The sequence below is a fragment of the Brochothrix campestris FSL F6-1037 genome (genome assembly GCF_000525915.1).
GTDB classification, from domain to species: Bacteria; Bacillota; Bacilli; order Lactobacillales; family Listeriaceae; genus Brochothrix; species Brochothrix campestris.
The window spans coordinates 1-50,123 of the sequence record NZ_AODH01000056.1 but is presented as its reverse complement, the minus strand read 5'-3'; the positions used below and the strand labels follow the sequence as shown (position 1 = coordinate 50,123).

Sequence of the window (50,123 nt, the reverse complement as noted above, 5' to 3'; positions counted from 1 at the left end):
GGTGATTCAAAAATAACGCATCGACGGGAAATAGTCGAGACGTTATTTTCTCCAATCACTTGCCGTTTAGAACGGCTTTAAATTCTTTTGTTCTAGGAAACACGAGCCTTTGAGGTGAGTGTACAGATGGTACTCGACTCCGAGAAGGCGAGGCATTGACGACCTAGAACAGCGTTTATCTTCAGTCTGACGCACTCAAAAAATGAGTGCTTTCTTTTTGGTTAACATACTACTTCCTTATTTCAATACTCTTCGTCTAAATCTGCTAACATGTTTTGAATCGCTTCATATTTAAAACCTTTTTGCATTAATCCTTTAATAATCTTACTCTTTTGTTCGTAACCTTTATACTTGCTAAACTTCCGTTCGAATTTCTCATACTGTAGTTTCAGGGCATCCGCTTCTTCTTCATCAGAAACAAACTCTTGCAAGACAGATTCTAACACGTCTTTATTGCCATAATACCCTTTAACCATGACAGTTGTTTGTAATTTCTGTTTCAACTTAACCTGCGATACGTTATGTTGTGTCCGAGCCACCTTATGCAAGACCTTATACAAATGCTCATCATGTAGTTCATCGGTAAAATAAGTGAGGGCTTCTTCAATGTCATTTTCAGCAATCCCTTTTTGGCGCAGCTCTCTAATAATTAACTGCGGTCCTTTTAAGGTTGTATTAACCATCGTCCGACAAAACATTTTTGCAAAGGCATTATCATCGACAAACTTGTTCGAGCGTAAATATACTAAGGCTGCATCAATCGCATCTTCTTCATACTCTTTCTTTTGTAAATCAGCAATGATTTCTTTTTCTGATCGCATCCTCACCGCTAGGTAGACCAAGGCACGGTTAATCGCCTTCCGATGCGTTTCTTCATCGGTCATTTCTGCCAACAAGTCATCATCAACTTCCATGCCTTTACGCAATCCTAACTTCGTCAAAACAGCCATATCAACGCCACAGCTGAATTCATCATTGATATATATATTAAAACGTTCCTCATTTTTCTTCTGTACTTCAATCTTTGTGATTTTCTTCAAGTCACTCTTCCTTCCTTTTGCTCGTTGATAAGCTAAACTAGAGTTATCAACCGAGGAGGTTTTGGGATGAATATACTTATTAGCGGTGGAACCGGCTTAATCGGTTCACACTTAACGGCAGCACTCATTGCCGAGCAACATCATGTTTACATTTTAACGAGATCACCGACTAACAAATCCTCAACCTATCTTCATTTTATCACATGGTGTCCACCCTCAGCTAACGTAATCAGCTATACTGTCGAGCAGTTACAGTTGAAATTTGACGTGATTTATAATTTAGCAGGCGCCCCGATTGGGCCTCGACGATGGACGACGCAAGCAAAAGCTGAAATAACGGCGAGTCGTCTCGATAGCACACGTGCTCTCGTTTTGTTTGTCCAACAGCTTACAGTCAAACCTGATGTCTGGATTAACGCTAGTGCTATCGGCTTTTATCCAGCGGATGATACCCCCTATTACGACTCACAGAGCTATTCACCTGACGATTCGTTTTTAAGCACAGTGGTTCAACAGTGGGAAGCTAGTGCAGCTGCAGTCGCTCAACTAGGTGTGAGAGTCGTTTATTGCCGCTTCGCCTTAATTCTCGCCCCTAAAGGAGGAGCCTTTGCGCCACTGCGACTGATTACTAAATTGGGCCTCAGTGGCAAAATCGCCTCTGGTGAACAGTGGTATTCTTGGATTCATCTCGCAGACTGTGTTGCAGCCTTACTATTTATCATTAAACAACCACAATTGGATGGTGTCGTTCATCTGAGTGCCCCTCATCCTGTTCGACAAGCTGACTTTGCCAAACAATTAGCAACAACACTTCACCGACCGTGCTTTTTTCCGTTACCACGCTTCATGCTACACACACTTTTAGGTGATTCAGCTGTTTTAATCACCGAGGGCCAATGTGTAATCCCCACTAAATTGACAGACGCTGGCTTCACTTTTAACTATCCCTTTTTAAAAGAGGCCTTAACAATGTTAGTTCAAACAAAGAGAGGCATCCGCTAATACACGGATACCTCTCTTACTGTTTATGTACTTTATTTTCGTTCTTTTTTCTTCTCCTGTAGGCTCGTCTTGAGCCAACCAACTACCGCTGGTAAAATCGAGATAAAAATAATCGCCAAGATGACTACGGAGAAGTTCTCACTCACAAAGGGGATATTGCCAAAAAAGAAACCAATAATTACAAAGAGGAATACCCACAAAACGGCACCAATGACATTGTACATTAAAAACTGACGATAACGCATCCGTGAAGCACCCGCAATAAAGGGTGCAAAGGTTCGAATAAATGGCATAAAACGTGCAAAGACAATCGTCTTGCCCCCGTGTTTATCAAAGAAGGCTGTTGCTACCGCAATTCGTTCTTCACTAATAACCTTACCTAACCAGCTGTTTTTCGGAATCGATGTCCCGATTAACTTACCGATTTCGTAGTTGACCGAATCACCAATAATACTAGCTGCTAAAAAGATGATCAACAACCATTTTAAATCAAACGAGCCCATTGCAGCTAATGCGCCACTAGCAAAAAGCAACGAATCTCCCGGTAAAAAGGGGAAAATAACTAAGCCGGTTTCAACGAAGACGATGGCGAACAAAATACCATACGACCAGCCACCGAACATTTGGATAATCTCTACTAAATGTGTATCGATATGGATTATGAAACTAATGATACTCTGTATAATTGTCATTCAATCGCTCTCTTTCCTACTTTTACTTACCCTTAAATAATAGCATACCCTCGAGGGATAAATAAAGTTATAAGCTAGGATTTAAGAACGATCGCTTACTTCAGAAGAGTCCTCGCTCACTGTTACATCATCATACTGAATATCTTGTGGCGCTAACAAGCGTCGTTTGCTTATTAATAACATTAGTTGAATCATCGTAAAGGCAATTGAACTACTTTTACGAAAGGCAATATAACGTGGGCGCCAGTCATAAACAAATTTATTTTTATAATTACGCAACCCTTGAAATCCGTAGAAGTCTTGACTGAAGCGATAAATAAACCCGGCAATTCGTTCACTGACAAACGCATAGCGACTTGCACCGACGTTTGAGAGCGGTGACATCCCGAGGTTGAATTCTTGATAACCATTCGCTTGCGACCATTGGTATAAATTGACGAACAAGAAATCCATAATACCTGATGGTGCCTCTTCTGAATGGCGCATCAAATCAATCGAAGATAATGTGGTTGTATGTGAAGGCATCATCGTCGCGAAAGCGACAATACGCCCATTTTCATTTTTAACGACTGCAACCGGCGCCGCTTCGATATAACTTGCATCAAAGAAACCAAGCGAAAAGCCTTTTTCTTTGCGGTTACCTAACCAATTATCAGATACCGCTTTTAACTCCGCCATCAATTCCGCCGTAAATGGCGGCTGGATCATTTCAAAGACAAATTCCTCACGTTCAACTTTATTGATAGCAGCCCGCAAGCCTTTTTTTCTTTTTACCTGTTAAGGTGAAGTTTTCCACATCGACATAGCCTTGTTCGCCAATTTTCATGAAGTCAAATCCATGTTCATGCAACATCGCAATCATTGCCTCATCAATCTCATAAAAGACTGGACGGTAGCCAAACTGATTGGCCCGAACCATTAGTTCTTCTACTGCCGTCTGCGTGTAGCTGAGATCGCCAATCGGATTCCCCATAATGACCATCTTATCGGCATATGTACGGTAGATAAACATCAGTTTATCGTCACTTGACCAAAAGATATGTTTATCTCTTAAATGAACCAAATGCGAAATATCATTCCCACCATAGGTTGCAAAGTGCTTCTCGATTTTCGTTTTATTATAGGGTGAACCTAATGTTTCGGTTGTATAAGTCGTATACACATAAAGCAACGCCAAGATAAGACCAGCAATTAAAATTCCCATGATACCTAAAAACCAAATTTCTTGCGATTTAACAACCATCCAGTCGGGGACAACGTGAGGTTTTCGGAGTGATGGACGATTATAAATACCAATCCAGAGATAAACAAAAATGGCGACACTAAAAATAAAGGTATCAATTAACGCTCGACTCCACGTATAGACAAATTTAACACGATAAAACTCCTTGCGTGCTAATACTAAACAAAGTAATACTACTCCTAAAATAAGCGTTTGTTTAAGCGAAACACCTCGTAAGATAGTATTTAAAATCGCACAGGCAAGGACTATTACGGTCACTAGGTACATTTTTTTTTGTTTTACGCTCAATCCCTCGTCCGAGACCAATTAAGATAAAGCCATATGTAACAGCCGTCAGCTGAGATAAAAAGATAAAACCAAAACTTTTTGCGTCATGGACCAGTTTAAAATGGTTTCCGACATTTGGCGCGGCAGCAGTTAAAATGAGCAATATACCTGCTAAATAAACGAAACAAACCAGTGTAATATGAGCGACTTTTCGGATTGCTAGCGCCGGAATGCCTTCTAAAAACAAATTCAACTTGCGCACGCCATGACTCATTAAAATAAAGACTGATAAGAAAAATGGAACAAAATAATACGCAATCCGGTAAAACAACACCCATGCAATCGCAAGTTCACTATTAATTCCGAGTGCACTCATTCCAAGCAACATCACTAAGTCAAACGATCCTAAAGCACCGGGAATCAATGAAACAATTCCGACTATCGATGCGATAATAAAGACCGGGAATAGTTTAATGACATTCACCGGTTCATTTAACAACCAGCCAATCACGACAAACGCACAGCCTGAGGCGAGCCATTCCATCGTTGAAGCAAACACGAGTACACCTTTCTTCTTCGGCGTCAAATCTGTAAAGAACGTGTACTTTTTACTGTTCGTCAAAAACCACAGAACAGGTAAATAAAGCGAGCACGCCACTAGCCATGGCCAGTACTTATGAACATGTTGTGTATAACTAGGAACCATGAAAAACAATAAGATGACAACAGCTAAGACTGATAGGCCAGATAATAAGAATAAGCCAATTTTAGATAAGGCATACAGTAAATCTTTCTTTTTAACCTCTTCATTACCGTAGTACAACATTCGTATTGAAGCGCCAACTACCCCACCCATACCACCAATATTGGCAAAGGTATTGGCAATAAACCCAGCTTGTACAATTTGCATTTTTGAATATTTACGCGGTAATAATGTAACAAGTACAAAATCATACAATAACATCGGGAGCAAGGCGATAACACCGACCAATAACACTAAACCGATTGTTTGCGGCGTTTGTTCGACCATATGTGCTTTCAACAGCGGATAATTGATGTTGCGCCCTTCAGACACTAACACAAAAGTTAAAACAGCCACAATCAAACCAATGAAAACAAATTTAACAGTCCGACTATTTGTTTTTAAAAACTGTAATATGCGTTTAAACAGTACTTTCATAGTATAAAACCCCTAACATGACATAATATCTCCATTCTAACTGTTTTGGTTATAAATTACTACCTCAACACTACTTACATTGTTGTCACGTTAGTCAAATGAGTCCAAAAAAAACAAGTCGCCTTTAGACGACTTGTTTCACATTGTAGACAAAATCCAAACAGACTTCATTTTCTTTCGCATTTTATTACAGTGCGTTTGTTTACGAGATGATAAGACTGAATAGTTATTTTCATGCAATTAAGCTTCGATAGTTCCTTCTAAACGGTAATTTTTTGTTCGTTTCAAATGTAAGACTCCGATTAAAAGGGCATTGAATGCAAGGATAAAGAGTGTCATAACAACGAGTGTTTGACCCACTACACCGTTTGATAAACCGTCTGTTAACGCCTGACGGTAACCATTGACTGCATATGTCATTGGCAAAGCTGTATGCAAGACTTGGAAGAAACCATTCGTTAATTGTAATGGGAAGGTTCCGGCACTTGCACCTAATTGTAAGACAAGTAAAATCATTGCCATGAAACGACCTGGGTTACCAAAGGTAATCGCTAAGAACGATACAATCGACATGTAGGCAAGTGATGTAAAGAGTGATACAAGCACAAATTGTCCCATATGTTCCACCTCTAAACCGAGCCCTAACACCATAATAACATCTAATAAGAGCGCTTGGACAATCGCATGCGCAATCATCACGCTGAATTTACTAAACCACCATGACAGTGCTGATTTCGGATAAGAGACAGGTACCTCAATCGGGAAAATAACATTAAAGGTTAATGAGCCTACAAATAAGGCTAAGGCCATTACATAAGGTGCTAAACCATGACCATAGTTAGGTACTTTACTTAATTCTGTTTTGTTTAAATCAGTTGGTTTTGCCACCATTTTTGCATTGGCTGTTTTCAAGTTCGTATCTGCTACTTTATTTGAGGCTTCACCTAAAGTGTCACCTAATTTAACAGTACCGCTTGCTACCTGAGTTAAACCATCTGTTAATTTATTAGAGCCTTCTGCTAATTTAGTTGAACCGTCATGCAGTTGGCTTGCACCATCATTTAATTGTCCGACACCACTAGCTAAAGCAGGTGTTTTAGCTGCCAATTGTTGTGTGCCGTCTGCTAGTTGAGACGCACCCGCTTGGAGTTGACCTGAATTAGCAGCAAGTTCAGCTGCACCATTATGTAAAGTAGTAACACCCTCACCTAAGGTTGCCACCCCATTTGTATAAGTTGTTAGGCCACTATTAAGCGTTTCTGAACCGGTTGAAGCACTGTTGAGTCCCGTTGCAAGTTGTGAAACACCTTCATTAGCTTGAGAGGATCCATTTGCTAATTTCGCACTTGCAGCTGCTGCTGTATTAATTGCATCTGTTAATGTTGGAGCGCTTGCTTGTACTTTTTTCGCTCCTGTGACTAACGCTTCACTACCTGTTTGAGCCTCATTAAGGCCCGCGATTAATTGTTCTGATCCTGGTGCAAGTTGGTCAATCCCGGTTTGAAGTTGAGCTACGCCAGTCTTCAGAGCAGTCACTTTTTCAGTTAAACCAGCATCACCAATCGCCTGTAAAGCTGTCGCCACATTTGTAAGACTTTCTTTAGCACTTGCTAATGCTGCGCCTTGTTGTTGTGCTTTGGATCCGACTGCTCCTTGTAAAGCCGTCATCAATTCGGTTTGTTGTGCGGGTGTTAATGCTTTGAAGGCGGCTGTCTGCTGCACCGCTTTCACTTCAGCTGAGTCAGCTGGCGCTTGTACGCTGCTAGCAATTGTTTGCATGCTTGTACCAACAGTGGTTAACTCTGACTCAATCGCTGCCGTATCAATCGCCGGTAAATCACCAGCCAAACCATCACTTAATTGACTGATACCGGCTTGTAATTGTTTCACACCACTTACTAAGTCTCCACCTTTATCACTCAGCGTCGTTAAACCGGCAGTTAAACTCGTTTGACCGTCTACGAGTTGATCGATGCCCGCTGTTAAGGCTGGTGCTTTTGTTGCTAACTCATTTAAACCAGTGCTTAATTGCTGATTCCCATCAGCAACAGCGCTCACACCTGTTTGTAGTGTTGAACTACCCGCTTGCAATTGACCTAATCCGTTTGCTAGGCTGTTGGCTCCCGTTGTTAATTGGCTGAATTACTTGTGAGCTGATTCGCGCCACTTGCCAGCTGTGTCGAACCTTCAGCCAGTTGACCGACGCCATTTGTATAGGTTGATACACCTGTTGTTAATGCTGTTGCACCTGTATTCAATTGGTTTACACCTGTTTGTAAGGCTTCTACCCCCACAACCAATTGTTCGCTACCTGATTGAAACGTTAAGGTACTATCTGACATTTTTTTTGAGGTTTTCGGCAATTGTTTCATTACCGGTTTTGACTGTGTTAGTCCCTTTGGTCAATTTACTAGAGGCGTCAGCTGCCTCACCAAAGCCATCACCCATTTTAGTGATTTGTGCAAATAAGGCTTGACTGTACTGTTCCGTTACTGTTTGTGAAATCGTTTGATTAATTGTTGTCGCCCCTTGAGTGGCGATTAAGTCCCCTGTCATAATTTTACCCGGGTTCGTAGCATAATTTAACTGCATTTTTTGCGGTTCATCATCTAATAGTGTCGCTGCATTTTTCGAGAAATCTGTTGGAATAGTGATAACCATGTAGTAGTCACCTGTTTTAAGTTGTTCATTCGCTTTGGTCTCATTTTTAACGAATTGCCAATCAAAGGTGTCATTTTCTTTCAGGTTATCAACCAATTGTTCTCCGACATTTAATTTTTCGCCGTCCATTTCAACCGCTTGATCGTGATTGATGACCGCGACTTTGAAATTTTCAGTCTTGCCATACGGATCCCAAATCGATCCTAAAAAAGTGCCTGCATACATTATCGGGATAAAAAGTAACACAATCACCGAAATTAATAAGGTACGATTACTTGCTAAAGTTTTCCATTGTTGTTTCCACATACACCTATTCCCCCATTTACTTACTACTTATATTTTGGTCCCTGTTGGTCCAATCGACTTGTGGTATGTCTGTGACACCTAATATATTAGTTAAAAACGGTCCAGCAATAATACCTTTTAAAAACCGTTCTATGCCCGCATCCATTTGTAAAAACACTTTTTCCAGTGCTTGCAAGCCATCTTCGGCATACATGCCACCACTAAATGCTTGTAACAGCATATCATCTTCATCACTGAATGTTTGCACTGGGCCGCATACCGCATAATAAATGTCATACAAGGTCATTTCATCAATTGATTTGGCAATCATATAACCACCGTTATTGCCTGAAACCGATTTAATTAAATCTGCCACAACTAATTTACGCATAATCTTCTTCAAATAAGCCTGTGACATTTGCAATCGCTCACTAATATCTTGTGATTTCAGCGACTTATCGGCCGTTTGCGTCGCAAGTAACACCATGATACAAATCGCTTGCTTCATACTCTTAGAAAACTTCATTTGTTCTCCACCTCACTATAGCGCTTTTCATTGTCCTTTAGGGTCTTTTGTTGTCCCTAATACAATATAGTACTTTCTCTCAAAAAAGGCAAGTCTTTTGGCAAAAAAAATTCTAATTTTCGTTAATATAGATAGAATGGTGGCAGTCTGAGCTCGCAGTGCTATAATAGATAGTGAGGTATTTAATGAGCGAACTGTTATTTACAACTAATCAATGATAAAGGAGTACAGCTATATGACAAAGTTAGAACTGACCGAATACTTGGAAGCGAATTTATCGGCACATACGATTTTCATCGAGAATGCCTTTGCCTACCAAGAGGCCAAAAACAAACGTCGTCCGAACAAGAAAAGATGGACGGAAGAAAAAATGATGCGAGCCACAAATAAAATGTGGCTCGACTTTGTTGGAAACGTGTTTGAAAAACTAAAACTCGAAGTCCGTAAAGACACGAGCGTATCTTCATGGGAAGATTTCATCGCTAAATACGAGATGTTAGATTCGCTTGATGAAGCCATCATCTCGATTGAATTCGAATAAAAAAAGTCGTACTAACCACTTACACTGTGGTCGGTACGACTTTTTTTGTCTTTTTTCACTATAAACTGAACGAACAAACCGCCTCTACATGAGCAGTTTGCGGAAACATATCCACTGGTTGCACCTCATTGAGGGTATAACCACCATCAACGAGCACGCGTGCATCACGTGCTAAGGTGGCTGGATTACATGAAACATACACAATTCGTTTTGGTTTCATCTTTAGAAGTGTATTTAATAATTTCTCATCGCAGCCTTTACGGGGCGGATCGACACAAATAACGTCGGCTGTAACACCTTGTTTATACCAGTTCGGAATGACAACTTCGGCAGGACCTGCTTCGAAGGTTGTATTCGTTAAGCCGTTCAACAAGGCATTTTCTTTCGCATCTTCAATTGCTTCTGGCACAATTTCAACACCGTAGACATGTTTGGCACCTTTCGCGAGGCATAATGAAATTGAACCGATACCACAGTATGCATCGATGACATTCTCAGAACCTGTTAAGCCTGCACTTTTAAGTGCTTCGGCATACAACACTTCTGTTTGCTCCGGATTGATTTGATAAAATGACCGTGGTGATATTTTAAATTTAACATCGTGAATCGTATCCTCGATAGTATCTTGTCCATAGAGATGGATTGTTTGGTCTCCGAAGATGACATTTGTCTTCAGTTTATTCACATTTTGATAGACACTGACAATCTCAGGGACAGCAGCCACAATTTCTTCAACAATTAAACGACGACGTGGCATATCGGGTGTCCGTGTAATTAAAACGACCATCAATTCATTCGTACTGCGACCATAACGTAACATCACATGACGTAAGGTACCTTTGTTTGTACGCTCATTGTAAGGAAACACCTCATGCTTCGCTAAGATTGTATTAATAGCTTGCATCGCTGCATCGTTATGCGTGTTTTGAATCAAACATGTCTCAGTGGCAATTAGGTCATGACTACGTTCACGATAAAAGCCAAGACGATTCATACCGTTGACTTCGCCATAAGGGAGCTGTGACTTATTGCGGTAAGCCCAAGGATTGTCCATCCCTTTCGTTGGTAAAACAGTGACATCTGCAAAATGTCCTAATCGTTGAAAAACATCAATAACATGTTGTTGTTTGAATTCCTGCTGTCCTTTATATGAGAGATGCTGTAATTGACAACCGCCACATTGCGCATAAACGGCGCACGGTGGCGTAACACGCTCTGGAGACGGTGTAATGATTGCTTGTAAACGTCCAAAACCATAGTTCTTCAACGTTTTAGTGATTTTCACTTTAATTGTTTCTCCGGGCAAGGCACTTTTCACAAAAATCGGATAGCCGTTAACTTTACAAACGCCGACACCTTCGTGTGATAAGCTTTCAACGATTAAATCAATTTCTTCGTTTTTATGCACTGGTAGTGCTTGATACATGATACATTCTCTCCTTCATCCAACGGCTAACTCACAGAAGGCGACTGAGTCAGTTTGACCCAATCGCCCGCGTTGGTGCTATTTGGTTGTGCCTCGTTTTTGAATCGTATAAGGTAATGTCACATGCGGTGATGTGAGCTCTTCTTTATTGAGTAATTTCGTTAAAAGTCGCATTGCAACTGCACCGATATCATACAATGGTTGTACGACTGTTGTCAATTGTGGCCGTGCCATTAACGTGATTTTCGTATTGTTCGAAGTAATAACTTCTAACTCGTTCGGTACACTCACACCCGCGTCTTGTGCCGCGTTTAAAGCACCGATAGCAATTTCATCATCTGAAGCAAAAATCGCCTCAACTTTCGTTTGTTTATCCGCCAATTGTGCCCATCCTAATGTACCTTGGTTGTAATTGTTGCCGCTCAATTCCACAACAAGATCAGGGTTGACTGTTAGTTTTGCCTCAGTCAATGCCATCACATAGCCATCGTATTTAGCACGCGTATTCGTGTTTTCATGACCATCACTTAAAAAGGCAATGTGTTGATGCCCTTTAGCCAACAACTCAGATACAACGGCGTAAGTTGATTGCTTATAATCAATATTAACACTTGGAATCGTATCCGTTGTGTCCAATACCCCCGCTAATACGATTGGTGTGTGTGAACGCGTTAATTCTTCTTGCACCTTATCCGAAATTTTATTACCCATGTAAACAATACCATCGACTTGCTTACCGAGTAATGTGTTTAACACAACTAATTCTTTTTCAGCATTATTATCTGAATTACTCAAAATAATATTATATTTATACATCGTTGCAATATCTTCAATTCCACGGGCAAGTTCCGCAAAAAACACGTTTGAAATATCTGGAATGATGACACCGACAGTCGTTGTTTTTTTTACTTGCTAACCCTCGTGCAACCGCATTTGGGCGGTAGCCTAAACGTTCGATAACATCAAGCACTTTCTTTCTTGTTACTGGTTTAACATTGGGATTGCCATTAACGACACGGGAAACCGTTGCCATTGAGACACTTGCTTCGCGGGCCACATCATAAATTGTAATTGTCATGTAAATTCTCCTTCAGTTGTTTTTATATTTTTTCATCCATGTAGTTTATATTCACTTAAACCTTGAAATGTAAACGTAACCAATATACATTTATAATACTACTAAATGCTATGTTTTGCAAACTTTTTCATAACCTATGATTTATTCTTTGAAAATTAATGAAAACAAAAAAAACTATCTAGTGTAAACTAGACAGTTCCCTCAAATATATCCGTTTGTTACAGAACTAATTATTTTTGCGAAAAGGATTCTAATTCAGACCAGAAAGCATCGAATTCTTCGAAGTTCATTTGTTGGGCTGAGTCGGATAAAGCGACAGCTGGATCTGGATGAACTTCTGCCATCACACCATCTGCACCAACAGCTAAAGCTGCTTTCGCACACGGTAACATAATGTCTTTCCGTCCGGTAGAATGTGTTACATCAACCATTACTGGTAAATGTGTCTCTTGTTTTAAAATCGGTACTGCTGATAAATCAAGCGTATTACGTGTCGCTTTTTCATACGTACGAATACCACGTTCACATAAGATAACATTTGGATTACCTTGTGCAAGTATGTATTCTGCTGCATGAATAAATTCATCAATTGTTGCCGCTAAACCACGTTTTAATAAAACTGGCTTATTCGTTTTACCAACGGCTTTTAACAATTCAAAGTTTTGCATATTACGGGCACCGATTTGAATCACATCGATGTTTTCACAGGCGATTTCAACATCTACTGGTGAAACAATTTCACTGATGACACCTAAGCCGGATTGCTTACGGACAGTGTCTAAAATTTCAAGTCCTTCAACACCTAAGCCTTGGAAATCATAGGGTGATGTACGAGGTTTAAAGGCGCCACCACGCATTAATTGCAACCCTTTACTTTTGATTTTAGTGGCTACTGCTGCCGTCTGTTCTAATGATTCTACCGCACATGGGCCAAAGACAAAGGCAGGTTTGCCATTACCGATCTCAACATCGTTAATTTGGACAATTGTATTTTCTGGTTGGCGCTTACGTGAAACCAATAATTCTTTTTGTTTGCTCTGCTCTTGTTTTTCTAAGCCAACTTTAAAAATTTCTTTGAAGGTATGCTCTAGTTCTTGGTTCGTTAACGGGCCCTCGTTAACTGCTATTAATTTATTTAACATATCTCGTTCACGAATAGGATCGTAGCGATGAACACCTTGTTTACTTTTGACGTTGCCAATTTCAGCAATATACGATTGACGTTTATTGACGGCATCTAAAATTTCTTTGTTTACGATATCAATTTTGGCACGTAGTTCTTCTAATGTTTGGTTGCTCATAATTTAATCCCTCTCATCTCAAATATGTTTTACACTTTTAAGCGTTAAAGCGTGTATGTGTTTTTATAATACCATAATACACAACCTCTGACAACGTTATGTAGTGAATTTCTTCTATTTTATCATAGATCGCAGTTGAATTGTGTAAAAATTCTCACTATTGTTTCTTTCTAAATAAAAAAGGTTAATGACAGTTCGTGTCATTAACCTTAGATTCACCTGTCGTACAGTCCTTATGTAACTCGTTAACTATTTTGTAGCTTCATCCGCAATCTTTTCGACTGCTTTTTTTGCTGTTTTGTTTACTTTTTTTGCTTCTGTAGCGGTTACTTCAGCCACATCGGTTACTTTTGTTGTTGCCTCAGTTGCTTTGTCAGCCAACGCTGTTTTTACTTCATGTGATAAGACTGCGATATCTTCTGTTTTTTCAGCTGCCGTATCGACTGCTGATGACTTGATTTTAACACCGTATTTTTTAGCAGCATCGGTTACTTCAACTGCCTTCGTTTTAACTGTATCTGTTAAACGGGCTGTCTGGTCTTTAATTACACCCGTTTGAACTTTGGCATAATCTGTGAATTCTGCACCTTTTTCTAAAGCTACCTCTTTATAATCGACTGCTTTTTCTTTAATGGTACCAACTTGATCATTAATATCAGAACGTAATTCACGACCGGATTTTGGCGCTAACAAGAGAGCTGCGACGGCACCAACTGCGACACCAATTAAACTACCTAATACAAAATCCTGCGTTGAAAGACCTTTTTTTTTCTGTCATTTTGAAATCCTCCTCGTTAGTTTTCGTTTTGTTGTGCTTTTTTTATGTTCTTTTCGTTTTTTCAACAATTCTCGTACCATTACAAAGGCATTACTGTATGAAACCGTGTTACTAACTTTTTCTTCCGTCATTTTAACGCTATTGGAAACAGTTGATGACATGTTTCTGACAGATGAGTTTAAATCTTGGACTGACACACCAATATCACCGAGCGCATCAAAAACAGGATCAATTTTAGCCACCTTACCATTAACATCTTCAACCAAAGTGTTTACCTTGTTTAAAATGAGTTCCGTTTCAGTTGTAATCCCTGTTACTTGTGTATCTAACGTTCCCATTGTTTTGGTTACTGCATCCATTGTTTTTGCCATCGCGTTTAAGGTTTTCGCTAAAAAGATGGCGCCAATCAATAATGCTACTGCTGCAACCATTGCAGCCCAATATAAAATCGCAATCATGTGTACACCTTCCTTTTATGCTTATTTTCAAGATGAAACAAATGCTACTATTACTATTAATATGAAGTTTTAACCTCATTCAACAAAATAGCAGTACGTTCATACATTTATTTTAACAATAAAACAAAAAAATTCCTACTTATTTAACCGAAAACCGCTAAACTTGTTCTTTTCAAGCTTAATTTTGCTTGATTGCCATCTAGGATTGAGTAATCGCGCTGATTGCGTTAAAATGAGAGTGCATCATAATCTAAGGGGGAATTATAACATGAGAGACTCACGACTAGACACATTGGCTCATAATTTGATTAATTATTCAATTAATTTACAAGCAGGCGAAAAAGTATTAATTGAAAATTTCGGCATCCAACGCGAGTTTGTAAAAGCGTTAGTAAAAGAAGCGTATGCCGTAGGTGGACAACCATTTGTATCCTTAAAAGATAATCAAATTGAACGCGAGCTCTTGCTCGGTGCGTCATTACCACAATTTAAATTACAGGCCGACTTTGAAACAAAGGTCATGAAAGAAATGGATGCCTACATCGGCTTACGTGCATTCGATAACATCAATGCAAAAGCAGACGTACCAGCAGAGAAAAACACAATTCACAGTCAAACGGTTGGAAGTATGCACAGCAACGTACGTGTAAAAGAAACGAAATGGGTAGTATTACGTTATCCAAACCAAGCGATGGCACAGTTAGCTGGCAGTAGCTTAGAATCGTTTGAGGACTTCTACTTTAACGTCTGTAACTTGGATTACAGCAAGATGGATGAAGCGATGAAACCATTACAACAGTTGATGGATAAAACGGATCGTGTGCGGATCGTCGGCCCTGGTACTGACCTTAGCTTCTCGATTAAAGCTATTCCTTCGATTCGCTGTTCGGGTCAAAACAATATTCCTGACGGTGAGGTTTATACGGCTCCTGTACGCGACTCTGTCAACGGTGTGCTCACTCACAATACGCCATCACCTTATAACGGAACGACCTTTGAAAACGTCTCACTCACATTTAAGGATGGTAAAATTATTGACGCAACTTGTTCAAACGAACCCGCTAAATTAAATGCTATCTTAGATACAGATGAAGGCGCCCGTTACATCGGTGAATTTGCAATTGGCGTTAACCCTTACATTGCTGAGCCAATGCAAGATATTTTATTCGATGAAAAAATCCGCGGCAGTTTCCACTTTACACCAGGTCAATGTTACGATGAAGCATACAACGGTAACCAATCGGGCATTCACTGGGATATGGTAAATATTCAACGTGCTGATTACGGTGGTGGTCAAATCTACTTTGATGATGTCCTTATTCGTAACGATGGTTTATTCGTTCTTCCTGAGTTAGAAGCCTTAAACCCTGAAAATTTACAATAGATTGATATAAACCTCAAAAAAGACAGCGACTATTTGGTCGCTGTCTTTTTTATTCCTTTTTCTGAAGTTTTCCTTGGACGACATAACGGCCTTTTTCGTAATCAAAGCCGGTGTCACACGTTGATAAAGTAATGATATGATCCTCATCAGTTACTTTCACGTTTGTCTCGTAGAGCGAGCGTTTTTTTTACGTCTTGTAAATATTGAGCAAAGGCTGCTGGTTTTGTAAAGTCAGTATCGATGTAATAAAAATCGGTGGTCGTTTCATAAACTGTAAACACTTCAACGCGATAGCTTGCCTCAGGAGTATCATAGTCAAAGGTTGGATGCTGTTTAAAAAAAGCCGCATCGGTATATTTTTGTAAATCGGCAAACATCGAACCATCTTTCATATTATGCCCATAAAGAATGGTATGTTTCGGTGTCACCTCTGTGTTGCGATAATCTTTAAAAATGCTCCCAGCTCTCGCCTGTTCACCTTGATAATTGGTTTTTAAGTACGTGTCGTTATCAGCTGCTTGTAAGACGGGATAATTAATCGCAGTACCCGCAATTGTCAGCCATGCGGTTATATCCGGATTAATTTTATGCAACTCAGCAAAGGCACTCGTATTCCCTAGCTCACTCGGTTGATTGGCTTCTTGATAGACTGACTGTACCTCATCCAATACTTTTAAATTATGTTTATTTTCAAGGTAAATACTAATAAATTGATAGCTTGCAAACACTAATACAACAATCAATACACCATTGATTATTTTCCGTTTCATCGCGTCACTCCTCTAACGAATGATTTGTTGGCGCCACATTAAGGCGATTAAAAAGGGACCGCCAATGACCATCATCATAATTCCGGCCGCAATTTCAACATTAGGCACAAGACTACGTCCTAACGTATCTGCGACCAGTAATAAGAAAGCTCCTAATATCATTACAAATGGCAGTAGTTTTCGATGGTCGTTTGTTTTCAATAAAGAGCGGGCAATATGCGGTACAAGTAGTCCGATAAAGGCAATCACACCAACAATGGCAGTCGCGCTCGCCGCTAATAAAACAGCAACCGTTGCAATCAGCAATCGTTTTCGTTTCAATGAGACGCCTAACCCAATCAACACCTCATCTTTTAACGCCAGTAAATTGCATGAACGTGTTAAAAACAGGGCTGCGATTAATCCTAGTCCACCATATAATACGAGGGATTCGACATCTGACCACTTTTTCATACCAAAACTGACGGTGGCTTGCGAAGTCAGTTGCGGATTGAGTCCTTGGACAAAATCGCCTAAGCCTGTGAACACAGCATTGATTGCAACACCAATAATAATTAAAGACAGCGGATTTAATTTCGCACGTGCACTAAAAAGAAAGACGAGGAAACAAGCTAAGGCGCCACCCACAAAACTCACCATTGTTGTCCAATAAAACAGCTGTGGTACCAACACAACGACACAGACTTGCATCAAGTGCGCACCAGCTGAAATACCAATCACGCCCGCGTCTGCTAACGGGTTACGCATAATTGCTTGTAACAATAAGCCACATACCGATAGGGCTGCGCCCGCAACCAATGCCAAAATAATTCGGGGGAGGCGGAGGTCTTTTACAATCGCAACCTTTTCATTGCTTGCCTTAAAAAAATCGGTCACTAATTCAGCGAGCGATACCTTTATACTTCCTGTCATTAACGCCCAAATGAGCACCGCTAGTATCGCGATTGTCAATAGTGTATACATCAAAATCGTTCTATTTTTCATATAAGTAGGCCACCGTTTGATCGAGTGCTTCAGGCATATTAAGGGCACCTGTCATTCCAAATAACGTTTCGTCAAGGTCATACACTCGCTTAGTTTTAACGGCATTAAAGTGTTGCCAAATATCATTCGTTTTGAATTCCTCATCAAACATCTCAATCACTTCTTTTGGCATGCCGTGCGAAGCGCGTAAAATGATATCGGGATTACTCTGTTGTAAAAATTCAGTATTCGACGCTAAATACTCTTGTTTTTGATCTTGAATGACGTTTTCGCCACCAGCTAATTTGACGAGGTCGCCGATGTACGAATGTTCTGTTGCAACTAAATAGCTGCCAGGAATACCCATTAAAATCAAAACCTTAGGTTTCTTTTTATCCGCAACGGCCTTTGCAACGGCAGCTGTTTTATCCGTTAATGTTTTATTTAAGGCTGTTGCTTCTCGCTCACGATCTAGTGTTTGGCCGAGTTTTTTGATTTCAGCTTGCATTGCTGCCACTGTTCTGAAATCAAGGAAATCAACTGTTACACCGGCTTGTTTAAAGCCATCACTCAGATCGCCGGCTAAGGTTTTAGTTCCCAGTACCAAATCGGGTTTCAATGAACGGATAATTTCTAAATCCGGACTCATCGGTGAGCCTGTTTTAGTCACCTCTTGATAACGCGACGGCAACTTTTTGTCAGATGTCGGAATTCCGACGAGCTCATAATTTAGTTTGGCCATGATTTCTGTTGCTGCAACAGTTGTTGACACCACACGTTTACTGTCTGATACCATTTTGGCTGTACTCGTTTCTTCTTTTGCGCACCCACTTACTAACACTAACATTAATAGAACAATACCTAGTTGTTTTATTTTTTTCATAAGTCACCTCTTATTTAATAAAGCCTTAGCAGATATTAATTGCTAAGGCTTTGTTACTTTATTCTTTTATACGTTTTGCTAAACGTATACGTCGCATAAAATAGCCACCAATTAGCAAGATAATCATACCATAGATAATCAGGCTTGTTGTATCTGCTGTTTTGGCATTTTTTTCGGTTGTTGTGGTTGCATTTTGATTTGTAACGCCGTTAAAGGCCGGTTTCAATAAGTGATCACCTGCATTATTATTAGGCACCGTTGTACTTGTGTTTAATGTGCTTGCTTCGTCTGCTACAGCAGGGGCAACAAGACTAGTCATAGTTACAGAGTTTGTAGCTGTTTTTGCAGGCGTCGTCGTAATGACTTTACCTGTCATATCAACAATCGAATCCGCATCTAATGCCACAATTACATCGTACGTATGATCGTAACTAAAGCCGGTAATATCATCAATAAGTACATGTGTACGTGCAGGTGTTTTAGCTGCACCATTAACTACTGGGTATTTAACGATACGAGTGTCAGCTTCTTTATTAATTGAAACCACTTCTGCCGCAACATATTGACCATTTTGATTTGTTTCAAACGTTTTAATCCAGTGACTATTTGTTAATGTCAAATACAAGTATGGTTGGTTGTTCTCAACCTTTATTGTGGCTGGTTTTTCTGTGTAATCATCCATTTTAGACAATTCGTTTGAATTTGCTTGTAATACTTTAAAATCAATCGTGTACTTAAGATTGTTTTGTAGATTAAATGGATCAACGTAGGTAGTTGGTGTTGTTTCCTCATCCTCGTTATCCGATGGTAAAGGTGATGTTGGTCCTGATGGTGATGGTAATACTGGCTCAATCGGTTTTGTTGGATCAATTGGTTCCGTTGGGGCTGTTAACGTAACATCTGTTAACGTGTTACTCTCTAGCTGAATGGTAACATCATAAAACCCATCATACCCATCTTCACCAAACACTGCTGGTAAATCATCAATTACAACATGTGTTTGTGCTTTTGTTTTAGCGGTTGCATTTGCAATTGGATACTTAACGACACGGGTGTCGTTCGCTAAATTACTCGACACAACTTTTGCCTCGACAAATTTACCCGCTTGCTCAGTTGCAAACGATGTAATCCAATGGCTATTTTTGAGTGTTAAATAGGCATAGGCTTGTCCCTCTTCAACTTTGATTGTTGCTGGTTTTTCAGTGTATTCATCCATCATTGAGAGTTCATCACTGGTTGCTTTCATCACTTTGAAATTAATGGTGTATTGATGATTGTTAACTAATTGTAAAGGATCTGTTGGTTCTGTTGGTTCTGTTGGTTCTGTTGGTTCTGTTGGTTCTGTTGGTTCTGTTGGTTCTGTTGGTTCTGTTGGTATGCCCGGGTCAACAATCGTTCCAGCTTGAGGAAACAGACTATCAGCTACTTTAATTGCTTTTGTTGTATCAAATAATAAGCGGAAATCGGCAGCCCCAACATATAGACTACGCGTTTTCATCTCGATTTGATAACCAACATGAGCAAGTAATTCTGCAGTTTCATCTGTTAGCGGGAACTTAACTGTGCGCGTATTTGCTGCATCATCCGTAGCAAGAACGGTCACGTCTGTTAGCGCATCACCGACTGTTGTTTGAAAAGCAGTAACTGTCTTCGAGTCATTAATCGTCATGGCCACATATTTTTTTCCATCTTTAATTTGAAGGTAGACAGGATTATTAAAGTATTTTTGCATCGTACTCGCTTTATCTTCGGTTGCGTGTTTTGCTTCAAATGGTAACGTATAGGTACCATCAGCTAAAGCAACTTTTGGAGCTACCGGGAATTCACTATCGGCAACCTTCGTCGCTGTTTCTGTCTCAAATAACAAATAGAAGTCGGCCTTCCCGTTATAGATATTACCATTCCCCATATCTGCGGCATACGTAACATGTGCTAGTAACTCGGCTGTTTCATCCGTGATTTCAAATCGGACGGTGCGAGTGTTTTTCTCTGTATCCTCTGATAAGACGGTCACGTCCGTTAACGCATCACCGACTGTTGTTTGAAAGGATGTGACGGTTTTTGAGTCATTGATTGTCATTGCGACATATTTTTTACCCTCTTTAATTTGAAGGTAGACAGGGTTATTGAAATATTTTTGCATGCTACTCGCTTTTATCTTCGGTTGCATGTTTTGCTTCAAAGTTTAGACGATACGTACCGTCCTCCAAGGCTGGCTTCGCGGCTTGTGGATAACTGCTATCAGCAACTTTCACTGCATAGTTCGTATCAAAGAGTAATTTAAAATCAGCTGTTCCATTATAAATACTACCATTGCCCATATCTGCAGCATAGTTAACGTGTGCTAATAATGTGGCTGTTTCATCTGTGATTTCAAATTGAACGGTACGGGTGTTATTATCTGTGTCCTCTGATAGGACTGTTACGTCTGTTAACCCATCACCGACTGTTGTTTGAAAGGCAGTGACGGTTTTTGAGTCGTTAATTGTCATTGCGACGTATTTTTTGCCGTCTTTTAATTTGAAGATAGACAGGATTATTAAAGTATTTTTGCATGCTACTCGCTTGCTCTTTAGTGGCATGGCGTGCATCGAACGGTAACGTATAGGTGCCGTCAGCTAGGGCCGTTTTTGTGACTGTTGGATAATCCGTCGCGTCTGCTGATTTGGCGGCGGTAGTATCAAATAACAAACGGAAATCAGCCTTACCATTGTATATATTTCCGTTACCGATAACTGCGGCATACGTAACGTGTGCAAGTAATTCGGCCGTTTCATCTGTGATTTCAAATTGAACGGTACGGGTGTTGTTCTCAGTGTCCTCTGATAAAACGGTCACATCTGTTAGTGACCCATCAACTGTTGTTTGGAATGATGTGACTGTCTTCGAATCATTTATCGTCATGACGACAAATTTACGACCATTTTTTATTTGAATCAAAGCGGGGTTATTGAAATACTTTTGCATCGTACTCGCTTGATCTTTTGTTGCATGTTTCGCTTCGAACGGTAGGTTATAGGTTCCTTCATCTAACGTTGGAGGCGTTGGTGTTATAACTGTTGGCGCTTCTTCACTTGTTGCGGGTGTTGTACTGCTTGAAGGTGTGCTCGTTTGCGTGTCACTTTCTGAACTCTGTGATAAAACCGGATTTTCAACATTGATGTTTTGTTCGGTTGATGTACTACTTTGTGGCTCACTTGAAACAGTTGTTGGCGCTTCAATCGAGCTGTTTGCATCCGGTGATGTCGGTGCTTCTGTCACTATTTGAAGTGTCGACACATCCATTTTCATATCTGCTTGATACCAGCTGTCGTACTTAATCTCTGCAACATTGATATGCATGTACGAATAAATAATCGCATTGACATCATCAAATTTAATCTTTACGACTTTCGTGTTGTTGGCTTCGTCTGTTGAGACATCAGTAACATTTTGATAAATATCTGTATAATTAGACTCTGGTGATGGGACTTGTGGTGCGGTTGAGGCTAAATTCGTTGCGAGTGTTTGCCAATACGTTTGGTTGTTTAACGTTATGTATAAGTATGGTTGGTTGTTCTCAACCTTAATAGTAGCCTGTTGTTTTATGTATCGATTTGCTGCTGACGTTTCTTTGGTTGTTGCACCGGTTCCTGGTTTTAATAAGGAAACGTCGACCCTGTATTCAGCACCATCTTGTAAGTCCGTCGACGTCGCTGCAGTCGCTGTATAGGCTGGCAAAAAGCTAATGACAACAGTTGCGATAATTACCAATATCCCTAATTTTTTAATTAACGTTTTCATTGTCTCCCCCTATTTAACTGTTCTTTTTTTGCGGCTAATAATTAAACCTACCGCAGCTACTAGTGCTAGGCCACCATATAAGGCTAAACTATTCGTATCGCCTGATTTTGGATTCGCGACTTTCGCAGCACTTGTTTGTCCTGTAGCGCTCGTATTTGTGTCTGTTTTTGAAACGGCTGCGTCACTACTATCGTCTGTTTTAGTCGTTTTGCTCGTCGCAGCAGTGGCTTCATCAGTTGTTGATAAATCTAAACTTAAATTGATTTTATAATTATGGTGATAGTTTAAGCTCTCGTTATCAATATCAACTTTAATCGTTGCTGGTAACGATTGTTTTGCTTCGCCGATATTAAATCGAACTTTGCGGGTATCCGCACTTTTGCTCGAGCTCAAGACTTGCCCTTGACTGCCAGCGACTGTTAAGCCTGTAATCCAGGTACTATGATTCACTTGCAAATCCAACGTTGCTTTACCATCAGTCACAGTTAAGGCTGCTGGTTTATCAAAGTAGTCATTTGCCATTGAAGCTGAACTTGCCTCACTGTCTAAGACAGTATAATTAACCTTGTAATTCCCGTCCGCTATCGCTGCTTTGCTTGGTGTTGCCAAAAAAATGTTGCACACAGCCATTGTAATAATCGCTGCGATTAAGATACTTATTTTCTTCATCTTTATATCCCCCTTATAAGTAACAGTAAGCCTTCGAGTTACTGATAGTTTCAATTACACTTCTCAATTGTAATTGATAACGATTATCATTGTCAATCGCTTTTTTTATCCCTTTTATTAACAGATAAAAAGCCTCACTCAATTTGAGTGAGGGCTTTTTATCTGTGCTTATTGTTGCGCAGTTAACGTTAATTCGTAAGCTTTTTGGAATTTTTGAATGTCACCCGCACCCATGAAGAGTAATACGCCCGTTTTGTATGCTTTTAAAACTTCTGTATGTTGCTCTTGGATGATGTGGCTACCTTCAATTAAATCTCCGAGGTCTTGAATCGTTAAATCACCAGTTTGCTCACGGGCTGATCCAAAAATATCACATAAATAGGTCGCATCTGCTTTGCTCAATGATTCAGCAAAATTTTGCAAGAAAGCATTTGTTCGGCTAAATGTATGAGGTTGGAAAATCGCAATCACCTGACGATCAGGATACTTTTGACGAGCCGCGTTAATCGTTGCTTCAATTTCAGCAGGATGATGAGCATAATCATCAAATAAAATTTGATCACCGATCACTTTTTCACTGAAGCGACGTTTCACGCCTGCATACGTCCGCATCCGCGCTTGTACCGCTTCAATTGGCAAGCCTTGTAATTGTGTAAAAGCAATGACAGCTAAGGCATTACGAACATTGTGCTCACCAAAAGTTGGTACATTGAACGAGCCGTATAACTTGCCATCAATCATCACATCAAAGGTACAGCCTGCTGTATGACGGTTAATATTTGTAGCGCGGTAGTTGTTTTCTTCCCCTAAACCGAAATAAACAACCGGTGTTGTTAATTTTAATGAACGTACTTTTTCATCATCACCGTTAGCAATAACAATTTCTTTCGTTTGATAAACAAGCGATTGAAAGGCATCAACAACATCATCTTCGGTCTTGAAATAATCAGGATGATCCCAATCAATGTTATTAATAATCGTAAAATGAGGTTTATAGGCTAAGAAATGTCGTTGGTATTCACAGGCTTCTAAGGCAAAGTAATTAGCTGCTTTAACACCACGGCCAGTTCCATCACCAATTAAATATGAGACTGACGTAATCCCTTCTAACACATGCGATAATAAACCGGTTGTTGATGTCTTACCATGTGAGCCTGTCACTGCAATACTTGCATAGCCTTCAATTAACTTCCCTAAAAAGTCATTGTATTGATAAAGTGTCGCACCTAATTGTTTGGCTGCCACGACTTCTTCATGTGTGTCGGGAAAGGCTGCACCTTGAATCACAACCATGTCGGCTGTAATGTTTTCTTTAGCGAACGGTAACAACTTAATGTTGGCACGTTCAAGTGCACGTTGGGTGAAAAATTCTTTGTCAATATCTGAGCCTTGAACGGTCTTGCCTTCATCGTGTAGAATTTGTGCTAATGCACTCATCCCTGTTCCTTTTATACCGATAAAATGATATGTACTCATTTAAAAATCCTCCATCATAGTGATTTAGTTGCGCTTCCGTTATTTTTTCTTACTTAACAGTTCACCAAAAAATTGCAAACGGTTATTAAGTTCGGTCTGTGCTTGTCCACCTTTACGTTGTTTTGAACGAATTTGGCGTGTCATTTCAACTGCTGCGACACGAGCAATCTGTTGAATTTCCTCGTTTGAAAACTGTTCACCTTTAGGCTTAATTGATTGCGGTAATTTAACGCGGCCATCTTTTGTAATTGTTAATACATCCGGTGCTGTTGACGTCTCCGTCAAAGCTGGTTGCTCTTCAATTGGTAAAACAGCTTCACTAACAATCGCTTCAACCTCAGCTGTTTTTTCAACAGGTGGTTCGACTGGTACTGGTTGCTGTTGTGCCTCTACTTGCTCAACAGGTGGCACCATTTTTTCACCCGTTTCTTCCGCTGTTATCGCCTGAGACATTGGTTTACTCTCATTAGTTAATGGCTTCGACGGATAAAATTGTTGCATGTTACGTTTTTGAAAACCGAACACAGGCGACGGAATCTCACGTGCTTTAAAATGTGATTCACGTGATGATGGCTGCCACTTTGACTCAGTTTCAGCAGTTTGACTAACTGTTTCGTTTGTTGGTTTAGCTACTGGTGGTTTTACGCGCTCTCCCTCGGACTGATCCGACGGTGTCGAGGCCGATAAACGGTTATTTTTATGCGCGGAGTCCATCGTTACAATCCGGACTCTACCTTCATTGTAATCACGTGTTGTCTTGTTGCGGGTCGATGAGCGTTGCTCCACAGCTTTATCAGCGCTTGGTCTCTGCTCAGTTTGTCCTTTTTCTTCATCGTTACTCATCATTTTTTTAAACCAGCCTGCCATGTCTCTCACGCCCATTTCTATTGGTCTATTAGCTACTCATTTAAGTGTAGCAAACTAGCTGCTGTTATGCTATTACAAACCATGCAGCCAATCAGTTATCGTTCGTTAAAAATTAACGACGTATTCTTCACCTGCTGTTAGTTCACCATCAAGCACTAAGATTCCTTTTTCTTGTGGCGCATCAGGAATCGCTAATTCACGTGCAGCACACAACATACCGTTACTTGTTTCGCCACGTAAAGCAGACGGTTCAATAATTAAACCGCTTGGCATCACAGCTCCCACTTTAGCAACGACCACAAATTGGCCTTGTTCCACATTGGGTGCGCCACAAACGATTTGTTCAACATGTGTGCCCAAATCAACTTGGCAGACACTTAAATGATCAGAGTTACTATGGACTGTCTTTTCTTGCACGTAACCAACCACGAATTTAGGTGTTGTATCGACCGCTTCAAGTGGTGCAAAGCCTACAGTTGCTAATTGTTGATTGACAAATGCTACCGTTTCAGTAGAAACCGTCATTTTTGTAGTAGTGTTTAAGTCTGTTTCTTTCACGTTAAATATATTATAGCCAATGACTTCATCCGTCTCAGCATTTTTAATTTCAGTGACATTACCGTTTGATTTAATGTTAACCTGCTCGGCTTTCTTACCATTCAATTGAACGATTAAGACATCGCCAATCCCTTTTTCATTATAAAACATATTTAGTATCATTTTGATAACCCCTTTTGTTTGTTTTTTGCCAGAATAAACACGGGTGTTAAGTGTCCGGCGGTATATTCAAAGGCAAGCGTTGTAATTGGTACAGGTCCAGACGCATAAAAATCAAGCGTTAAGTGACCAATAACATCGTAACCAGCATCATTCACTACGTCTACTAATAATAACACATCCTGATGCGGTACTGCCACAACGATCTGACCTTTTGCTTCTTTTTCCATCTTTTTCATAAAGTCATGATTTAATAAGCGGCTGGCATCGTAGCCATCGTTCGTACGGACGAAGTAAAAGGTATTGTCTGCTACGGTATCAATTTTCAACGGAATTGTCTTTTTGTTGAGGTTGCGCTCTGCCAGTTGTTTAATTTGGGCTTCAGATAGGATAGCTGTATCTTTCATTGTCAACAGACGATACGTATTACCTAAATCGAGCACATAGTAAATACGGGTTTCAGCTGTATGATCCGTTGTGATGAACTGTTCACCTGTTTTTGTTTCACGTGGAAAAGAACTTGAACGAATAACAGGAAACAACTCAGCTTGATGTTGATGTACTTGCTTCGTTGTTTGGGCTGCCTTAAAACTGTTGGTAACATAATACACTTGCTTGGCAATAGCCGTTTCACCTTTTTGTTCCACTTGTTTAACTAATTCACCTAATTGAATTGTGACTGCGTTGGTGCTGCGAGTGTCACTAATTTTCAATGTACCTGTATCACGCTTAAAGTCAAAACGATACGGTTCAGCTGCCAAGGCAGTCTCTAATTTGCTTTTAACAGTTACAATTGTTTCTTTCATTTGCTTTGCCCCTTCAGCCGTGATGCATTAATAAAGGCAGTAATTTCAGCCTCGGTTTTACGCTCTTTGCTCACAAACCGATCACGTTCAATCCCGTTTTCAAATGTCACAAAACTTGGTATCCCAAAAATGGCTAATTCTTGACATAAATCAAGCAGTTGATCGCGATCGATATGAATAAAGTTAAAATCAGGATGAGCGGCCTCAATGGCTGGCAAGTGTGGCTCGATATAACGACAATCTCCACACCAATCGGCACTAAACAGCGCGACCGTTTTTTGTGTTGCAATACTCGTATCAAATTCATTTCTTGTTTCAATTTTTTTCATGTTCTTCATTCCTCTCGATTAAGATATCGTTCAATAAACTGATCGCGCTCACTTAAAAAAGTCGGATTATGACGGTGTGGATGAATCCGATTCGTCAAAACGACAGCCGCTTCAGCCTTAGTTGGATTCACTAAAATAAAGGTTCCTGTAAAACCAGTATGGTACATAATCGGCACGGCGCTCTTCGTCAACAGCAGATCCCAACCAAGCGCGCGTTGGTTTGATTCGTCTTGCGATTGGATAGTCATTAACAGCTGGCGACTTTTGTCTGTTAAGAGAAATGGACTCGCAAATCCGAACAAATGTGACACGAGTATTTCGATATCCTCAAGTGTCGCAAACAAGCCGGCATGAGCCGCCATACCATCCAGACAGAAGGCTTTATGATCATGTACAATGCCTTTTATTAATCCTCTGGTCGGATGTAATTCGGTTGGGACACAACTTGCTTGTTGCATCCGATTGGGACAATAGCCACTTTCCTTTAAACCAAGTGGCTGTGCGATTTTCCGTTCATATAAATGCGCCATTGTTGCTGCGCTAATTGTCGTAATCAATTCACCTAACAGTAGAAAGTTTACATCAGAGTATTCAATCTGGCCAACGGCGGTTATTTGAGGTACAGCGTACATGTAGTCAAGCACTGCAGTTGCTTTCATCATCGGATACTGTGGGATGTTTTTTGCTAAGCCTGAGGCATGTGTCAGTAAATGCTTGACGGTCACCTCAGCGTATTTAAAACGCGGCAAGTACTGTTGTACTTTGTCATTTAAGTCGATTTTCCCATCTTCCATTAACATTAACAGCAATGGCGTCGTCACAAGTACCTTCGTTAACGAGGCCAAATCATAATAGGCCGGTGTCGTAAAAGCTGCTCTTGTCGGTTCAATTTGAGCCTGTCCGATTTGCTGATTAAACCATTCCCCACTTGCATAGGTGCCATAAGTTGCCCCGGGAATGATACCTCTCTCTAACATCTGTGTGAGCATTTCGTGCATTTCAACAAACCTCCCTGCGCCTTACGCTTCTCTAACGTTACTATATCATATTTAGCCGCTTTTTTTTCGCAATCTAAGCTGATTTTCCACCACAAAAAGAGTGATGTGCAATAGCACATCACTCCCAGATTGTAGACAAAGTCTAAACAGTCTTCATTTTCTTTGAAATGCTATTACAGTGACTTTAGCTACGAGATGACTTGACTGAAAAGAAATGTTGTTCTATCCTCTCGTATTTAAATCCTACACATGGGTGATTTCAAAAATAACGCATCGACGGGAAATAGTCGAGACGTTATTTTCTCCAATCACTGCCGTTTAGAACGGCTTTAAATTCTTTTGTTCTAGGAAACACGAGCCTTAGAAATGAGTGTACAGGTGGTACTCGACTCCAATAAAACGAGGCATTGACGACCTAGAACAGCGTTTTTATTCAATATTCATTTAGTAACTTTAACTACTCATCTCTACTTGGTTCTGGCTCATTCGTATCATTGAGACTCTCTGTTTGACGATTGTCATTACTGCTCTCAACAACCTCTTTAGGTTGTAAGCTCCGGTAAAATGACGCCATCGTTGTCTGGAAATACGGAATCACATAAAGACAAACAATCATCCCAATGAACATGCCCAACAGGATAAGACCGACACCAATGATTGCCTCGATACCATCACCATTACGCATGAAATCTATAATTGCTAAATACGTCCCATAAGCTAATAAAATGAGCGGAACAATCATCCATCCGATAAATGACAAATAAGTTAAGAATAATTTCATGCGTTTATTTTTCATTAAAACAACACTTGTTTTAACTGCTTGATATGCTGAAATCGTTGGATTATCTTTAATAAGGTAAAAAGTTTGCTCATAACCAAGTGTTTTTATAATAGGTAACAGCATTAATAATACTGGAACAATTAAATACCAAAAACTAAGCATGTTAGCTGCCGCTGCAATACTTATAACAATCGCTAAAATAATCGTTGGTAAAGACCACATAATTAGCAACAGCGCGATTAAAATGTTGGCCCAAATTGCTTTCAAGTACATACCTTTTTTAAAGGCATCGAATAAATTAACGACCTTCAAACTTTCCCCATCAAACAGACGAAGGTAGAACCAGACAAAGCCGGTTGAAATCGATAAGGTTACAAAGACTGCAATCAAAACACTAAGGATAGACAGGACGATTGCTGTGCTGTCATAATTATTTTCCGTTGGAGCAACTAAGTTTAACGCCCCTGTAATGAGGTACATAATAATTAAAATACCAATAGCTATACCCCAATGACCTTTTAATGCCGCTTTTGCTTCACGTTTAATTGTACGAATTGTTTTCAAGCTTACACCTCATTTATTATTGTTATCTCAAATTATAACATGTATTAGGGTATTAACCTATCTGTTTGAGATAACATAAGACTAAATAACTACGCCTTGGCATGTTCTTTAATGATTTCAATAATAACGGCGGCGGCTTTTTGCATTGATTCTTGCGCGACGTATTCATATTTCCCATGCATGTTTTCACCACCGGCAAAAATATTTGGTGTAGGTAAGCCTTTATATGATAGTTGGGCACCATCCGTTCCGCCACGAATCGGCACAATGTTTGGTTCGATGCCGACATTGGCGAAGGCCTTCTGTGCCAATTCGACAATTTCAATCACGGGTTCGATTTTTTCGCGCATGTTATAATATTGATCGGCAATCGTTAAGGTTAACGCTGTTTCACCGTATTTCGACTGTAATTTAGCAACGGCTGCTTGCATTGTCGTTTTACGTGTCGCAAAACTATTTTTATCAAAGTCTCGAATGATGTAATACGCTTTAGCTTGTTCGACACCACCGTTTATACTCGCGAGATGGAAGAAACCTTCTTTGCCCGCCGTTTTTTCTGGTACTTCCTCAGTGGGCAGTAACGCATGGAATTCGGCAAAAATGGCACTGGCATTAACGAGTTTATCTTTGGCTGTCCCTGGATGAACGCTTTCACCTTGGATGACTAGCTTTGCACTGGCTGCGTTAAACGATTCATACTCTAACTCGCCAACTGGTCCGCCATCCATCGTATAAGCAAACTTAGCATTAAAGCGGTCAACATCAAACTTAGCAGGACCACGACCGATTTCTTCATCCGGTGTAAAGGCAATACGCACGTCGCCATGCCTTACCTCGGGGTTGGCAATAAAATATTCGACTGCAGTCATAATTTCAGCAATCCCTGCCTTGTCATCTGCGCCCAACAATGTGGTTCCATCGGTTGTAATGAGCGTTTGACCTTTATAGGCCGCTAATTCAGAAAAGTCCGCTGTTTTCATTACAATGTTTCGTTCTTTATTTAAGACGATGTCTTGTCCATCATAATTAACATGCACTTGCGGTTGGACATTTTTACCAGTCACATCCAAAGCGGTATCGACATGCGCTAAGAAGCCGATTGTTTCAACATCGATATTGCCTTTTAAGGTGCCCATTAAGTAACCATTTTCATCCAAACTAACATCGCTCAAGCCAATGTCGGTCATCTCTTTTTGTAACAGATGTAATAAATCCCATTGTCCGGGAGTTGAAGGCGTTGTCGTACTGTCCTCATCCGCCTGTGTATCGATTTTCGCATAATTAATAAAACGTTCAGTGATTTTTTCCATCATTAACACTCCCTTTATTATAATTGATCATATTGGTTTAGTTCGTAGCGTTCGATTACTTCGTTGAGTTTACGAGCGTAATCAGGGTCGGTTGCATACCCAGCTGTTTGCAACGCCTTTGTCCCTTCTTGATAAGTCTGAGCCGCTAGCACGGGATGATATAAAGTCGCGTTCCAACTTGTACCCGTTTGAAAGAGCGCTACCTGATCGTTCATCGATTGCTCCCACGTGTCATATTTACGAAAGGCCGCGGTTATCGTCACCCATTCATCATTTTGAAATTCTTGCGTCGGATAACTCAACGATTGATTATGGTATTTCCCTTTGATACCAAAGAGATTTTTTGCTTCGACGGCCAACTCACTTTGACCCCAGTCTGATTCTAAAATGGCCTGGCTTAAACTAACGCTCGGCAATAAACCACTTAGTTGGTAGTTTTTTTTGTGCGATTGGTTTTAACGTCGCAATAAAGTCTGCTTTTTGGTTTGCCTCATTAGTCGGTGTCGCTATCGTTTGCTGTTGTGGCAGCAGTCTAACGCCCTGCCATAGCACTAATACAACGCTAATACTCAACAGTCCTAGCAACAATCGTTTGAGATTAGCTTTGCTACGCTTCCGTTGTTTCTTCATTGATAAATCACCCTTTTGTACCAGTTTCTATTTCGTTCTATTTTAGTTGACAGATGTCATCAATAGCAACTCAAAAGGGTTTAATTTCATTAAAAGGCCTCACCCTCCCGCTAAGTCGTACATTTAGTATATACCAACAAAAACATTTGTAATAGTGTGTATTTTCAGTTTTTTTTAAAATAAAAACAGTTGCAGCCTGAGCCACAACTGTTTTTGCTTATTTTTTCGGTTCTTCATCAATTTTAAGAATCGCCATGAACGCTTCTTGCGGCACTTCGACCGATCCCACTGATTTCATCCGTTTTTTACCCGCCTTTTGTTTCTCGAGCAATTTACGCTTACGTGAGATATCCCCACCATAACACTTAGCCAAGACATTTTTACGCAACGCTTTAATCGTTGAACGCGCCACGACTTTATTTCCAATTGCTGCCTGAATTGGCACTTCGAATTGTTGACGTGGAATTAATTTTTGCAAACGATCAACGATAACTTTACCACGATCATAGGCAAAATCACGGTGAACGATAAAACTTAAGGCATCGACTGGTTCAGCATTTAATAAAATGTCCATCTTCACTAATTTCGATTGACGGTAACCAATGATTTCGTAATCGAGTGACGCATAGCCACGGGTGTTCGATTTCAATTGGTCAAAGAAGTCATAGACGATTTCAGATAATGGAATTTCATACTTCACGTTGACGCGAATGTCATCCATATAATCCATTGTAATGAAGTTTCCACGTTTACGTTGCGTTAATTCCATTACAGATCCAACGTATTCATTCGGCACCATAATTGAGGCTTGAACGTATGGTTCTTCAATAAAGGCTACCGTTGAAGGATCAGGCATTTCAGATGGGTTTGAAATAATTACTTCAGTATCATCTGTTAAGGTTGCATGATAAATAACACTTGGAGCGGTCGTAATCAAATCAATGTTGAATTCACGTTCAATCCGTTCCTGAATGATTTCCATGTGCAATAAGCCTAAGAAACCACAACGGAAACCAAAACCGAGCGCTTGAGATGTTTCGGCTTCGTATTGTAAGGCTGAATCATTTAACTCAAGTTTTTCTAGCGCATCGCGTAAATCAACATAGTCAGATGAATCAATTGGATAAAGACCACAATACACCATCGGATTCATTTTACGATACCCTTGTAACGCTTCGGCGGCACGGTTATCTGCATGTGTAATTGTATCACCCACTTGCGTATCAGCCACTTGTTTAATCGCAGCTGTTAAGTAACCAACGTCACCAGCCATTAACACTTCTTGTGGTGATACTTTCGGATTAAAGACGCCGACTTCAGTTACCTCAAATGACTTACCCGTTTGCATCATAAAGATTTTATCGCCAGCTCTAACCGTTCCACTCATCACCCGAATACTCGTAATTACACCACGATACGCATCGTAAACAGAGTCAAAAATAAGGGCTTGTAAGGGCGCTTCAAGATCACCGGTTGGTGCAGGCACAAGTTCAACAACCTGTTCTAAGATTTCTTCAATCCCGATTCCTGCTTTTGCTGATGCCAAGACAGCATCGCTTGCATCTAGACCAATGACATCTTCAATTTCAGCACGAACACGTTCAGGCTCAGCCGCTGGTAGATCGATTTTATTAATCACAGGGATAATTTCTAAGTCGTTATCTAATGCTAAATAAACGTTTGCTAACGTTTGTGCTTCGATTCCTTGAGCGGCATCGACCACAAGCACAGCCCCTTCACAGGCAGCTAAACTACGGGATACTTCATAGGTGAAATCGACATGTCCCGGTGTATCGATTAAATGGAAGGTATACGTTTCACCATTTTTGGCATCGTAGCTCAATTGCACGGCATTCAATTTAATCGTAATTCCACGTTCACGTTCTAAATCCATCGAATCAAGCAGTTGATGTTTCATTTCACGATGGGTTAAGGCGTTCGTTTTTTCTAGAATCCGGTCAGCCAATGTTGACTTCCCATGATCAATATGGGCAATGATTGAAAAATTTCGGATATTTTTTTGACGTGCTTTCATTTCGTTTAAATCCAATTTGTCCACTCCTATCACTCTTTACAAACACTAATTTATTGGTTAACGCGAACGATTGTCCGCTCAATTTAGTCATTCGTCTGTTCGTTTCGCCTTTAAAAAGGCAACTCTTATTCATTATATAGTAGCCTGAAATAATTGGCAACTTACGGTTGGATTGTGGGGAATTCTGACTGTAAAAAGAAATTTAAATTTGAGGTTTGCATTCCCACACGTTTTCATATATAATTAAGTCTGTCTTATGGTTGGAATTAGAGCTATCTAATTAGATGAGCCATAGTATGATTATTTCAACGGAGGTGACATAAATGCCTAACATTAAATCCGCAATTAAACGCGTAAAACAAACAGAAACTCGTAACGAATTAAAATCTTCACAACGTGCTGCTGTTCGTTCTGCAGTTCGTAAATTCGATGCTGCTGTTGTAGCTAACGCTGATAACACAAGTGAATTATATAGCCAAGCTGTTTCAAAACTTGATGGTGCTGTTTCAAAAGGTTTGATTCACAAAAACAAAGCAGACCGTAGTAAATCACGTCTTGCTAAAAAATTAGCTAAATAATCTCTTAAAGAGCCTTTCATTAGGCTCTTTTTTTGTGCTCATTTTTAAAGAAGCCCCGAATTTTTGTCATGAGGTTGCTTTATTTTGATATTTTTTATATACTGAGTTTATTAATTTCTAAAAAGTCGCATTATTCTGAACTTAATAACAATAGAAATTAGAAGGAGGTCTTTTATGTCATCATTAAACGTTGGTGTTCTTGGATTCGGTACAGTCGGAAGTGGTGTTGTCCGCATCTTAAATGAACATCAAGATAAAATCAGTCAAATTACAGGGTATGATATTGCCATTACGAAAGTGCTTGTGCGTGATTTAAGCAAAGCACGACGTTACGAAAATACAGGTATCACTTTAACGACCAATGCGAACGATGTCATCGGTGACCCTTCAATTGCTATTATTGTCGAAGTAATGGGTACGATAGAAACGGCCTATGACTATGTCGTAAAAGCCTTACAGGCGGGTAAACATGTCGTGACTGCCAACAAAGATTTAATCGCCTTACACGGTGATCATTTAATTACAATTGCGCGTGAAAATAACTGTGACCTCTTTTACGAAGCGAGTGTTGCGGGCGGGATTCCGATATTAAGAACAATTGTCAACGGCTTAGCATCAGACCATCTCAAAAAAGTAATGGGTATCGTCAACGGTACAACTAATTTCATGCTCACTAAAATGACCAGTGAAGGCCTTACATATAACGATGCGCTGCAACAAGCTCAAGCTTTAGGTTTTGCCGAAAGCGATCCGACCAACGATGTTGACGGGATTGATGCCGCTCGCAAAATGGTAATTTTAACGCGCCTCAGCTTCGGGATGAATGTTTCGTTAGACGATGTGTCTGCAACTGGGATTCGCAACTTAACGGTTGACGAGATTAAGCTGGCCGACCAACTTGGCTATACCATTAAATTGCTCGGTATTTCAGAAGAGACGAATGGTGCAGTAGATGTCTGCGTGACACCGACGCTCTTACCAAAGACACATCCATTGGCAGGTGTTCATAACGAAAACAATGCGGTGTTTGTTATTGGTGAAGCTGCTGGCGAAACAATGTACTATGGACCTGGCGCAGGTGAATTACCGACCGCTTCCAGTGTCGTGAGCGATATTATTAGTATCGCCAAAAACATCAAGCTTGGTACAACGGGCAATGTCTTTAACTCGTATGTGCACGAGACGAACAAATTAGCTGATGCCAACTGCTATGCCAAATACTTCGTCCGTCTCAAAATGACTGATGAAACAGGTACGTTCTTAAAGATGACCCAACGATTCACAGAACAGAACATCGGTTTCAGTCGCATTTTACAGCTGCCTGAAAACGATGATCAAGCGACCGTCGTTGTGATTACGCATACAACTAGTCGTGCCAATTTACATGAAGCGCTTGCTGCCTTAAAAAATGACAATGGGATTGTGGTTCATTCACATTACCGAGTGGAGGATTAATTTATGTATAAAGGATTATTAGCTAAATATGCTGCTTATTTACCCGTAACAGAAAACACACCTGCTCTTTCGCTACACGAAGGCAACACCCCCTTAGTGCCCCTGCCTCATCTATCGGCCGAGCTCGGCATTACTTTATATGCCAAAACAGAAGGCGTGAATCCAACCGGTTCCTTTAAAGACCGCGGCATGGTGATGGCTGTTGCCAAGGCCAAAGAAGATGGCGCCAAAGCCGTTATTTGCGCCTCAACAGGTAATACTTCAGCCGCAGCCGCAGCCTATGCAACACGGGCGGGCTTAAAAGCTTACATTGTGATTCCTGAAGGCAAGGTTGCGCTCGGTAAATTAGCACAGGCGGTAATGTATGGGGCCGATATCATTTCAATTGACGGCAACTTCGACGACGCCCTCAAAATGGTACGTGATATTGCCGAAAAAGAAGCCGTTACGCTCGTTAACTCGGTGAATCCTTATCGGATTGAAGGGCAAAAAACAGCCGCCTTCGAAGTGGTTGAACAACTTGGAAAAGCACCTGATGTGCTTGCTATCCCAGTCGGCAACGCGGGTAATATTACGGCCTATTGGAAAGGTTTTAAAGAATTTGATGCTGCCCAACAAAGCGGGCTGCCACGGATGCACGGTTTCGAGGCTGAAGGCGCCGCTGCCATTGTTCAAGGCGCACCCATTGCTGCTCCCGAAACATTTGCGACAGCGATTCGAATTGGCAATCCTGCCAGTTGGGCGTTTGCCGAAGCAGCGCGTAATGAATCTGGTGGTTACATCGATGCAGTCTCAGATGATGAGATTTTAGCAGCTTACAAGGCGGTGGCTCGACGCGACGGTGTCTTCATCGAACCGGGTTCAGCTGCCTCATTAGCGGGTGTCATTAAGCATGTGAAGGCCGGCAAAATCAAACCCGGTGAAACAGTCGTCGCTGTCTTTACTGGTAATGGTTTGAAAGACCCTGACTCGGCCATTAATAAGGTGCCTGCTAAGGTCCATAACCTCAACACGTACGATGAAATCGCAGCCTACTTAGCTGCTGCGACTAAAAATGATTAAGATAAAGGTGCCTGCTACGACAGCCAATCTCGGCCCTGGCTTTGATTCCTGTGGTCTGGCACTGTCTCTTTATTTAACTTTGAGTGCAACACCTGCAGTGAGGTGGTCTGTTGACCATCAATTAGGCGCGTCAATTCCAACCGATGAATCTAATCTCATCATTCAGACAGCGCTTCGGTTTGCGCCAACGATGCCGCCTCACCATTTAGTGATGACCTGCGACATTCCGTCAACGCGTGGCTTAGGCAGTAGTGCGGCTGCGATTGTGGCCGGGATTGAACTGGCTGACAGTTGGGGGCAACTCCATTGGAGTCGTGCCGAAAAAATGCGGTTAGCAACACTGATTGAAGGACATCCTGATAATGTTGCTCCGGCTGTCTTTGGTGGATTGGTTGTGGCTGTGCAACTCGGTGACCAGACGCATTATACACAGCACGCTTTTCCTGACTGTGATCTGATTGCCTTTATTCCCTCGACAGAATTAGCAACAAGCTTAAGTCGTGGTGTCTTACCGACAACCTTGTCCTATCAAACAGCAGTTAAGGCAAGCGCCATTAGCAATGTGATGGTCGCGAGTTTATTAAGCGGTAACCTCGCACAGGTTGGCCAAATGATGGCTGCCGATTTATTGCATGAACATTATCGCCAGGCACTCGTGCCTGACTTAACGAACATCCGCACGCTCGTCAGTCCGTTAGGTGCTTATGGCTGCTGTTTATCAGGTGCTGGACCGACTGTCCTCGTTCTCAGCCCTCCATCACAGTCACACGTGATTATGACTACCTTGCAACAGTATGATGCTAACGCGACCCTTACACGCTTACAGGTCGATGTTCATGGCGTACAAAGCGATTCATCAAGCTCTAACTAAAAGAGCGACCGCACCTCTCGACTGATATCGAGTAGTGCGGTCGCTCTTTTAGTTAGGCATTCCAATGAAAAATAAACCATTCCACTTTTTGGACGGGCAAACCCCGTCCTGTTTTCAATTCAAAATCCGCTTTGGCTAACAAGGCCATTGCTGTTTGTAATGGTGCCAATTCGATGTGACGGACTGATTGGGCCGCTAACTTCGCACGGTATGGATGTACCTTTAAGGTTCGAGCCATTTCCGGATCACTGTAGCCTTTTCGTTTCATAATTTTGACTTGATTCATCAGACGAAACTGACTGATTAACAATGCTAGTATTTTAATCGGCTCTTCCTTTTTGTTTTATAAGGTCACGGTATATTTGTAACGCCTCACCTGTTTGTTTATTAACGACTTTTTCGGTCAGTTGAAAGACGTTTTGTTCGAGCGAGCGTACAACCATGTCAACGACAATCGCCTTCGTCATGACGCCACCAGCGACATACAAAGCGATTTTTTCGAGTTCTTTAAGCGCCACCGACAATTGAAAATTCGTCAAGACGAGTAATTCATCCATCGCGGCGGGCTCATAATCCATCCCTAACTGTTGGGCATGTGCGGTTAACCATCGTTGCATCCCTTGTTCGTTCGGTGCAGACGCATCAATCACAACTGCTTGTTCTTGCAAGGCTTTACTGATTTTTTTACGCGCATCCAATTTATTAACACCAGCAACAATCACCAAAACAGTAAAAGGAACAGGTTGCTCGATGTAATGGGCGAAACTATCCGTTTGGTGTTCAAGTTTGCTTTTTTCAGTCGTCAAGAAGGTCGGTCGTTGCAAGACAACCACCTTCCGCTCCCCCCAAAAAGGGACTGATTCGGCTTCGGCAATCGCCTGTTCAACTGGCACCTCCGTTAAATCAAAGTTCGCATAGTTAAACTCCGCCTCATCATCGGCTAAGGCAGCCATCTCGATGCGCTTAATTGTTTCTTGAATAATGTATGATTCCGTTCCTGTAATTAAATAAATCGGTGCAAATTCGCCCCGTTCGATTGCTTGCCATTCTTTGATCATTTTGTCATCCCCACATTCTTACAGCTACTTACCTTTATTATAACTGATATCCGAGTGATTATCGACTATCAGTCTGACGGGGTGATTGTCAGCTCAATCCGCGGTTTCTTACCATTAAAACGATACACAATTGCACCACTCTCCGCTGTACTGCGTATTTTTACCTGCTGTTGATTTAAAATTGCCAACACTTCAGGATGAGGATGCCCGTATTGGCTGTTTTGCGCGACTGAAATCCACGCCTCCTTTGGGCCAATTTGAGCGACAAAGTCTGCGTCTGTTGAAAATTTACTACCATGATGACCGACCATTAAAAAATCCATTGCCAAGGTTGGATACTGTTTCATCAACCGTTTTTCTTGGGCGATTTCCATATCGCCTGTAAACAACCAATTTTGTTCATCCAATCGAGCACTTAAGACGACCGAATGTTCGTTTTCGCCAATCCCACCCTCAGGCAACGGATTTAACACGGTAAATTGAGTTACACCGAGCATTATCGTATCACCTTCTTTCACTTCCCGCTGCTTAACCGTTTGTAACTGTGCTAACATACTCGCCATCAAAGGATCAGCTGCTGCTCCTTTGCCGATAATCAGTTCACCAATCGATAGTTCTGCAGCGACCTCCAACAAGGCACCCATGTGGTCATAATCACTATGGGTGATGACCACTTTATCAAGGTGACGAATCCCCCAACTTTTCAAGGTCGGATTCACCACATTTTCACCAATTGTAAACGGTGCTTTTTGCCGTTGTTGCCAAGCAGCAGGCTTCTGCCACACGTATTTACCCCCGGTATCGATCAACATCGTCCCTTGACGGTTTGGTAATTGAATAAAATGGGCATCACCTTGACCAACATCAAGCAGGGCAATCATCCCGCCATTGGCCCACTGTGTTTGGAGTGGCAGTGACGCAATAAACAGCCATAGCAGCACCTGAGTGCGCTTGATAAAACGGTGATTCTCCCAACAAACAAACACATACACAATTAAGCAGCCTAACAGCCAATAACTAACTGGTGGCGCGCGGCCAGTGACGTAAACAGTTGCTGGCCAGTCCAAAAAATAAAGGGCAAGTCTTTCACTTTTCAGGAGAAGCCATTCGAGTGTGTTGTTTGCGAAAGCGGGCATCAACTGCAGCGGGATTAAAATAACGCTCAGTATAACAACCGGAATTAATAGCGCGGTATAAAAAGGCACGAACAAACTATTGGCCCAGACACTTGCCAATGAAAACTGAAAAAAATGATAACTTAAAATGGGCAGTGTAAACACTGTCGCCATGTAAGAGACAATTGCTAATTGAAGCGGTTTATAGCGATAACGCGCAATGATTTGACGGCTCAGTACGAGTCCTAAACAAACGGCATACGACAGTTGAAAACCAATCTGAAAAAGTTGATAGCTATCGCGTATCAACTGCAAATTATAGCTGAGGATTAAGGCGGTGAAGGTTGTAAACCTTAGCGGCGACAACTCTTTGACCAATAGTAAGACCATCATCGTTACCGCTCGTACTACTGGTGCATTGGCGCCTGCCATAACAGCAAATACGAGCAAAAACGCAATCGTCAGCATGGCAGCCGTTGCGCGGGAACAACGCATGATTAGCAAACCGACAAACAAGCCCCCTCCTATTAAGGTTACATGCAGTCCTGAAATCGCGAGTAAATGAATTACGCCTAAATCGCGATAGGCCTTCGTGACATCAGGCGCAATGGCTGAGCGATCACCAAAAATCAAGGCATGCGTATAGGCCACGACTCGTTTCGAGGCACGTTGTTCAATTTGTTGCATCAACAGTTGTCGCAGGTGCGCGAGACGATTAATCACGCCAACCGTTTCCGTAGAGAGTGCCGTCATCTCCGTCATGGTTGCTACATAATCAATCCGTTGCCTTTTTAAATACTCATTTTCAGAAAATTGCTGCGGGTTACGCCGCTGTTGCATTGGCCTCAATTCGGCTCGATGTGTAGCTGTTGTCCGGGAGCGAATGTTTCAAGCTGCTGTTTTTGCGCAAAGCTGTCAATCGTCCCTGTTAGTTTAGTCCGGCTGTTGCCCTGTTTAACGACGGCTTGTACATAATCGCCATCAATCGCAATGGCTTGCAGTACAAAAGGTTCGGAAAAAATCGGTTGTGATGGTTGTGGCACCGGTATTATTAGCGTGACATACATGATGACGGTGACCAACGCTAACCATTGACGGTAGATGAGTCCATAGAGGCTGCTCATTAAAAAAAGGCAGGTCAATACCACCACCTGCTCTTGTGTCAAAGCCATCAATGTTACGATGACACTCACAATTAACAGATGACGTGGCATTCCCTCACCTCCCGCATTATAGTTGGGTCTTAACTGCCCTAATTAAGGCGTCGTGTTCAATCGAGTCAGGCAGTTGTTTTAAGGCCGCTACAATTTCCTTTTTAAGTGGTTCTGCTGTTTTAATATTATTTATCTCTTCTAGTGGCACATAGTGCAACGCCACGCCAGCCTGTTCAAATAATTGCTCGGCATACGGATGATTATGATAGTTTTTAGCATAGGATACCTTTTTTATACCCGCTTGAATAATTGCCTTACTGCAATTAACGCATGGATAGTGTGTCACGTATAATTCCGCCTCTTCAGTTGAGGCACCAAACTTAGCACACTGTAAAATGGCATTCATTTCAGCATGAACCGTTCGAATACAATGCCCATGATCCATTAAACATTGCTCATCGATACAATGTGTTTCCCCAGCGACAGAGCCGTTATACCCGCCTGCGATAATACGATTATCACGCACAATTGTAGCCCCAACCATTAGCCGGTCACATGTACTGCGTGAAGCCAACAAATGACTTTGTGCCATGAAATATTGTTCCCACGTAATTCTTCCCATTGTGTGCCACTCCTTTTTTTTAAACTATTATCAGTATAGTCACACAACTTCACTTACGTCAACACTTCAGTTGCAGATTGTTACACTTCTAAATAGTCACTCAAGCGTTCCAACGTTTTCTCACCGATACCGCTCACTGCTAATAAATCTTCGATTCTTGAAAACAACCCATTTTCTTCACGATAAGCAAGAATAACTGCGGCTTTAGCTGGACCAATACCTGGCACCGTCAGCAACTGTTCCAGTTCGGCCTCATTCAAATTCACCTTTGTTGGGCTGTCATTAGCAGCATTGCCTGCTATCGCTGTTGTTTGTTCGCCGTCAACAGCGACATAAATGACCATTTGATCCGTTACCTTCTGCGCTAAATTAATTTGTGTTTCGTCAGCCTCAGGGAGCAATCCTCCTGCCCGTTGAATGACATCTTTAACACGAGCATCGGTGGCCATCTCATACACATTAGGCTCTTTAACAGCCCCTTTAATGTCGACAAACACATGCGTTGGTAGAGCAGGTGTGTCAGTCGTATGTTCGACTACTGGCGGGGCAATTGTTTGAACCTGTCGGGGTGTGGCTATTGGTTGCCTGAGTACGACAGCAATACTAACAATGATAACGACGATTGCCACTCCGCAAATAACACGGATACGATAAAGCTCGTAGAACGTTCTGATTCGATTCATCACAGTCCTCCTCACTATCCTTATACGTGATTGGGGATGGCTTACCTCTTTTTGACCACAATTGTTCCCATGAACTTAACTTATAAAACTGTAGTTACCGTTTAAAAAGCTCCTTTTTGTAAGTAGTGCCCCTGTAAAATTGGTTATCCTGCTAAAAAAAACGCATAAAAAAAGTCTCATCACTGTGCACGGGGGCTACGTTTGATGAGACTTCTACTATTTTATTTGTGACAAACGAAGAACAAGCGCTCTGATGTTGCAGTTGGTGCGTCATCAGTAAAGTCAGCACAGACTTTTACAGACTGAAAGCCCGCCGCTGCTAAGAGACGTTCGTACGTTGCAATCGGATAGGTGCGTTCACAATGTAACTCGTCACGACGAGTGTACATGTCCATTTCTTCATCATATAAGAAGAACGAAAGATCATGTTCAACGCTATGGTCATGCTCGCCTTTAAATGAGCGCCAAATAAATGACACATCGTCATCATTATCGGCAAAGACATAATTATCAAACAAGACATCGACCTTATGTGTGCTATGCACATCAAAGATAAAGGTGCCCGTGTCGGATAAATGGGCCAGTACGCGTTCAAACACGTTTAAGACGCTTGCTTCATCAGGCATGTAATTGAGCGAATCACTTAAGCATGTGATTGTCTCGAATGTTTGGCCTAAATCAAAATCAAGCATATTCGCTTCAAACAACGGAATTCCGATGTTTGCTCGGGTGAATTTTTCTTGCGCCAACACTAACATATTCGCTGCTAAATCGAGACCAGAGACATCGTATCGCTCTGCTAAGCGCAGAGCAAACTCACCAGTACCACAGCCTAAATCCAATAACGAGGTGTTATGCGTACTATGACGTACGACAAAGTTGACCCATTTTTCATACAGTGATTTATCCATTAAATCATCGTAAACGAGGGGAAACGTATCGTAATTTTCCATCTTAAGCGAAAGCTGCAGATACATCCATCGTTGGTGCATCGCCCCATAATTTTTCAAGGTTGTAGTATTCACGGTCTTCGCTATGGAAAACATGAACGACAACATCGCCTAAGTCAACTAAGACCCAACGTGATGCTGAAATACCTTCAATGCGACCGACATCAATACCGTGTTCATGCGCTTGGTCTTTTACTTCTGTTGCAATGGCTTTAACTTGTTTTTCAGAGTTCCCGTGACAAATAATAATGTAATCTGTCATTGACCCCATCGCAGTCATATCTAAAGCTATAATTTCTTCTGCTCGTTTATCATCGCAAGCTTTCGTTGCGAACATTAATACCTCTTTGCTATTTATCAAAATTTCGCTCTCCTTCTTCTTTTAACTGTTTTGTGATCATATTGTACGCTTCAAATGTATCAGGGAAAATAGGTTGCTTCCGTTGAATTAAATAATTCATCGTTTGTGATAATTCAAACCGGACGGCCTCATCCAATGATATTTTCGCCAGTTCCCGCGCTTCTTCAACTCCAGGGAATTCACGGTTTGGTTCAATGTAATCAGCAACAAAAATAATTTTTTCAAGTGTCGACATGTTACGTTGACCGGTTGTATGAAACGTGATAGCTCCTAAAATTTCAGAGTCATCAATTCCAATCTCCTTATTCACTAAGACCGCACCAACTGGAGCATGCCATAGATTGGGATGATACTCGAGTAAACTTTGGTCTAAATCTTCTTTAATAATAATATGACGCATTTCATCGATGTCACGAATTTTAGCGTAGTCATGAAAAATCGCTGCTAAGCTCGCTTTTTCGGGATTGACACCATGATTGCGGGCTAATTCAACTGCCGTTTTTTCAACACCTAATGTGTGAATGTAACGCTGTTCAGTCAAATGTGGTTTCACTCGTTCTAATGCTTCTTCACGATTCATAAAATTGGCTCTCCTTTATCGCGTAATAGACATTTTCAGGTACCATATAACGAACTGATTGGCCTGCTTTAAGCTGCGCTCTAATCGCTGATGATGATAAATCCATCAACGGTAAGGCAAGCGTTTCAATCGGGTAGTCTGATTGTAATCTATAACCTTTTCTCGTTACTCCAATAAATGTTACAAGTTCCATCAGTTTATTTATATTGTACCATTTCGGTAAATATTCAACCATATCGGCGCCGATGATGAAATAAAACTGTACATCTGGTTCTAACTGTTTCATTTCTAACATTGTATCATACGTATATGAACTTCCACCGCGAGTGATTTCACGTGTATCAATAGTGAAGTGGGTATTGTTTGCAATTGCCCCCTTCACTAGAGCGATACGCGCTTCATCAGTAATGCCATCAACCACTGCTTTATGCGGTGGGATTGCATTAGGTAAAAACCGAATTTCATCTAATTGATAAGCCTCGAAAACTTGTTCGGCTATAAATAAATGTCCAAAATGAGGTGGATTGAATGTGCCACCTAGTATACCAACACGTTTTGTCATTGTTACACCCCGATTATATTATGATGGAAGTTTAATCTTAGGATCAGTCTTAGATGTACGGTATAAAATAATTGTTTTACCAATGACTTGTACCAATAATGATTTTGTTTTTCGTGTTAAAATTTGCGCAACTTCAGCCGGTACTTCGTCGCTATTTTGTAAGACACTGATTTTAATTAATTCACGCACTTCAAGTGCCTCTTTAATTTGACGCGTCATGTTTGAATTAACGCCGCCTTTTCCGATTTGGAAAATTGGTGTAAGATGATGCGCTTCACTACGTAAGAATCGTTTTTGTTTACCTGTTAGCATTTTTTAAACCCTTTCTCATTTGCTGCAGCAATCATTTTATCAATGTCAGGCCAAATACCTGTCCATATTTCAAACGCCACTGCGGCTTGATATATTAGCATGCCCAATCCATTTTGTTTCGGGTTGCTTTGTGCAGCCTTTAAAAAGGCTGTTTCTTGCGGATTATAAATTAAGTCACTGACAAACGTATCCGCTCGTAATCTTGTTAAATCGAGTGGGAGTTGATCATCCGTTGGATTCATTCCTAACGATGTCGTTTGTACAATGCAATCGAACTGTTCTAACTGTGCTGCAGCCACTGTTAGACTCGCTGCTTCAACACCTGTCGCAATGGCTAACTGCTCTGCTTTTGAAACCGTGCGGTTCGTAATGGTAATCCGTCGATAGCCTGCTGCCAAAAGGGCCACTAAAATGCCTTTAGCTGCCCCGCCTGCTCCGATAATTAAAATCGTTGAGGCAGTCGTTAACTGTTTGAAGTCAGCTTTCAAGCTATGAATAAAGCCCGCGCCATCGGTATTGTAACCAATGTAACCTGCATCTGTCTGTTTGACGGTATTGACCGCCTGTGCGAGACGCGCACTCTCATCAATGCCGTCTAAGTAAGGCATGATTGCTTCCTTATAAGGCGCTGTCACATTGAAGCCAGCTATTCCCAAAGCTTTTAGGCCCTTGAAGGCGTCTGCCTGCTTTTCAGCTGCAATTTCAAAAGGGACGTAGGCCGCCTCAATCGCTAAAGCATCAAAACAAACTTGTTGTATTGTTGGAGAGATACTATGACCAACCGGTTGACCGATAACCGCATACGTTTTTTTCATCACAGAGCACCATCCTTTTTACATAATTGTGCGACGAATTGTCACGTTGACGTTTTCAGGAACCCATGCCTTAACATGTGCGCCTTCTTCCAACGTTACCCATCCTAATCCTGAGAACACAATGTCCATCTTCGTTTTAACATGGAATTCCTGTGCCACAAGTTTCGGAAAGGTTGCAACATCGTCTGCAAACGGCGGTTGTAACAAGTCACCGAGGTGGTTCGCATACAAGTCATCGGCTTTTTCAAGTTTTGTACGATGAATTTTAATGCTGTTTGGTAAATAACAGGTAAGTGAACGACGTCCACCACTAATGTAATCAAGACGTGCTAAACCGCCAAAGAAAAGTGTTTGCTCTTCGTTTAATTGATAGCTTACCGGTTTGATTTCTTTTTTAGGTGTAATAGCCTTCAACGTTTTATCTGTTACAACGTGAGCCATTTGGTGATGATTGATAATCCCTGGTGTGTCAACAAGCATACTGCCATCATCCAACGGAATTTCAATAATATCTAAGGTTGTCCCTGGGAAATGCGAGGTCGTAATCACATCTTTTTCTCCACTGACTTCGTGAATCACGCGGTTAATAAAGGTTGATTTCCCTACATTTGTACAGCCAACAACATACACATCGCCGCCCTTACGTAATTTTTCGACTTTTTTCAAAATCGGATCTAAATCACCGTCACGTAATGAGCTAATCAAATCAACCTCGACTGGTTTCATGCCTAATTCTTTCGCACGACCACGCATCCAGTTCATTAATGGAGGACGCTTCATTGAATGTGGCAATAAATCAACCTTGTTACCTAATAATAAAATCGGGTTGTTGCCCACAAAGCGTTGCAAACCTGGTAACCAGCTGCCATCAAAGTCAAAAATGTCCACGAGCATCACAATCAAGCCCTTTTTGTCTCCTAAGCCGTTTAAAATCCGTAAGAAGTCATCGTCAGTTAACGACACGTCTTGTACTTCATTGTAATGTTTCAAGCGGTAACACCGTTTACAAATAATATCTTCTCGATTAAGGCTCGATGCTGGTGCAAATCCAAGCGCCTGCGGATCTTCGGTTTGGATTGTTGCCCCACAACCGATACAATGTAGTTCTTGTAATTCTTCTGTTTCCATTTATAGTTGATCCTCCCATGTTAATGGTTTTTTTCGTTTTAATAGCGCAATCACTATTTTCTCGATTTTACGGTTAATTTTCGTGTTCCAAGCATCACTCTGTTTAACCGGTTTTACTAGAATGGTAAATAAACGTGCACGATTTCCGCCAAAAACATCTGTCAAAAGTTGATCCCCAAACATAGCCACTTCATCACGGCGCACAGCGTATAAACGCATCGCACGTTTGAAGCCAGTAGTTAAGGGTTTTTGGGCCCGGTAAACAAACGGAACGCCTACTTCGTCCGCAATTTTACGTACACGTTCTTCACTATTATTTGATACAATCGTTACTTCAATCCCTGCAGCTTTCAAATGATTAATCCACTCCACTAAATGGCTGGGAGCTGTTTCGTCATCCCAAGCAATTAAGGTATTATCTAAGTCGGTAAAAACAACTTTAATACCTTGTTGCTTTAATTGGTCGGCTGTAATGTCGTATGGTGTATGAACCATCCGATTCGGTAAAAACATTTTCAACAAATTTCAGGCACCTCGCTTTTTCTCATTCTTATTTATTATAACTGAAAAAAAATGTGTTTGTCGCATAAACTTTATGTCTATTCACGCTACTAAATCCTATTATTATAACATAGACACACAAAAAGTGTCGATTTTATCGATCATTACGATGAAAAGATACGTACAATTCACCTGTCACAATATTTTGAATTAACCAAAAACTAAGTGTATAATTCAAGAAAGACACACCGCCATACGGCGTACAACAAGGAGGACTTATAAATGACAACAAACTACTCACTATCATGGGATATCGACACTTTCTTTACTGGTGGTTCACACTCTGAGGCCTTTCAAGCGAAACTAGACAACACCACTAAGGAACTGCACGCCTTCAGCACTGCTGTTTCTGACTGGAACGGGACGGATTACAACTCTTTTGTAACCTTAATTGACACCTATACAACATTACGGATGGCCCTTTTTCAAATGAGCTCCTTTATTGAATGTGTCGCTGCTGCTGATGCCAGCGATACCTACAGCGATACACTCTTAAATAAAATCGGTTCGTTGAGCGCTGCCTTGAAAAATGCGTCAAATGACTTAGCGCAACAAACGTTACTACTGGAGGATGCCACTTGGGAAGAATGGCTCACTCGAACTGAACTGCATGACGTCGCCTTCGTCCTCGCTGAACTGCGTTCAAACCAAGCCCATCTCTTATCAGCCAAGGAGGAAACCTTAATAAATAACCTTAGCGTTGACGGTTACAACGCCTGGGCCGCACACTATGACACTTTAGTCGGCACAATGCGCTTTGATGTTGTGACGGAAACAGGTGAAATAGCCTCACTATCAGCCGGTCAAACCGACAACTTACTCAATGCTGCTGATTACAAAGTTCGTCATGATGCCTTTGCCGTATGGCAAAAAACGTGGCAAGAAAAAGCGCCCTTGTTTGCTGATACATTGAACCACCTCATCGGTTTTCGTCTGGCGAAGTATGAGGCTCGCCACTGGGATGTACTTGATGAATCGCTTCGTTTAAACCGCCTCAATGAAGCTACCTTGACAAGCATTTGGACTGTTGTCGCTCAAAACAAGACGCCTTTGCTGGCCTTTTTGAAACGAAAAGCGGCCTTATTAGGACTCGATCAACTCGGTTGGGTTGACGTGGAAGCACCACTGAACTTAGGCGCTACTCAAACAATTCGTAACTTTCAAACCGGTGCCGACTTCATTGAAGAAAACTTCGCCAAATTCAGTCCTGAAATGGCTGCCTTTGCTCACAACGCCTTTGCCAACAGTTGGATTGAAGCCGAAGACCGTGACAACAAACGACCTGGCGGCTTCTGCATCGAATTTCCAGAAGACGGTGAAAGTCGTATCTTCATGACGTACGACGGCTCAGCCAATACAATTTCGACCTTAGCACACGAATTAGGCCATGCCTTCCATTCTCATGTGATGCGGGACCAATCCGCTTTAAACCGTGATTATGCGATGAATGTTGCCGAAACAGCTTCAACTTTTGCTGAGATTTTAATTTCGGATGCAGCCATCAAAGCAGCGACATCAAAGGCTGAAAAAATTCAGTTACTCGAAGATAAAATCCAGCGCAGTGTCGCTTTCTTTATGAACATCCATGCCCGCTTCTTATTTGAACAACGTTTCCATGAGGCTCGTAAAAACGGAGCGCTCACTGTCGAAGTCTTAAACGAATTAATGGAGACGGCGCAAAAAGAAGCGTTTGTTGACAGTTTAAAAGACTATAACCCAACGTTTTGGCAATCGAAATTGCATTTTTACATCGATGACATTCCGTTTTACAACTATCCTTACACCTTTGGTTTCCTCTTCTCTGCTGGTATCTATGCTCAAGCAGCCTCGTCTGAAACGAGTTACGAGCAGGCATACATTGCCTTATTACAAGACACAGGCTCAATGACAACCGAAAACCTTGCGCAAAAACACCTCGGTGTTGACTTAACACAACCCGACTTTTGGCAAGCAGCCGTAGATGTTGTACTAAAAGATGTCACTGACTTTTTAGCCTTAACAGAAGACTTAATCTAACAAAAAAAAGACAACTTGAGTTGGAACTGCCACTATAATTAGATACAACTAAAAAAGAGCACCTCAAAATTGGTAAAATGAATTTTGAGGTGTTTTCGTATGTCAAAACATAATTTTTCTCCTGTTGAATTAAAGATTCATATTATTGAACATTTTCTTAATAGTCATGCACTTATCAGTAACGCGTTTTTTGTAGATATTAATAAAGGAGCTAGGATTATGCGTAAATAGGGATAAATTTGTATTGTGAAGAAGAAAAAAATTTAAGAAGCCTGGTAATCCATATGACATTTTTAAAAATGTCATTACTAAGGATTGGGCAATAGCTAGACCTCTTTGTAAAGTGACAACGGCTATTACTTAGCTACCTTTTGGTAAATCTATGCTCTATTTATCAACTATTATCGATACCTTTAACAGTGAGATTGTAGCCTACAAAATTTCAGATCATCCAGATACTAAATTAGCCGTAGCTACCTTAAAGCAGATTGGCAAATTTCCCAAAGGAGCCATTTTGCATAGTGCTCAAGGTTCAACCTACACTGCAAAAGAATTTTTTGAAGTAGCCCCCAAAAAAACGGTTCTATAATTTATGGTGTTGGTGAATTTTCACTGATTCCTATTTTTTCGCAAAAAAACAGCAACATTTTCAAAATCCCTATAATATTAAGTCACCACAACAAATTTATAAGGGGGATTCGACAATGTCAGCTATCACTTTTAATAATATCGCGAATTCCTCTGGAATTACAGATGAAACTATTTCTTTTCCAAAAACATGGTGTTTAACTCAGTTA

49 protein-coding genes and 5 pseudogenes are annotated in these 50,123 nt (G+C 41.1%); 9 read left to right on the top strand and 45 right to left on the bottom strand.

From position 1 onward, the window contains the following. Positions 1-242 precede the first annotated feature (242 nt). The gene (gene recX / locus BCAMP_RS11015) at positions 243-1,040 is read right to left on the bottom strand and encodes a recombination regulator RecX (protein ID WP_035315624.1); all 798 of its coding nucleotides are present in this window, start codon (positions 1,038-1,040) and stop codon (positions 243-245) included. Positions 1,041-1,106: 66 nt separating this feature from the next. Between recX and BCAMP_RS11010 the strand changes: the two genes are divergently transcribed. Next, a complete protein-coding gene (locus BCAMP_RS11010; RefSeq protein WP_035315623.1) occupies positions 1,107-2,042 on the top strand; it encodes a TIGR01777 family oxidoreductase in 936 nt (311 codons plus the stop codon). 32 nt (positions 2,043-2,074) lie between these two features. Here the strand turns inward: BCAMP_RS11010 and BCAMP_RS11005 are convergent, their stop codons facing one another. The 7 genes and pseudogenes from BCAMP_RS11005 to BCAMP_RS10980 all read right to left on the bottom strand — a co-directional run bounded on the left by BCAMP_RS11005 (position 2,075) and on the right by BCAMP_RS10980 (position 8,896). After that, on the bottom strand, positions 2,075-2,734 hold the full coding sequence (locus BCAMP_RS11005; protein ID WP_035315622.1) for a DedA family protein: 660 nt from the start codon (positions 2,732-2,734) through the stop codon (positions 2,075-2,077). 81 nt (positions 2,735-2,815) lie between these two features. After that, positions 2,816-5,424: pseudogene (gene mprF / locus BCAMP_RS15130) on the bottom strand (bifunctional lysylphosphatidylglycerol flippase/synthetase MprF). Between the two features lie 240 nt (positions 5,425-5,664). After that, positions 5,665-7,092: a YhgE/Pip domain-containing protein gene (locus BCAMP_RS10995; RefSeq protein WP_269479297.1), complete on the bottom strand. Its 1,428-nt coding sequence runs from the start codon at positions 7,090-7,092 to the stop codon at positions 5,665-5,667. Between the two features lie 297 nt (positions 7,093-7,389). After that, positions 7,390-7,533 (bottom strand): annotated as a pseudogene (locus tag BCAMP_RS14820) (hypothetical protein); the annotation flags it as partial. 20 nt (positions 7,534-7,553) lie between these two features. Continuing rightward, complete coding sequence (locus BCAMP_RS10990; protein WP_198015779.1) at positions 7,554-7,766, bottom strand: hypothetical protein; 213 nt, start codon at positions 7,764-7,766, stop codon at positions 7,554-7,556. Further along, positions 7,756-8,391: a YhgE/Pip domain-containing protein gene (locus BCAMP_RS10985; protein ID WP_035315619.1), complete on the bottom strand. Its 636-nt coding sequence runs from the start codon at positions 8,389-8,391 to the stop codon at positions 7,756-7,758. The genes BCAMP_RS10990 and BCAMP_RS10985 overlap by 11 nt, the downstream gene beginning before the upstream one ends. A gap of 16 nt (positions 8,392-8,407) precedes the next feature. Next, positions 8,408-8,896, bottom strand: coding sequence for an RrF2 family transcriptional regulator (locus tag BCAMP_RS10980; RefSeq protein WP_035315618.1), 489 nt, complete (start codon positions 8,894-8,896; stop codon positions 8,408-8,410). 235 nt (positions 8,897-9,131) lie between these two features. Here BCAMP_RS10980 and BCAMP_RS10975 point away from each other — a divergent pair, with 235 nt between their 5' ends. After that, positions 9,132-9,437, top strand: coding sequence for a hypothetical protein (locus BCAMP_RS10975; protein WP_035315617.1), 306 nt, complete (start codon positions 9,132-9,134; stop codon positions 9,435-9,437). 58 nt (positions 9,438-9,495) lie between these two features. Here BCAMP_RS10975 and rlmD read toward each other — a convergent pair whose 3' ends face one another. From rlmD to BCAMP_RS10950, 5 genes and pseudogenes are all read right to left on the bottom strand, one after another. Then, positions 9,496-10,863: a 23S rRNA (uracil(1939)-C(5))-methyltransferase RlmD gene (gene rlmD / locus BCAMP_RS10970; RefSeq protein WP_035315616.1), complete on the bottom strand. Its 1,368-nt coding sequence runs from the start codon at positions 10,861-10,863 to the stop codon at positions 9,496-9,498. Between the two features lie 78 nt (positions 10,864-10,941). Next, positions 10,942-11,941 (bottom strand): annotated as a pseudogene (gene ccpA / locus BCAMP_RS10965) (catabolite control protein A). 230 nt (positions 11,942-12,171) lie between these two features. Next, the gene (locus tag BCAMP_RS10960) at positions 12,172-13,242 is read right to left on the bottom strand and encodes a bifunctional 3-deoxy-7-phosphoheptulonate synthase/chorismate mutase (protein WP_035315615.1); all 1,071 of its coding nucleotides are present in this window, start codon (positions 13,240-13,242) and stop codon (positions 12,172-12,174) included. A gap of 249 nt (positions 13,243-13,491) precedes the next feature. Further along, positions 13,492-13,971, bottom strand: a pseudogene (locus tag BCAMP_RS10955) (YtxH domain-containing protein); the annotation flags it as partial. Between the two features lie 45 nt (positions 13,972-14,016). Then, positions 14,017-14,478, bottom strand: a complete 462-nt coding sequence (locus tag BCAMP_RS10950) for a DUF948 domain-containing protein (RefSeq protein WP_051457059.1) — start codon at positions 14,476-14,478, stop codon at positions 14,017-14,019. Between the two features lie 268 nt (positions 14,479-14,746). Between BCAMP_RS10950 and BCAMP_RS10945 the strand changes: the two genes are divergently transcribed. After that, a complete protein-coding gene (locus BCAMP_RS10945; RefSeq protein WP_035315614.1) occupies positions 14,747-15,862 on the top strand; it encodes an aminopeptidase in 1,116 nt (371 codons plus the stop codon). Positions 15,863-15,911: 49 nt separating this feature from the next. Here BCAMP_RS10945 and srtB read toward each other — a convergent pair. From srtB to lepA, 18 genes and pseudogenes are all read right to left on the bottom strand, one after another. Beyond that, positions 15,912-16,632: pseudogene (gene srtB, locus BCAMP_RS10940) on the bottom strand (class B sortase). A 12-nt stretch (positions 16,633-16,644) separates the two neighbouring features. After that, positions 16,645-17,616: a FecCD family ABC transporter permease gene (locus BCAMP_RS10935; protein WP_035315613.1), complete on the bottom strand. Its 972-nt coding sequence runs from the start codon at positions 17,614-17,616 to the stop codon at positions 16,645-16,647. Continuing rightward, positions 17,606-18,478, bottom strand: coding sequence for a heme ABC transporter substrate-binding protein IsdE (gene isdE / locus BCAMP_RS10930; protein WP_035315612.1), 873 nt, complete (start codon positions 18,476-18,478; stop codon positions 17,606-17,608). The genes BCAMP_RS10935 and isdE overlap by 11 nt, the downstream gene beginning before the upstream one ends. Positions 18,479-18,536: 58 nt before the next feature. After that, entirely contained in the window at positions 18,537-20,621 is a 2,085-nt protein-coding gene (locus BCAMP_RS12765) for an NEAT domain-containing protein (RefSeq protein ID WP_198015778.1), read from the bottom strand. A 1-nt stretch (position 20,622) separates the two neighbouring features. Then, positions 20,623-20,970 carry an NEAT domain-containing protein gene (locus BCAMP_RS12760; protein ID WP_051457057.1) on the bottom strand — a complete coding sequence of 116 codons (348 nt, stop codon included), beginning with the start codon at positions 20,968-20,970 and terminating at the stop codon, positions 20,623-20,625. After that, positions 20,960-22,261, bottom strand: a complete 1,302-nt coding sequence (locus BCAMP_RS10920) for an NEAT domain-containing protein (protein ID WP_051457056.1) — start codon at positions 22,259-22,261, stop codon at positions 20,960-20,962. Before BCAMP_RS10920 ends, BCAMP_RS12760 begins: the two co-directional genes overlap by 11 nt. 9 nt (positions 22,262-22,270) lie before the next feature. Next, positions 22,271-22,930 (bottom strand): heme uptake protein IsdC, encoded by a 660-nt coding sequence (isdC, locus tag BCAMP_RS10915; RefSeq protein WP_035315611.1) that lies wholly within the window; start codon positions 22,928-22,930, stop codon positions 22,271-22,273. A gap of 168 nt (positions 22,931-23,098) precedes the next feature. Continuing rightward, positions 23,099-24,406: a UDP-N-acetylmuramate--L-alanine ligase gene (gene murC / locus BCAMP_RS10910; RefSeq protein ID WP_035315610.1), complete on the bottom strand. Its 1,308-nt coding sequence runs from the start codon at positions 24,404-24,406 to the stop codon at positions 23,099-23,101. A gap of 39 nt (positions 24,407-24,445) precedes the next feature. Further along, a complete protein-coding gene (locus BCAMP_RS10905; protein ID WP_035315609.1) occupies positions 24,446-25,273 on the bottom strand; it encodes a hypothetical protein in 828 nt (275 codons plus the stop codon). Positions 25,274-25,378: 105 nt separating this feature from the next. Further along, a complete protein-coding gene (ytpR, locus tag BCAMP_RS10900) occupies positions 25,379-25,993 on the bottom strand; it encodes a YtpR family tRNA-binding protein (protein WP_035315608.1) in 615 nt (204 codons plus the stop codon). Beyond that, the gene (locus tag BCAMP_RS10895) at positions 25,990-26,796 is read right to left on the bottom strand and encodes a DUF1444 domain-containing protein (protein ID WP_035315607.1); all 807 of its coding nucleotides are present in this window, start codon (positions 26,794-26,796) and stop codon (positions 25,990-25,992) included. Before BCAMP_RS10895 ends, ytpR begins: the two co-directional genes overlap by 4 nt. Next, positions 26,793-27,125 (bottom strand): thioredoxin family protein, encoded by a 333-nt coding sequence (locus tag BCAMP_RS10890; protein ID WP_156921229.1) that lies wholly within the window; start codon positions 27,123-27,125, stop codon positions 26,793-26,795. The genes BCAMP_RS10895 and BCAMP_RS10890 overlap by 4 nt, the downstream gene beginning before the upstream one ends. Before the next feature lie 5 nt (positions 27,126-27,130). Further along, complete coding sequence (locus tag BCAMP_RS10885; RefSeq protein WP_035315605.1) at positions 27,131-28,123, bottom strand: serine hydrolase domain-containing protein; 993 nt, start codon at positions 28,121-28,123, stop codon at positions 27,131-27,133. Positions 28,124-28,580: 457 nt separating this feature from the next. Next, positions 28,581-29,468 carry a DUF975 family protein gene (locus BCAMP_RS10880; RefSeq protein ID WP_035315604.1) on the bottom strand — a complete coding sequence of 296 codons (888 nt, stop codon included), beginning with the start codon at positions 29,466-29,468 and terminating at the stop codon, positions 28,581-28,583. An 89-nt stretch (positions 29,469-29,557) separates the two neighbouring features. After that, positions 29,558-30,781 (bottom strand): peptidase T, encoded by a 1,224-nt coding sequence (pepT, locus tag BCAMP_RS10875; RefSeq protein WP_035315603.1) that lies wholly within the window; start codon positions 30,779-30,781, stop codon positions 29,558-29,560. Positions 30,782-30,795: 14 nt separating this feature from the next. Further along, entirely contained in the window at positions 30,796-31,194 is a 399-nt protein-coding gene (locus BCAMP_RS10870; RefSeq protein ID WP_051457055.1) for a glycoside hydrolase family 73 protein, read from the bottom strand. Beyond that, positions 31,181-31,408: a hypothetical protein gene (locus BCAMP_RS10865; RefSeq protein ID WP_035315602.1), complete on the bottom strand. Its 228-nt coding sequence runs from the start codon at positions 31,406-31,408 to the stop codon at positions 31,181-31,183. Before BCAMP_RS10865 ends, BCAMP_RS10870 begins: the two co-directional genes overlap by 14 nt. A gap of 217 nt (positions 31,409-31,625) precedes the next feature. Then, positions 31,626-33,443, bottom strand: a complete 1,818-nt coding sequence (gene lepA, locus BCAMP_RS10860; protein ID WP_408605193.1) for a translation elongation factor 4 — start codon at positions 33,441-33,443, stop codon at positions 31,626-31,628. Positions 33,444-33,766: 323 nt separating this feature from the next. Here lepA and rpsT point away from each other — a divergent pair, with 323 nt between their 5' ends. The 4 genes from rpsT to thrB all read left to right on the top strand — a co-directional run bounded on the left by rpsT (position 33,767) and on the right by thrB (position 37,409). Beyond that, entirely contained in the window at positions 33,767-34,021 is a 255-nt protein-coding gene (gene rpsT / locus BCAMP_RS10855; RefSeq protein WP_029091252.1) for a 30S ribosomal protein S20, read from the top strand. 174 nt (positions 34,022-34,195) lie between these two features. Beyond that, positions 34,196-35,476: a homoserine dehydrogenase gene (locus BCAMP_RS10850; protein ID WP_035315600.1), complete on the top strand. Its 1,281-nt coding sequence runs from the start codon at positions 34,196-34,198 to the stop codon at positions 35,474-35,476. A 3-nt stretch (positions 35,477-35,479) separates the two neighbouring features. After that, positions 35,480-36,538, top strand: a complete 1,059-nt coding sequence (thrC, locus tag BCAMP_RS10845; RefSeq protein WP_035315599.1) for a threonine synthase — start codon at positions 35,480-35,482, stop codon at positions 36,536-36,538. Then, entirely contained in the window at positions 36,534-37,409 is an 876-nt protein-coding gene (thrB, locus tag BCAMP_RS10840; protein WP_035315628.1) for a homoserine kinase, read from the top strand. Before thrC ends, thrB begins: the two co-directional genes overlap by 5 nt. A 52-nt stretch (positions 37,410-37,461) precedes the next feature. On the opposite strand, the gene BCAMP_RS13225 is transcribed toward thrB, so the two are convergent. From BCAMP_RS13225 to BCAMP_RS10775, 14 genes are all read right to left on the bottom strand, one after another. Further along, positions 37,462-37,695, bottom strand: a complete 234-nt coding sequence (locus BCAMP_RS13225; protein WP_156921228.1) for a hypothetical protein — start codon at positions 37,693-37,695, stop codon at positions 37,462-37,464. Positions 37,696-37,729: 34 nt separating this feature from the next. Further along, complete coding sequence (holA, locus tag BCAMP_RS10835) at positions 37,730-38,467, bottom strand: DNA polymerase III subunit delta (protein ID WP_084038824.1); 738 nt, start codon at positions 38,465-38,467, stop codon at positions 37,730-37,732. 68 nt (positions 38,468-38,535) lie between these two features. Next, positions 38,536-40,422: a DNA internalization-related competence protein ComEC/Rec2 gene (locus BCAMP_RS10830; protein ID WP_035315598.1), complete on the bottom strand. Its 1,887-nt coding sequence runs from the start codon at positions 40,420-40,422 to the stop codon at positions 38,536-38,538. 5 nt (positions 40,423-40,427) lie between these two features. Further along, positions 40,428-40,796 (bottom strand): hypothetical protein, encoded by a 369-nt coding sequence (locus BCAMP_RS10825; RefSeq protein WP_035315597.1) that lies wholly within the window; start codon positions 40,794-40,796, stop codon positions 40,428-40,430. A 16-nt stretch (positions 40,797-40,812) separates the two neighbouring features. Then, positions 40,813-41,358 carry a ComE operon protein 2 gene (locus BCAMP_RS10820; RefSeq protein WP_035315596.1) on the bottom strand — a complete coding sequence of 182 codons (546 nt, stop codon included), beginning with the start codon at positions 41,356-41,358 and terminating at the stop codon, positions 40,813-40,815. 80 nt (positions 41,359-41,438) lie between these two features. Next, the gene (locus BCAMP_RS10815; protein ID WP_035315595.1) at positions 41,439-42,041 is read right to left on the bottom strand and encodes a helix-hairpin-helix domain-containing protein; all 603 of its coding nucleotides are present in this window, start codon (positions 42,039-42,041) and stop codon (positions 41,439-41,441) included. Positions 42,042-42,262: 221 nt separating this feature from the next. Next, complete coding sequence (locus tag BCAMP_RS10810; RefSeq protein WP_035315594.1) at positions 42,263-42,994, bottom strand: class I SAM-dependent DNA methyltransferase; 732 nt, start codon at positions 42,992-42,994, stop codon at positions 42,263-42,265. Between the two features lies 1 nt (position 42,995). Then, positions 42,996-43,349 carry a ribosome silencing factor gene (gene rsfS / locus BCAMP_RS10805; protein ID WP_035315627.1) on the bottom strand — a complete coding sequence of 118 codons (354 nt, stop codon included), beginning with the start codon at positions 43,347-43,349 and terminating at the stop codon, positions 42,996-42,998. Next, positions 43,342-43,932: a bis(5'-nucleosyl)-tetraphosphatase (symmetrical) YqeK gene (gene yqeK / locus BCAMP_RS10800; protein WP_035315593.1), complete on the bottom strand. Its 591-nt coding sequence runs from the start codon at positions 43,930-43,932 to the stop codon at positions 43,342-43,344. The genes rsfS and yqeK overlap by 8 nt, the downstream gene beginning before the upstream one ends. Further along, the gene (locus BCAMP_RS10795) at positions 43,922-44,494 is read right to left on the bottom strand and encodes a nicotinate-nucleotide adenylyltransferase (protein ID WP_035315592.1); all 573 of its coding nucleotides are present in this window, start codon (positions 44,492-44,494) and stop codon (positions 43,922-43,924) included. The genes yqeK and BCAMP_RS10795 overlap by 11 nt, the downstream gene beginning before the upstream one ends. Before the next feature lie 18 nt (positions 44,495-44,512). Next, positions 44,513-44,806, bottom strand: coding sequence for a ribosome assembly RNA-binding protein YhbY (yhbY, locus tag BCAMP_RS10790; RefSeq protein WP_035315591.1), 294 nt, complete (start codon positions 44,804-44,806; stop codon positions 44,513-44,515). Then, entirely contained in the window at positions 44,800-45,621 is an 822-nt protein-coding gene (gene aroE, locus BCAMP_RS10785) for a shikimate dehydrogenase (RefSeq protein ID WP_035315590.1), read from the bottom strand. The genes yhbY and aroE overlap by 7 nt, the downstream gene beginning before the upstream one ends. An 18-nt stretch (positions 45,622-45,639) precedes the next feature. Then, on the bottom strand, positions 45,640-46,749 hold the full coding sequence (gene yqeH / locus BCAMP_RS10780) for a ribosome biogenesis GTPase YqeH (RefSeq protein ID WP_035315589.1): 1,110 nt from the start codon (positions 46,747-46,749) through the stop codon (positions 45,640-45,642). After that, positions 46,750-47,262, bottom strand: a complete 513-nt coding sequence (locus tag BCAMP_RS10775; protein WP_035315626.1) for a YqeG family HAD IIIA-type phosphatase — start codon at positions 47,260-47,262, stop codon at positions 46,750-46,752. A gap of 270 nt (positions 47,263-47,532) precedes the next feature. Here BCAMP_RS10775 and BCAMP_RS10770 point away from each other — a divergent pair, with 270 nt between their 5' ends. Next, complete coding sequence (locus BCAMP_RS10770; RefSeq protein WP_035315588.1) at positions 47,533-49,326, top strand: M3 family oligoendopeptidase; 1,794 nt, start codon at positions 47,533-47,535, stop codon at positions 49,324-49,326. A 382-nt stretch (positions 49,327-49,708) separates the two neighbouring features. Next, complete coding sequence (locus BCAMP_RS15125; protein WP_035315625.1) at positions 49,709-49,915, top strand: DDE-type integrase/transposase/recombinase; 207 nt, start codon at positions 49,709-49,711, stop codon at positions 49,913-49,915. Positions 49,916-50,123 lie beyond the last annotated feature (208 nt).

Bases quoted from the DNA above. Each gene is read 5' to 3' on its own strand.
- BCAMP_RS11010 (WP_035315623.1), top strand. From the start codon at position 1,107: ATGAATATACTTATTAGCGGTGGAACCGGCTTAATCGGTTCACACTTA.
- BCAMP_RS11005 (WP_035315622.1), bottom strand. From the start codon at position 2,734: ATGACAATTATACAGAGTATCATTAGTTTCATAATCCATATCGATACA.
- BCAMP_RS10995 (WP_269479297.1), bottom strand. From the start codon at position 7,092: ATGACGGCTTTACAAGGAGCAGTCGGATCCAAAGCACAACAACAAGGC.
- BCAMP_RS10990 (WP_198015779.1), bottom strand. From the start codon at position 7,766: ATGTCAGATAGTACCTTAACGTTTCAATCAGGTAGCGAACAATTGGTT.
- BCAMP_RS10985 (WP_035315619.1), bottom strand. From the start codon at position 8,391: ATGTGGAAACAACAATGGAAAACTTTAGCAAGTAATCGTACCTTATTA.
- BCAMP_RS10980 (WP_035315618.1), bottom strand. From the start codon at position 8,896: ATGAAGTTTTCTAAGAGTATGAAGCAAGCGATTTGTATCATGGTGTTA.
- BCAMP_RS10975 (WP_035315617.1), top strand. From the start codon at position 9,132: ATGACAAAGTTAGAACTGACCGAATACTTGGAAGCGAATTTATCGGCA.
- rlmD (WP_035315616.1), bottom strand. From the start codon at position 10,863: ATGTATCAAGCACTACCAGTGCATAAAAACGAAGAAATTGATTTAATC.
- BCAMP_RS10960 (WP_035315615.1), bottom strand. From the start codon at position 13,242: ATGAGCAACCAAACATTAGAAGAACTACGTGCCAAAATTGATATCGTA.
- BCAMP_RS10950 (WP_051457059.1), bottom strand. From the start codon at position 14,478: ATGATTGCGATTTTATATTGGGCTGCAATGGTTGCAGCAGTAGCATTA.
- BCAMP_RS10945 (WP_035315614.1), top strand. From the start codon at position 14,747: ATGAGAGACTCACGACTAGACACATTGGCTCATAATTTGATTAATTAT.
- BCAMP_RS10935 (WP_035315613.1), bottom strand. From the start codon at position 17,616: ATGAAAAATAGAACGATTTTGATGTATACACTATTGACAATCGCGATA.
- isdE (WP_035315612.1), bottom strand. From the start codon at position 18,478: ATGAAAAAAATAAAACAACTAGGTATTGTTCTATTAATGTTAGTGTTA.
- BCAMP_RS12765 (WP_198015778.1), bottom strand. From the start codon at position 20,621: ATGCAAAAATATTTCAATAACCCTGTCTACCTTCAAATTAAAGAGGGT.
- BCAMP_RS12760 (WP_051457057.1), bottom strand. From the start codon at position 20,970: ATGACAATTAACGACTCAAAAACCGTCACTGCCTTTCAAACAACAGTC.
- BCAMP_RS10920 (WP_051457056.1), bottom strand. From the start codon at position 22,261: ATGAAAACGTTAATTAAAAAATTAGGGATATTGGTAATTATCGCAACT.
- isdC (WP_035315611.1), bottom strand. From the start codon at position 22,930: ATGAAGAAAATAAGTATCTTAATCGCAGCGATTATTACAATGGCTGTG.
- murC (WP_035315610.1), bottom strand. From the start codon at position 24,406: ATGAGTACATATCATTTTATCGGTATAAAAGGAACAGGGATGAGTGCA.
- BCAMP_RS10905 (WP_035315609.1), bottom strand. From the start codon at position 25,273: ATGGCAGGCTGGTTTAAAAAAATGATGAGTAACGATGAAGAAAAAGGA.
- ytpR (WP_035315608.1), bottom strand. From the start codon at position 25,993: ATGATACTAAATATGTTTTATAATGAAAAAGGGATTGGCGATGTCTTA.
- BCAMP_RS10895 (WP_035315607.1), bottom strand. From the start codon at position 26,796: ATGAAAGAAACAATTGTAACTGTTAAAAGCAAATTAGAGACTGCCTTG.
- BCAMP_RS10890 (WP_156921229.1), bottom strand. From the start codon at position 27,125: ATGAAAAAAATTGAAACAAGAAATGAATTTGATACGAGTATTGCAACA.
- BCAMP_RS10885 (WP_035315605.1), bottom strand. From the start codon at position 28,123: ATGCACGAAATGCTCACACAGATGTTAGAGAGAGGTATCATTCCCGGG.
- pepT (WP_035315603.1), bottom strand. From the start codon at position 30,781: ATGATGGAAAAAATCACTGAACGTTTTATTAATTATGCGAAAATCGAT.
- BCAMP_RS10865 (WP_035315602.1), bottom strand. From the start codon at position 31,408: ATGAAGAAACAACGGAAGCGTAGCAAAGCTAATCTCAAACGATTGTTG.
- lepA (WP_408605193.1), bottom strand. From the start codon at position 33,443: ATGAAAGCACGTCAAAAAAATATCCGAAATTTTTCAATCATTGCCCAT.
- rpsT (WP_029091252.1), top strand. From the start codon at position 33,767: ATGCCTAACATTAAATCCGCAATTAAACGCGTAAAACAAACAGAAACT.
- BCAMP_RS10850 (WP_035315600.1), top strand. From the start codon at position 34,196: ATGTCATCATTAAACGTTGGTGTTCTTGGATTCGGTACAGTCGGAAGT.
- thrC (WP_035315599.1), top strand. From the start codon at position 35,480: ATGTATAAAGGATTATTAGCTAAATATGCTGCTTATTTACCCGTAACA.
- BCAMP_RS13225 (WP_156921228.1), bottom strand. From the start codon at position 37,695: ATGAATCAAGTCAAAATTATGAAACGAAAAGGCTACAGTGATCCGGAA.
- holA (WP_084038824.1), bottom strand. From the start codon at position 38,467: ATGATCAAAGAATGGCAAGCAATCGAACGGGGCGAATTTGCACCGATT.
- BCAMP_RS10830 (WP_035315598.1), bottom strand. From the start codon at position 40,422: ATGCAACAGCGGCGTAACCCGCAGCAATTTTCTGAAAATGAGTATTTA.
- BCAMP_RS10825 (WP_035315597.1), bottom strand. From the start codon at position 40,796: ATGCCACGTCATCTGTTAATTGTGAGTGTCATCGTAACATTGATGGCT.
- BCAMP_RS10820 (WP_035315596.1), bottom strand. From the start codon at position 41,358: ATGGGAAGAATTACGTGGGAACAATATTTCATGGCACAAAGTCATTTG.
- BCAMP_RS10815 (WP_035315595.1), bottom strand. From the start codon at position 42,041: ATGAATCGAATCAGAACGTTCTACGAGCTTTATCGTATCCGTGTTATT.
- BCAMP_RS10810 (WP_035315594.1), bottom strand. From the start codon at position 42,994: ATGGAAAATTACGATACGTTTCCCCTCGTTTACGATGATTTAATGGAT.
- yqeK (WP_035315593.1), bottom strand. From the start codon at position 43,932: ATGAATCGTGAAGAAGCATTAGAACGAGTGAAACCACATTTGACTGAA.
- BCAMP_RS10795 (WP_035315592.1), bottom strand. From the start codon at position 44,494: ATGACAAAACGTGTTGGTATACTAGGTGGCACATTCAATCCACCTCAT.
- yhbY (WP_035315591.1), bottom strand. From the start codon at position 44,806: ATGCTAACAGGTAAACAAAAACGATTCTTACGTAGTGAAGCGCATCAT.
- aroE (WP_035315590.1), bottom strand. From the start codon at position 45,621: ATGAAAAAAACGTATGCGGTTATCGGTCAACCGGTTGGTCATAGTATC.
- yqeH (WP_035315589.1), bottom strand. From the start codon at position 46,749: ATGGAAACAGAAGAATTACAAGAACTACATTGTATCGGTTGTGGGGCA.
- BCAMP_RS10775 (WP_035315626.1), bottom strand. From the start codon at position 47,262: ATGTTTTTACCGAATCGGATGGTTCATACACCATACGACATTACAGCC.
- BCAMP_RS10770 (WP_035315588.1), top strand. From the start codon at position 47,533: ATGACAACAAACTACTCACTATCATGGGATATCGACACTTTCTTTACT.
- BCAMP_RS15125 (WP_035315625.1), top strand. From the start codon at position 49,709: ATGCTCTATTTATCAACTATTATCGATACCTTTAACAGTGAGATTGTA.